This window comes from Pseudomonas sp. PDM05, from assembly GCF_014851685.1.
Classification (GTDB): domain Bacteria; phylum Pseudomonadota; class Gammaproteobacteria; order Pseudomonadales; family Pseudomonadaceae; genus Aquipseudomonas.
On the sequence record NZ_JACVAC010000009.1, the window covers coordinates 57672 to 115342 of the forward strand.

General features: G+C 61.0%; 50 protein-coding genes and 1 pseudogene (2 of these 51 cut by a window edge). 34 read left to right on the forward strand and 17 right to left on the reverse strand.

All coding sequences use genetic code 11. The annotated features are described in order from the left end of the window. The 9 genes from IB241_RS18225 to IB241_RS18265 all read left to right on the forward strand — a co-directional run. Positions 1-1221, forward strand: partial view of an ABC transporter substrate-binding protein gene (locus IB241_RS18225; RefSeq protein WP_192299620.1) — the 3' portion only. It extends 90 nt beyond the left edge of the window; the window shows 1221 of its 1311 coding nt (coding positions 91-1311); the start codon falls outside the window, past its left edge; it ends in the stop codon at positions 1219-1221. Between the two features lie 152 nt (positions 1222-1373). Further along, positions 1374-2264, forward strand: a complete 891-nt coding sequence (locus IB241_RS18230; protein WP_159959151.1) for a carbohydrate ABC transporter permease — start codon at positions 1374-1376, stop codon at positions 2262-2264. A gap of 10 nt (positions 2265-2274) precedes the next feature. Then, on the forward strand, positions 2275-3105 hold the full coding sequence (locus IB241_RS18235; RefSeq protein WP_003173672.1) for a carbohydrate ABC transporter permease: 831 nt from the start codon (positions 2275-2277) through the stop codon (positions 3103-3105). Positions 3106-3127: 22 nt separating this feature from the next. Then, complete coding sequence (locus IB241_RS18240) at positions 3128-4231, forward strand: ABC transporter ATP-binding protein (protein ID WP_192299621.1); 1104 nt, start codon at positions 3128-3130, stop codon at positions 4229-4231. Positions 4232-4247: 16 nt separating this feature from the next. After that, positions 4248-5723 carry a mannitol dehydrogenase family protein gene (locus IB241_RS18245; RefSeq protein ID WP_192299622.1) on the forward strand — a complete coding sequence of 492 codons (1476 nt, stop codon included), beginning with the start codon at positions 4248-4250 and terminating at the stop codon, positions 5721-5723. A 175-nt stretch (positions 5724-5898) separates the two neighbouring features. Continuing rightward, positions 5899-7380, forward strand: a complete 1482-nt coding sequence (gene xylB / locus IB241_RS18250; protein ID WP_192299623.1) for a xylulokinase — start codon at positions 5899-5901, stop codon at positions 7378-7380. 12 nt (positions 7381-7392) lie between these two features. Then, positions 7393-8331 (forward strand): carbohydrate kinase family protein, encoded by a 939-nt coding sequence (locus IB241_RS18255; protein WP_192299769.1) that lies wholly within the window; start codon positions 7393-7395, stop codon positions 8329-8331. Positions 8332-8502: 171 nt separating this feature from the next. Further along, entirely contained in the window at positions 8503-8757 is a 255-nt protein-coding gene (locus IB241_RS18260; protein ID WP_192299624.1) for a DUF2790 domain-containing protein, read from the forward strand. A gap of 81 nt (positions 8758-8838) precedes the next feature. Further along, positions 8839-9237: a hypothetical protein gene (locus tag IB241_RS18265; RefSeq protein WP_192299625.1), complete on the forward strand. Its 399-nt coding sequence runs from the start codon at positions 8839-8841 to the stop codon at positions 9235-9237. Here the strand turns inward: IB241_RS18265 and IB241_RS18270 are convergent, their stop codons facing one another. Both IB241_RS18270 and ilvA read right to left on the reverse strand, forming a co-directional pair. Continuing rightward, positions 9238-9504, reverse strand: a complete 267-nt coding sequence (locus IB241_RS18270; RefSeq protein WP_192299626.1) for a DUF1652 domain-containing protein — start codon at positions 9502-9504, stop codon at positions 9238-9240. Positions 9505-9762: 258 nt separating this feature from the next. After that, positions 9763-10731: pseudogene (gene ilvA / locus IB241_RS18275) on the reverse strand (threonine ammonia-lyase, biosynthetic); the annotation flags it as partial. Between the two features lie 255 nt (positions 10732-10986). On the opposite strand from ilvA, the gene IB241_RS18280 reads away from it, so the two are divergent. Both IB241_RS18280 and map read left to right on the forward strand, forming a co-directional pair. Beyond that, on the forward strand, positions 10987-11187 hold the full coding sequence (locus IB241_RS18280; protein ID WP_192299628.1) for a ParD-like family protein: 201 nt from the start codon (positions 10987-10989) through the stop codon (positions 11185-11187). Beyond that, a complete protein-coding gene (gene map / locus IB241_RS18285) occupies positions 11187-11948 on the forward strand; it encodes a type I methionyl aminopeptidase (RefSeq protein ID WP_192299629.1) in 762 nt (253 codons plus the stop codon). The genes IB241_RS18280 and map overlap by 1 nt, the downstream gene beginning before the upstream one ends. On the opposite strand, the gene sfnG is transcribed toward map, so the two are convergent. Then, positions 11920-13017 (reverse strand): dimethylsulfone monooxygenase SfnG, encoded by a 1098-nt coding sequence (sfnG, locus tag IB241_RS18290; protein ID WP_192299630.1) that lies wholly within the window; start codon positions 13015-13017, stop codon positions 11920-11922. The genes map and sfnG overlap by 29 nt on opposite strands. Before the next feature lie 255 nt (positions 13018-13272). On the opposite strand from sfnG, the gene IB241_RS18295 reads away from it, so the two are divergent. Further along, positions 13273-14511 (forward strand): acyl-CoA dehydrogenase family protein, encoded by a 1239-nt coding sequence (locus IB241_RS18295; RefSeq protein WP_192299631.1) that lies wholly within the window; start codon positions 13273-13275, stop codon positions 14509-14511. Between the two features lie 32 nt (positions 14512-14543). Here the strand turns inward: IB241_RS18295 and IB241_RS18300 are convergent, their stop codons facing one another. The 3 genes from IB241_RS18300 to IB241_RS18310 form a co-directional block, all read right to left on the reverse strand. After that, positions 14544-15329: a sulfite exporter TauE/SafE family protein gene (locus tag IB241_RS18300; protein ID WP_192299632.1), complete on the reverse strand. Its 786-nt coding sequence runs from the start codon at positions 15327-15329 to the stop codon at positions 14544-14546. A 284-nt stretch (positions 15330-15613) separates the two neighbouring features. Next, entirely contained in the window at positions 15614-16915 is a 1302-nt protein-coding gene (locus IB241_RS18305) for an ATP-binding protein (RefSeq protein WP_192299633.1), read from the reverse strand. A 3-nt stretch (positions 16916-16918) separates the two neighbouring features. After that, entirely contained in the window at positions 16919-17620 is a 702-nt protein-coding gene (locus IB241_RS18310; protein ID WP_192299634.1) for a response regulator transcription factor, read from the reverse strand. Between the two features lie 290 nt (positions 17621-17910). Here IB241_RS18310 and IB241_RS18315 point away from each other — a divergent pair, with 290 nt between their 5' ends. From IB241_RS18315 to IB241_RS18330, 4 genes are all read left to right on the forward strand, one after another. After that, positions 17911-19065, forward strand: coding sequence for an efflux RND transporter periplasmic adaptor subunit (locus IB241_RS18315; RefSeq protein ID WP_192299635.1), 1155 nt, complete (start codon positions 17911-17913; stop codon positions 19063-19065). Between the two features lie 6 nt (positions 19066-19071). Continuing rightward, a complete protein-coding gene (locus IB241_RS18320) occupies positions 19072-22164 on the forward strand; it encodes an efflux RND transporter permease subunit (RefSeq protein WP_192299636.1) in 3093 nt (1030 codons plus the stop codon). Positions 22165-22356: 192 nt separating this feature from the next. Then, entirely contained in the window at positions 22357-22998 is a 642-nt protein-coding gene (locus IB241_RS18325) for a DUF1345 domain-containing protein (RefSeq protein ID WP_192299637.1), read from the forward strand. Positions 22999-23204: 206 nt separating this feature from the next. After that, positions 23205-23666, forward strand: a complete 462-nt coding sequence (locus IB241_RS18330) for a hypothetical protein (RefSeq protein WP_192299638.1) — start codon at positions 23205-23207, stop codon at positions 23664-23666. 62 nt (positions 23667-23728) lie between these two features. Here the strand turns inward: IB241_RS18330 and IB241_RS18335 are convergent, their stop codons facing one another. The 3 genes from IB241_RS18335 to IB241_RS18345 all read right to left on the reverse strand — a co-directional run bounded on the left by IB241_RS18335 (position 23729) and on the right by IB241_RS18345 (position 29696). Beyond that, positions 23729-25996, reverse strand: coding sequence for an autotransporter outer membrane beta-barrel domain-containing protein (locus IB241_RS18335; RefSeq protein WP_192299639.1), 2268 nt, complete (start codon positions 25994-25996; stop codon positions 23729-23731). Positions 25997-26219: 223 nt separating this feature from the next. Continuing rightward, the gene (locus tag IB241_RS18340; RefSeq protein ID WP_192299640.1) at positions 26220-28196 is read right to left on the reverse strand and encodes a hypothetical protein; all 1977 of its coding nucleotides are present in this window, start codon (positions 28194-28196) and stop codon (positions 26220-26222) included. A gap of 216 nt (positions 28197-28412) precedes the next feature. Further along, on the reverse strand, positions 28413-29696 hold the full coding sequence (locus tag IB241_RS18345; protein ID WP_192299641.1) for a hypothetical protein: 1284 nt from the start codon (positions 29694-29696) through the stop codon (positions 28413-28415). A 249-nt stretch (positions 29697-29945) separates the two neighbouring features. Here IB241_RS18345 and IB241_RS18350 point away from each other — a divergent pair, with 249 nt between their 5' ends. The 5 genes from IB241_RS18350 to IB241_RS18370 all read left to right on the forward strand — a co-directional run bounded on the left by IB241_RS18350 (position 29946) and on the right by IB241_RS18370 (position 35103). Then, complete coding sequence (locus tag IB241_RS18350) at positions 29946-31004, forward strand: LacI family DNA-binding transcriptional regulator (protein ID WP_192299642.1); 1059 nt, start codon at positions 29946-29948, stop codon at positions 31002-31004. A 64-nt stretch (positions 31005-31068) separates the two neighbouring features. After that, complete coding sequence (locus tag IB241_RS18355) at positions 31069-31851, forward strand: sugar phosphate isomerase/epimerase family protein (protein ID WP_192299643.1); 783 nt, start codon at positions 31069-31071, stop codon at positions 31849-31851. Then, complete coding sequence (locus IB241_RS18360) at positions 31844-32785, forward strand: sugar kinase (RefSeq protein WP_192299644.1); 942 nt, start codon at positions 31844-31846, stop codon at positions 32783-32785. The genes IB241_RS18355 and IB241_RS18360 overlap by 8 nt, the downstream gene beginning before the upstream one ends. A 45-nt stretch (positions 32786-32830) precedes the next feature. Beyond that, complete coding sequence (locus tag IB241_RS18365; protein WP_192299645.1) at positions 32831-34123, forward strand: MFS transporter; 1293 nt, start codon at positions 32831-32833, stop codon at positions 34121-34123. Beyond that, positions 34120-35103 carry a 2-hydroxyacid dehydrogenase gene (locus IB241_RS18370; RefSeq protein ID WP_192299646.1) on the forward strand — a complete coding sequence of 328 codons (984 nt, stop codon included), beginning with the start codon at positions 34120-34122 and terminating at the stop codon, positions 35101-35103. Before IB241_RS18365 ends, IB241_RS18370 begins: the two co-directional genes overlap by 4 nt. Before the next feature lie 168 nt (positions 35104-35271). Here the strand turns inward: IB241_RS18370 and IB241_RS18375 are convergent, their stop codons facing one another. Together IB241_RS18375 and IB241_RS18380 are read right to left on the reverse strand one after the other, a co-directional pair. Then, positions 35272-35991, reverse strand: a complete 720-nt coding sequence (locus tag IB241_RS18375; protein WP_192299647.1) for a hypothetical protein — start codon at positions 35989-35991, stop codon at positions 35272-35274. 85 nt (positions 35992-36076) lie between these two features. After that, entirely contained in the window at positions 36077-37702 is a 1626-nt protein-coding gene (locus IB241_RS18380; protein WP_192299648.1) for a methyl-accepting chemotaxis protein, read from the reverse strand. A gap of 234 nt (positions 37703-37936) precedes the next feature. On the opposite strand from IB241_RS18380, the gene IB241_RS18385 reads away from it, so the two are divergent. Together IB241_RS18385 and IB241_RS18390 are read left to right on the forward strand one after the other, a co-directional pair. Further along, entirely contained in the window at positions 37937-39364 is a 1428-nt protein-coding gene (locus IB241_RS18385) for a nucleobase:cation symporter-2 family protein (protein WP_192299649.1), read from the forward strand. Positions 39365-39376: 12 nt separating this feature from the next. Beyond that, positions 39377-39820, forward strand: a complete 444-nt coding sequence (locus IB241_RS18390; RefSeq protein WP_192299650.1) for an LEA type 2 family protein — start codon at positions 39377-39379, stop codon at positions 39818-39820. A gap of 148 nt (positions 39821-39968) precedes the next feature. On the opposite strand, the gene IB241_RS18395 is transcribed toward IB241_RS18390, so the two are convergent. Further along, positions 39969-40895, reverse strand: a complete 927-nt coding sequence (locus IB241_RS18395) for a carbon-nitrogen hydrolase family protein (RefSeq protein ID WP_192299651.1) — start codon at positions 40893-40895, stop codon at positions 39969-39971. An 81-nt stretch (positions 40896-40976) separates the two neighbouring features. Here IB241_RS18395 and IB241_RS18400 point away from each other — a divergent pair, with 81 nt between their 5' ends. Continuing rightward, positions 40977-41870: a LysR family transcriptional regulator gene (locus tag IB241_RS18400; protein ID WP_192299652.1), complete on the forward strand. Its 894-nt coding sequence runs from the start codon at positions 40977-40979 to the stop codon at positions 41868-41870. Here IB241_RS18400 and IB241_RS18405 read toward each other — a convergent pair. Beyond that, positions 41863-42117, reverse strand: coding sequence for a hypothetical protein (locus tag IB241_RS18405; protein WP_003190904.1), 255 nt, complete (start codon positions 42115-42117; stop codon positions 41863-41865). The genes IB241_RS18400 and IB241_RS18405 overlap by 8 nt on opposite strands. 163 nt (positions 42118-42280) lie before the next feature. On the opposite strand from IB241_RS18405, the gene IB241_RS18410 reads away from it, so the two are divergent. After that, positions 42281-42601, forward strand: a complete 321-nt coding sequence (locus tag IB241_RS18410) for a DUF883 family protein (RefSeq protein WP_095015928.1) — start codon at positions 42281-42283, stop codon at positions 42599-42601. 34 nt (positions 42602-42635) lie between these two features. Here IB241_RS18410 and IB241_RS18415 read toward each other — a convergent pair whose 3' ends face one another. Then, positions 42636-43673: an Ldh family oxidoreductase gene (locus tag IB241_RS18415; RefSeq protein WP_192299653.1), complete on the reverse strand. Its 1038-nt coding sequence runs from the start codon at positions 43671-43673 to the stop codon at positions 42636-42638. A 194-nt stretch (positions 43674-43867) separates the two neighbouring features. Between IB241_RS18415 and IB241_RS18420 the strand changes: the two genes are divergently transcribed. After that, on the forward strand, positions 43868-49012 hold the full coding sequence (locus IB241_RS18420; protein WP_192299654.1) for a dermonecrotic toxin domain-containing protein: 5145 nt from the start codon (positions 43868-43870) through the stop codon (positions 49010-49012). A gap of 19 nt (positions 49013-49031) precedes the next feature. On the opposite strand, the gene IB241_RS18425 is transcribed toward IB241_RS18420, so the two are convergent. Continuing rightward, a complete protein-coding gene (locus IB241_RS18425; protein WP_192299655.1) occupies positions 49032-49301 on the reverse strand; it encodes a PepSY domain-containing protein in 270 nt (89 codons plus the stop codon). Between the two features lie 142 nt (positions 49302-49443). Here IB241_RS18425 and IB241_RS18430 point away from each other — a divergent pair, with 142 nt between their 5' ends. The 7 genes from IB241_RS18430 to IB241_RS18460 all read left to right on the forward strand — a co-directional run bounded on the left by IB241_RS18430 (position 49444) and on the right by IB241_RS18460 (position 55472). After that, positions 49444-50439, forward strand: a complete 996-nt coding sequence (locus tag IB241_RS18430) for a FecR family protein (RefSeq protein WP_192299656.1) — start codon at positions 49444-49446, stop codon at positions 50437-50439. A gap of 351 nt (positions 50440-50790) precedes the next feature. Further along, on the forward strand, positions 50791-51225 hold the full coding sequence (locus IB241_RS18435) for a hypothetical protein (protein WP_192299770.1): 435 nt from the start codon (positions 50791-50793) through the stop codon (positions 51223-51225). Next, positions 51222-51773, forward strand: a complete 552-nt coding sequence (locus IB241_RS18440; protein ID WP_192299657.1) for an adhesin — start codon at positions 51222-51224, stop codon at positions 51771-51773. The genes IB241_RS18435 and IB241_RS18440 overlap by 4 nt, the downstream gene beginning before the upstream one ends. 67 nt (positions 51774-51840) lie before the next feature. After that, positions 51841-52590, forward strand: coding sequence for a hypothetical protein (locus IB241_RS18445; protein WP_192299658.1), 750 nt, complete (start codon positions 51841-51843; stop codon positions 52588-52590). Positions 52591-52651: 61 nt separating this feature from the next. Then, the gene (locus tag IB241_RS18450) at positions 52652-53332 is read left to right on the forward strand and encodes a C39 family peptidase (RefSeq protein WP_192299659.1); all 681 of its coding nucleotides are present in this window, start codon (positions 52652-52654) and stop codon (positions 53330-53332) included. Between the two features lie 39 nt (positions 53333-53371). Next, a complete protein-coding gene (locus IB241_RS18455) occupies positions 53372-54118 on the forward strand; it encodes a hypothetical protein (RefSeq protein ID WP_192299660.1) in 747 nt (248 codons plus the stop codon). A gap of 49 nt (positions 54119-54167) precedes the next feature. Then, entirely contained in the window at positions 54168-55472 is a 1305-nt protein-coding gene (locus IB241_RS18460) for an autotransporter outer membrane beta-barrel domain-containing protein (RefSeq protein ID WP_192299661.1), read from the forward strand. A 64-nt stretch (positions 55473-55536) separates the two neighbouring features. Here IB241_RS18460 and IB241_RS18465 read toward each other — a convergent pair whose 3' ends face one another. Continuing rightward, positions 55537-56862, reverse strand: coding sequence for a sigma-54 dependent transcriptional regulator (locus tag IB241_RS18465; protein ID WP_192299662.1), 1326 nt, complete (start codon positions 56860-56862; stop codon positions 55537-55539). A 346-nt stretch (positions 56863-57208) separates the two neighbouring features. Here IB241_RS18465 and IB241_RS18470 point away from each other — a divergent pair, with 346 nt between their 5' ends. Next, positions 57209-57469, forward strand: coding sequence for a hypothetical protein (locus tag IB241_RS18470; RefSeq protein WP_010210845.1), 261 nt, complete (start codon positions 57209-57211; stop codon positions 57467-57469). On the opposite strand, the gene IB241_RS18475 is transcribed toward IB241_RS18470, so the two are convergent. Then, a protein-coding gene (locus tag IB241_RS18475; RefSeq protein WP_192299663.1) for a dermonecrotic toxin domain-containing protein crosses the window boundary here: on the reverse strand, positions 57470-57671 show its 3' end. It continues 4517 nt past the right edge of the window; 202 of the gene's 4719 nt are visible here — the last part of the coding sequence; its start codon lies beyond the right edge, outside the window — the gene reads right to left on this strand; the stop codon is at positions 57470-57472. It abuts the gene before it with no gap.

The following is a 57671-nucleotide window of genomic DNA, read 5'->3' on the forward strand; positions in this document are numbered from 1 at the left end:
GTCAACAACAGCGACATGATCCGCATGCAAAAGCTCTCGAAAACCTTCGAGGCCGAGCACCCGCAGATCAAGTTGAACTGGGTGGTACTCGAAGAAAACGTGCTGCGCCAACGCCTGACCACCGACATCGCCACCCAGGGCGGGCAGTTCGACGTACTGACCATCGGCATGTACGAAGCGGCACTGTGGGGCGCCAAGGGTTGGCTGGAACCAATGAAGGATCTGCCTGCATCCTACGACCTCGACGATGTGTTCCCTTCAGTGCGTGACGGTTTGTCGGTCAAGGGTTCGCTGTACGCCCTACCGTTCTATGCCGAAAGCTCGATCACCTACTACCGCACCGACCTGTTCAAGGACGCCGGGCTGACCATGCCCGAGCATCCGACCTGGACACAGATCGGCGAATTCGCCAGCAAACTCACCGACAAGACCAAAGAACAATATGGCTTGTGCCTGCGCGGCAAAGCCGGCTGGGGCGAGAACATGGCGCTGATCACCACCCTGGCCAACGGCTACGGCGCGCGCTGGTTCGATGAGAAATGGCAGCCACAATTCAACGGCCCCGAGTGGAAGGACGCGCTGAACTTCTACGTCGATAACATGAAGAAATCCGGCCCGCCGGGTGCGTCCAGCAACGGTTTCAACGAAAACCTTGCACTGTTCAACAGCGGCAAGTGCGCCATCTGGGTCGACGCCAGCGTGGCCGGCTCGTTTGTTACCGACAAGACCCAGAGCAAGGTGGCTGACCACGTCGGCTTCACCTTTGCTCCCCACGAAAAAACCGACAAAGGCACGTCGTGGCTGTACTCCTGGAGCCTGGCGATTCCCACCAGCTCCAAGGCCAAGGACGCCGCCAAGGTGTTCACCAGCTGGGCGACCTCCAAGGAATATGGCGAGTTGGTGGCCAAGACCGACGGTGTGGCCAACGTACCGCCAGGCACCCGTAAATCCACCTATAGCGATGAGTACATGAAGGCGGCGCCGTTTGCCAAGGTGACTCTGGAATCGCTGAAAGTTGCAGACCCAACCCAACCGACGCTCAAGCCGGTGCCCTATATCGGCATCCAGTTGGTGACCATTCCTGAGTTCCAGGCGATTGGGACGCAGGTCGGCAAGTTCTTCTCGGGGGCACTGACCGGCCAGCAAACCGTTGATGCCGCACTGACCGCCGCGCAGACCACCACCGAGCGCGAAATGAAGCGGGCCGGATATCCCAAATGAGGTAAGCCTTCCACTGTCAATGTGGGAGCGGGCTTGCTCGCGAAGGCGGTGCATCAGTCACAGTTTTATCAACTGGAAGACTGCATTCGCGAGCAAGCCCGCTCCCACATTGATCGCACTCCGATTCCTGCTTTGCATTGGTCTTGATCACCATGAATACACCCCCCAAAAACCGCCTGGCCAACCCCGGCTGGTTCCTCGTCAGCCCCTCCGTGGCCTTGCTGCTGTTGTGGATGATCGTGCCGCTGGGCATGACCCTGTACTTTTCGCTGATCCGCTACAACCTGCTCTACCCCGGCGAAAACCAGTTCGTCGGGCTGGAAAACTTCACCTACTTCATCACCGACTCAGGCTTCTTGCCCGGTGCCACCAACACCCTGTTACTGGTGGGCAGCGTGCTGCTGATCAGCGTGGTGTTCGGCGTATTGATCAGCGCCCTGCTGGAGGCCAGTGAGTTCCTCGGTCGCGGCCTGGTGCGGGTGTTGCTGATCTCGCCCTTCTTCATCATGCCCACCGTCGGTGCGCTGATCTGGAAGAACCTGATTTTCCACCCGGTGTCGGGGATTCTCGCCGCCGTGTGGAAGTTCTTCGGCGCAGAGCCGGTGGACTGGCTGGCGCACTACCCGTTGCTGTCGATCATCATCATCGTGTCGTGGCAATGGCTGCCCTTCGCCATCCTGCTGCTGATGACCGCCATGCAATCCCTCGACCAGGAACAAAAGGAAGCCGCGCGCCTGGACGGTGCCGGTGCTATCGCGATCTTCTGGCACCTGACCCTGCCCCACCTGGCCCGCCCGATTGCCGTGGTGGTGATGATCGAGACGATCTTTTTGCTCTCGGTTTTCGCCGAAATCTTCACCACCACCAACGGTGGCCCCGGCTATGCGTCAACCAACCTCGCCTACCTGATCTACAACCAGGCGCTGGTGCAGTTCGACGTGGGCATGGCCTCGGCCGGCGGCCTGATTGCCGTGGTCATCGCCAATATCGCGGCGATCATCCTGGTGCGGATGATCGGCAAAAACCTGACTGACAAGCCTTGAGGGCCGCGCCATGACGCTTCAACAATCCCGTCGCCTGCAAAGCCTGTTGCTTGGCACCCTGGCCTGGGCCATCGCAATCCTGATTTTCTTCCCGATCTTCTGGATGGTGCTGACCAGCTTCAAGACCGAAATCGACGCGTTCGCCACGCCGCCGCAGTTCATCTTCACACCGACGCTGGAGAACTACCTGCACATCAACGAGCGCAGCAATTACTTCAGCTACGCGTGGAACTCGGTGCTGATTTCCTTCAGCGCTACGGCCTTGTGCCTGCTGATCTCGGTGCCGGCGGCCTACTCCATGGCGTTCTACGAAACCCAGCGCACCAAGGGCACGCTGTTGTGGATGCTGTCCACCAAGATGCTGCCACCCGTGGGCGTGCTGATGCCGATCTACTTGCTGGCCAAGAGCTTTGGCCTGCTGGATACGCGCATTGCGCTGATCATCATCTACACCCTGATCAACCTGCCGATCGTGGTGTGGATGGTTTACACCTACTTCAAGGACATCCCCAAGGACATCCTCGAAGCCGCCCGCCTCGACGGCGCCACCCTGTGGCAGGAAATGGTCCGCGTGCTGCTGCCGATTGCCAAGGGTGGCCTGGCATCCACGGTACTGCTGTCGCTGATCCTGTGCTGGAACGAGGCGTTCTGGTCGCTGAACCTGACGTCGTCCGCGGCCGCGCCGCTGACTGCGTTGATCGCCTCCTACTCCAGCCCCGAAGGCTTGTTCTGGGCCAAATTGTCTGCCGTCTCGACCCTGGCCTGTGCGCCGATCCTGATCTTTGGCTGGATCAGCCAGAAGCAATTGGTGCGCGGCCTGTCCTTCGGCGCCGTCAAATAACAATTCCTAGCGGAGGCCCATCATGGCCAACCTGAAAATCAAGAATCTGCAAAAAGGCTTCGAAGGTTTCTCGATCATCAAAGGCATCGACCTGGAAGTGAACGACAAGGAATTCGTGGTCTTCGTCGGCCCCTCGGGCTGCGGTAAATCCACCCTGCTGCGCCTGATCGCCGGGCTGGAAGAAGTCAGCGATGGCACCATCGAACTGGACGGGCGCGACATCACCGAAGTGACCCCGGCCAAGCGTGACCTGGCGATGGTGTTCCAGACCTATGCGCTGTACCCGCACATGAGCGTGCGCAAAAACATGTCGTTTGCCCTGGACCTGGCCGGCGTCGACAAGCAGCTGGTGGAGAGCAAGGTCAGCGAAGCCGCACGCATCCTGGAACTGGGGCCGTTGCTGGAGCGCAAGCCCAAGCAATTGTCCGGCGGCCAACGCCAGCGTGTCGCCATCGGCCGTGCGATCGTACGCAACCCGAAGATCTTCCTGTTCGATGAACCGCTGTCCAACCTCGACGCCGCGCTGCGCGTACAGATGCGCCTGGAACTGGCGCGCCTGCATAAAGAGCTGCAAGCGACGATGATCTACGTGACCCACGACCAGGTCGAAGCCATGACCCTGGCCGACAAAGTGGTGGTGCTCAACAGCGGTCGCATCGAACAGGTCGGCTCGCCGCTGGAGCTCTATCACCAACCGGCCAACCTGTTTGTCGCGGGGTTCCTGGGCACGCCGAAGATGGGCTTCCTCAAGGGCAAGGTCACCCGCGTCGACAGCCAGAGTTGCGAAGTGCGACTGGACGCCGGCACCACCATCAACCTGCCGCTCAGCGCTGCCAGTCTGAGCGTCGGCAGCGCCGTGACCCTGGGTATCCGCCCGGAACACCTGGAAATCGCCACCCCCGGCCAGACCACCCTGACTGTCACCGCCGACGTCGGCGAACGCCTGGGCAGCGACACCTTCTGCCACGTCAATACGGCCAACGGCGAGCCGTTGACCATGCGGATTCGCGGGGACATGGCCAGCCAATACGGCGAAACCCTGCACCTGCACCTCGACCCGGCGCACTGTCACCTGTTCGACTCCGATGGCGTGGCCGTGGCACGTCCACTGCGCGCTGCCGCCTGATTTCGCGAGATTTGTGATGAAACTGAATAAGCAAAACCTCACCCGCTTGGCGCCAGACGTACAGCTGCCGACTTACCCCCATACCTCCCAGGGCATTGCCCACATCGGCGTCGGCGGTTTCCACCGGGCGCATCAGGCGTATTACACCGATGCGCTGATGAATACCGGCGAAGGCCTGGACTGGAGCATCTGCGGCGTCGGCCTGCGTGCCGAGGACCGCAAGGCCCGCGACGACCTCGCCGGCCAGGACTACCTGTTCACCCTGTATGAACTGGGCGACAGCGACGACACCCAAGTGCGCGTGATCGGCTCCCTCAGCCACATGCTGCTGGCCGAAGACGGCGCCCAGGCGCTGATCGACAAGCTCGCCAGCCCCGAGATCCGCATCGTCTCGTTGACCATCACCGAAGGCGGCTACTGCATCGATGACAGCAACGGCGAGTTCATGGCCCACCTGCCGCAGATCAGACATGACCTGGCGCATCCCAAGGCGCCGACGACCGTGTTCGGCTTTCTCTGCGCGGCCCTGACCCAACGCCGCGCCGCCGGCATCCCGGCGTTTACCGTGATGTCCTGCGATAACCTGCCGCACAACGGCGCCGTCACGCGCAAGGCGCTGCTGGCGTTCGCCGCGTTGCACAACGCCGAGCTGCGTGACTGGATCGCCGCCAATGTGAGCTTCCCCAATGCCATGGTCGACCGCATCACGCCGATGACCAGCACCACCCACCGCCTGCAATTGCACGATAAACATGGCATCGACGATGCCTGGCCGGTGGTGTGCGAGCCGTTTGTGCAGTGGGTGCTGGAAGACAAGTTCGTCAACGGCCGCCCGGCCTGGGAAAAGGTCGGCGTGCAGTTCACCCATGACGTCACGCCCTACGAAGAGATGAAGATCGGCCTGCTCAACGGCAGCCACCTGGCCCTCACGTACCTGGGGTTTCTCAAGGGTTACCGGTTTGTGCACGAGACCATGAATGACCCGCTGTTTGTCGCCTACATGCGCGCCTACATGGACCTGGACGTCACGCCCAACCTGGCGCCGGTGCCCGGCATCGACCTTACGCAGTACAAGCAGACCTTGGTGGACCGCTTCTCCAACCAGGCGATTGCCGACCAGCTGGAACGCGTGTGTTCCGATGGGTCGTCGAAGTTTCCCAAGTTCACCGTGCCGACCATCAACCGCTTGATCGCCGATGGCCGCGAGACGGAACGTGCGGCGCTGGTGGTTGCCGCGTGGGCCTTGTATTTGAAGGGCGTGGATGAAAATGGCGTGAGCTACAAGATCCCGGACCCGCGTGCGCAGTTTTGCCAGGGGCTGGTGCGTGACGAGGCCTTGATCAGCCAACGGTTGTTGGGCGTGGAGGAGATTTTCGGTACGGCTATTCCCAACTCGCCTGAGTTTGTGGCAGCGTTCGAGAAGTGTTATGCGAGCCTGCGCGACAATGGCGTGACTGCAACACTGAAGCAACTCCAGAAGAAACCGAAGTAAAAAATGTGAGAGCGGGCTTGTGTGGGAGCTGGCTTGCCTGCGATAGCGGTGGGTCAGCCAGCACTTTCATCAACTGACACGCCGCCTTCGCGGGCAAGCCCGCTCCCACACAAGCCCGCTGCCACATTTTGATCGGGTTAACACTCCAAACAATAAAACTGCTGAGCAAATCATCATGACCCAGCAAAACCTGTTCCTCGGCATCGACTGCGGCACCCAAGGCACCAAGGCCATCGTCCTCGACGCCACCAGCGGCAAAGTGCTGGGCCTTGGCGCGGCGGCCCACACCCTGATCAGCGGCGCCAATGGTCGCCGTGAACAGCACACCCAGGAGTGGCTCGACGCCTTTACCGAGGCCACCCACCGTGCCTTGCAACAGGCCGGCGTGGACGGCCAGGCCATCCTCGGCATCGGCGTTTCCGGGCAACAGCACGGCCTGGTGTTGCTCGATGAGCAGGGCCAGGTCCTGCGCCCGGCCAAGCTGTGGTGCGACACCGAAACCAGCGCGCAAAACGACCGCCTGTTGCAGCACCTGGGCGGCGAAAGCGGCTCGCTGGAACGGCTCGGCGTGGCGATCGCGCCGGGCTACACCGTGTCCAAACTGCTCTGGACCCGCGAGCAACACCCCGACCTGTTCGCACGCATCGCCCACATCCTGCTGCCCCACGACTACCTCAACTACTGGCTCACCGGGCGCGCCGTCGCGGAATACGGCGATGCATCGGGCACCGGTTATTTCAACGTGCGCAGCCGCGCATGGGATGTGGCGCTGCTGCAGCATATCGACCCCAGCGGGCGCCTGGTCAACGCGTTGCCGCAACTGATCGAGGCCGACCAGAGCGTCGGTACGATCCTGCCGCACATCGCCGAACGCCTGGGTATCAACCCCGGCGCCATCGTGTCCAGCGGCGGCGGCGACAACATGATGGGCGCCATCGGCACCGGCAATATCGCCCCTGGCGTAATCACCATGAGTCTCGGTTCTTCGGGCACGGTCTACGCCTTTGCCGATCAGCCCAACGTAAGCCCCCAGGCCTCGGTCGCGACCTTCTGCTCCTCCAGCGGCGGCTGGCTGCCGCTGATCTGCACGATGAACCTGACCAATGCCACCGGGGCGATCCGCGAACTGTTCGAGCTTGACCTCGCCGCCTTCAACGCACGGGTAGCCGAGGCACCGATTGGTGCCGATGGCGTGAGCATGCTGCCGTTCCTCAACGGCGAGCGCGTGCCCGCCCTGCCCCACGCCAGCGGCAGCCTGCACGGCTTGACCATGAGTAACCTGAGCCGCGCCAACCTGTGCCGCGCGGTGGTCGAGGGCACCACGTTCGGCTTGCGCTACGGCCTCGACCTGCTGCGCCAGACCGGCCTGCAAAGCCAGAGCATCCGCTTGATCGGCGGTGGTTCGAAAAGCCCGTTGTGGCGGCAGATGGTCGCCGACATCATGCACACCGAGGTGATCTGTACCGAACAAAGCGAAGCCGCCGCCCTGGGCGCGGCGATCCAGGCGGCCTGGTGCCAGTCCGGCGAATCCCTGGCCAGCCTGTGCGACAGATGCGTAAGTATCGACCCGGCCAGCCGTACCGTGCCGGTAGCGGCCAATGTGAGCGCCTATCAACAGGCTTACGAGCGCTACCAGCAGCTCGTGGCAACCCTTTAAGAGCGAATGACTATGTATCTGGTGTGTGGTGAAGCGCTGTTCGATTTTTTCAGCGAGGAAGATGCCAGTGGGCAGGCGTCCAAGGTCAATTACAAGGCGATTGCCGGCGGTTCACCGTTCAACGTGGCGGTGGGTTTGCGTCGGCTGGGGGTCGAGTCGGGATTGTTGGGCGGCGTGTCGAGCGACTTCCTCGGCAGGCGCCTGGTGCAAGTGCTCAGGGATGAAGGTGTGAGCGAGCAGTTCCTGGTGCAGTTTGCCGCGCCGACCACGTTGTCGATGGTCGCGGTGGGCACCGATGGTTCGCCGCAGTACAACTTCCGTGGCGAGGGCTGCGCCGACCGCCTGCTGGAGGCCCACCATCTGCCGCCACTCGGCGCTGACATCCGTGGCCTGCATATCGGTTCCTACTCCCTGGTGGTGCAGCCGGTTGGCGACACCTTGCTCAGCCTGGTCCGACGTGAAAGCGGCAAGCGCCTGATCAGCCTCGACCCCAACGTACGCCTCAACCCGCAGCCGGACATCCAGCTGTGGCGCGCCCGCATCGCCGAGCTGGTGCAGCATGCGGACCTGATCAAGGTCAGCGACGAAGACCTGCACCTGCTTTACCCAGACCAGTCGCCGGAGAGCGTCCTGCAAGGCTGGCTGCAACACCGTTGCCAACTGGTATTCCTGACCCGCGGTGGCGACGGCGCCAGCGTGTTCAGCCGCCAGCACGGCCATTGGTCCGCCCCTGCGGTCAAGGTGGTGATGGCCGACACCGTCGGTGCCGGGGATACTTTCCAGGCGGCGCTGATCACCTGGCTGACCGAGCATGGGATGGACTCGGTAGAGGGCCTGCAACAGCTGTCCCGTGAGCAGATCGATAGCATGCTGGGCTTTGCCATCCGGGCTGCGGCGATGACCTGCACCAAGACCGGTCCGGACCTGCCCTACCGTCATCAACTGGGCTAAATGCCACGAAGATGTCGGACAAAATCGGCGATCATGTAGGTAATCGCTTTTTAAACATGAAGCTTTTGTCAGCAACCTCCGGCATTAATCCATGGTTAATGCCGGGGGCCAACAGTGAGTTCGTCCGCCCATCAGCTCGATGGGCCAATGAACTGCTGTTGGAGAACTGTCATGAAAAGCCAATCCCTGCTGATCGCCCTTAGCCTCACGCTGGCCGCCGTTTCGGGCGTGGCACACGCCGATGCCGAACCCGTGCCGTATCGCTACGGCATGCCCATGGATGTGCAGAAAGTCATTTCGATGAACGAACCGCAGACCAGCGAATGCAAGGTGATCAAGGCCAACATCAAGTTCCTGGACAAGGCCGGCACAGAGCAATATGTGAGCTACAAAAAACTCTCCGATGCCTGCATGTCCCAGAATTGAACAGCGTGCTGACAAAGGGCGGCGTTAGCTGTGCCGACAGGTTATCCTTGCGCGCTGACCCCACGGCCGAAAGGACTCATCATGCCGCTGCGCTTTCATACGCTCGCCCTGTTTACCGCCCTGCTCTGCTTCGCCCTCGCATTGACGTGGGGCCTGCGCGCCGACTGGCTGCTGTGGTTGTGGAACGTCGAGTATTCAAGTGCCACGGGGCTGGTCTGCCGGCGTAACGCCGCGCTGTTCCTGGCCCTTGGCATCATGTTTTACCGCGTCCGTCACGCACCTGCGTCCAACACACGCCGCGCCATCACCACCGGTTTTATCTGCGGGTGCTTTGTGCTGGCCGCGTTGGGCCTGAGTGAGTGGATCAATGGCAATGCCGGCCCGGGTATCCTGCTGGCAGTGGTGACAGAAGTCGTGCTGGGCCTGGCGTTTATCCAGGCCCATAGATCCTCGGTGATTCACCCTCAAACCACAGCCTGATCAGTAGCCGCGCGCTGCCACCCGTTGCAGGGTGGGTGCGTGGCTGTGCTTGAGGTCTTCGCGCAACCCGGTGATCAGGTTGCAAATGGCGCGACTGCTGTCGAGCTTGTCGGCGTTGATGCCTTTGACTTCCAAATCCACCCGGTCACGGTCGCGGTCGTCATAGACCTTGATCGTCAGCGAAGCATCTTCGGCTTTGGTGCATTCGCACCGTTTGGGCAGGAAACTCGTTTCAATGATGCTGCGAAGTTCCAATTCCGAAAGCATGGTCAACCTCTCCTTTCATGAGACTGCCAATCGATTGTTGTGAGTCCGGCAGGCACTGGCCTGCCGCGTCTTGCCGACCCTGGCAGACGTTTACAGTCAATAAGCCTACTCGGCAAAATCCGACCTCGTTGTAACCTTTCCTCATAAGCGCGCAGCACGGTTATATAAGTTGGACGGTGCCGTTTAAAACATCGTCGAACCGCCGCAATTAAACGTTTAACCCGGCGCCCCAATCTAAGCCACAGCTTGCGCAGCCACTCTTTCTGCAACATGTCGCAAACTATCGAAGTTGATATTCGCCCCGGAATTCACCGCCACCAAGGTCTGCCCACGGACGCCGCTGCGCGCGACGTACTGGCAAATGCCTGCCACGGCCAATGCCCCCGAGGGTTCGGTGATCGAGCGCGTGTCGTCGTAGATCAGCTTGATGGCGCTGCACAGTTGGTCATTGCTGACGGTGATGACCTCGTCCACCCAGTCCCGGCAGACTTCAAAACCGTAGGCGCCGACCTGCGCCACCGCCGTGCCGTCGGCAAAACCGTCGACACCGGGCAACACCACCCGCTCCCCCGCGCGCAGGGCCGCCAGCAGGCAACTGGAACCTTCGGGCTCAACACCGATGATGCGCACCTCGGGGCGCAGGTATTTGACGTAGGCCGCAATCCCGGCGATCAGCCCGCCACCGCCCACCGGCACGAAGATCGCGTCCAACGGACCTTGCTGCTGGCGCAGGATTTCCATGGCGACCGTGCCCTGGCCGGCAATCACATCCGGATCATCGAACGGCGAAACAAAGGTGCACCCCGACGCTTCGGCCAGTTGCAACGCATGGGCCAGGGCCAACGGGAAACTCGTGCCGTGCAGCACCGCTTCGGCCCCCCGGGAGCGTACGCCGAGCACCTTCAGTTCCGGCGTGGTGGCCGGCATCACGATACGCGCCGCAATCCCCAACTCTCGCGCCGCCAGGGCCACGCCCTGGGCATGGTTGCCCGCCGACGCAGTCACCACGCCCCGGGCCTTTTGCTCGTCACTGAGCTGCACCAGCTTGTTGTAGGCGCCGCGGATCTTGAAGGAAAACGTCGGCTGCAGGTCTTCGCGCTTGAGCAGCAGGGTATTGCCGAGCAACGCCGACAAGGCCGGCGCTACTTGCAGGGGCGTGCGCACCGCCAGGTCGTACACCGGGGCGGCGAGGATCTTTTTCACGTAGTGCTCAAGCAAGGTGCTCATGGGTGTCTCCTGGCGTTGTGTCGAAGGCCCTGGAGACGGATAAACAAAACCCGCCTCTAGGGCGGGTTTGGGTACAGCCGTGCGCTATCCCGCCAAATGAGGAATGGCGGTAATAATCATGCTCGGCTGGGTACGGAAGGCTTGATAGGTCATGCGATGAAATTAACCGCCCGACGCCGGATGAGTCAACAAAAGGTTTACTCGCAATATACGAAACGTATACGCTTTGTACATTACTCAATCACAGTGAACCCCATGGGCATCGTCAAGATCACCGACCAACTGCACGAACAACTGCGCGTGGCCAGCGCCGCGATGGATCGCTCCATCAACGCCCAGGCCGAGTTCTGGATCAAGATCGGCCTGCTCGCCGAACTCAATCCCGACCTGCCCTACAACGCGCTGATCAACAAGCTGCTGCTGGATAAACCCGACCTGATCCGGGGGCGCAATTGATGATCAAGACCGCCGCACAACTGGCCGTGATGCGTGAATCCGGGCGCCTGCTGGCGCAAGTGTTCGACATGCTCGACGGTTTTGTCGCCGCTGGCCGCTCCACCCTGGAGCTGGACGCCGCCGTCGAAGCCTTCATCCGCAACGACCTGCAGGCCCGCCCGGCCAGCCTCGGTCAATACGACTATCCGTTCTCGATCAACACCTCGATCAACGAAGTGGTGTGCCACGGCATGCCCAGCGCCAAAGCCGTGTTGAAGGACGGCGACATCATCAATATCGACATCACCCTGGAAAAAGGCGGCTACATCGCCGATTCCAGCAAGATGTACATGATTGGCAGCGTCGCCCCCAAGGCCCGGCGCCTGGTCGAGCAGACCTTCGAAGCGATGTGGGCCGGCATCCGCCAGGTCAAGCCTGGCGCGCGCCTGGGCGACATCGGCCACGCGATCCAGAGCCACGCCCAGGCCAATGGCTACAGCGTGGTGCGCGAATATTGCGGGCACGGCATCGGCCGGCAGATGCATGAAGAACCGCAGGTTCTGCACTTCGGCCGCCCCGGCACCGGGCTGGAACTGCGCGAAGGCATGGTGTTTACCGTGGAGCCGATGCTCAACCAGGGCGGCGCCAAGACACGCAGCCTCAAGGATGGCTGGACGGTGGTGACCAAGGACAACAGCCTGTCGGCGCAATGGGAACACACCGTGGCCGTAACGGCGGACGGCTTCGAAGTCCTTACACTGCAAGCTCGCTCACTACATTGATCGCGGCGTTGGCTTCCAGCTCCCGCACCAGCGGCAACACGCGCTTGCCGAAGTATTCGACCTCTTCCTGGAAGTGCAGGAACCCGGCGAGCACCAAATCCACCCCCACGGCCTTGAGCGCGACGATGCGTTCGGCAATCTGCTGCGGGGTGCCGATCAGGTTTGTCTTGAAGCCGTCGTTGTACTGCACCAGGTCCTCAAAGCTGGACTTGGCCCAATTGCCCTCGCCTTCCGGCGACGCCTTGCCCGCCTGCCTGGCCCCGTCGCCAAAGGCATTCACCGCTTCCGGGTCGGCCTTGTCGATGATCTCGGCGAGCACGGCGCGGGCTTCTTCTTCGGTGTCGCGGGCGATCACAAAGGCGTTCACGCCGATTTTGACCGAATGGTTATTCGCCGCCGCCTTGGCGCGGATGTCATCGACCTGAGCCTTGATGCCTTGCGGGGTGTTGCCGTTGGTGAAATACCAGTCCGACACCCGCGCCGCCATGTCCCGCGCAGCCCGTGAGCTGCCGCCCTGGAACACTTCCGGCAGGCCCAATGGCTTTGGTTTGAGCGTGTAGTTGTTGAAACGGTAGAAATCGCCTTTAAAGGTGAAATCGTCCTCGGTCCAGATGCCTTTGAGCGCGCGGATAAATTCTTCGGAGCGGCGATAACGCTCATCGTGCTCCAGCCAGTGTTCGCCAATAGCCTGGAACTCGCCCTTGAACCAGCCGCTGACGATATTGACCGCGATACGGCCATTGGTGAGCTGGTCGATGGTCGCCAGTTGCTTGGCCGCCAACGCCGGTTGCCACGGGCCGGGCAGGATCGCGGCGATCACTTTGAGGGTGGTGGTCGCGGCCAGCAGCGCATGGCTGAACGCCACGGATTCATGCTGGTTCTCGGCACCGTAGCCGGCGGTAAAGCGGATCTGGGTCAAGCCATATTCAAAGCCGGCCGCTTCCGCCAGCTGCGCCAGTTTGCGGTTGTAGTCGATGCCCCAGTGGGTACGTTGCTCGATCTTGCTGACCACCAACCCGCCACTGACGTTGGGCACCCAGTAGGCAAATTTCACAGGCTTCTGACTCATCGAACACTACCTCGTACAAATGGGATGTACCCAAGGCTTGAGCAGCAAGCGTGCCAGCCAGGGCAAACGCCCGTGGCAAGGGGGTTGCGGCGCTTGGCGGGCAAAACCGTCACTGCACTGGATTACGCCGGTTTGTCGATTCGCTGTTGCCAGGGCAACAGTCACGGCGGCCTTGCCCCCGCAAACACGGGCCCGCGCACCCGGCACGGACTGTGCAATCGCCCTTGCATTGATCACAGCCCAGGAACCCTTGCCATGACCGAACACCACGTCATCAACCCGCTGTCCACCGGCGTCGATTACCCCACGCTGGCCGCCCGCTTCCGGCCGATCTTCGCGCGTATCGCCGCAGGCGCCGTGCAGCGCGAACAGGCCCGCACCCTGCCCCATGAGCCGATCCAATGGCTCAAGGAGGCGGGTTTCGGCGCAGTACGCGTGCCAGTGGAATACGGCGGCGGCGGCGCGTCCCTGCCGCAGCTGTTTGAACTGTTGATCGAACTGGCCGCCGCCGATTCCAACGTGCCCCAGGCCCTGCGCGGGCACTTCGCATTTGCCGAAGACCGCCTCAACGCGCCGCCGAGTGCCGGTCGCGACCTATGGTTCAAGCGTTTTGTCGACGGCGACATCGTTGGCTGCGCCTGGACCGAAATCGGTAACGTCGCCATTGGTGATGTGGTGACCCAGGTCAGCCCTGACGGCGACCAGTGGAAACTCAACGGTGAAAAGTTCTACAGCACCGGCAGCATTTTCGCCGACTGGATCGACGTGTATGCCCAGCGCAGCGACACAGGTGGCGATGTGATCGCCGCCACCCGCGCACGCCAGCCCGGTGTGGAGCACAGCGATGACTGGGACGGCTTTGGCCAGCGCACCACCGGCAGCGGCACCTCGCGGTTTACCGACGCGGTGGTAGAGGCTGAAAACGTCATCGACTTTGCCACGCGCTTCAAATACCAGACCGCGTTCTATCAGCTTGTGCTCTTAGCCAGCCTGGCCGGGATCGGCCGTGCCGCGCTGGTTGACGTGGCCGAGCAGGTGCGCAGCCGCAAGCGCATCTACAGCCATGGCAACGCGCCCCATGTCAGCGGGGATGCGCAGATCCAACAAGTGGTGGGCGAAGTCGCGGCACTGGTCTACGCCGCCGAGGCCAGCGCCTTGAAGGCCACGCTACCGGCACAACGGGCCTATGTGGCGCGGTTTGGCGGGGATGCTGCGGTGGAGCGCGAAGCCAATGTGGCGGCCGAGATTGAATCGGCGACCGCGCAGGTGGTGGTGTCGGACTTGATCCAGCGCGCCACCAGCCAATTATTCAATGCACTGGGGGCATCGGATGTCCGCCAGGGCAAGGCCCTGGATCGGCATTGGCGCAATGCGCGCACAGTGTCGTCGCACAATCCGGTGATCTACAAGGCGCGGATTGTCGGGGATTGGCAGATCAATGGAACTGAGCCGCCGTTTGTGTGGCAGATCGGCAACGGGCCGGCGAGAGCCTGAGGCCAGCCTCGGTGAAACCTGTGGGAGCGGTCTTAGAAGGCGAGTTTGTAGCCGATGGCCATCAGCATCACCGCCAGGCACGGGCGCAGTACGCCGTCCGGGAGTTTGCCGGTCATATGGCTGCCGACGTAAATCCCCGGCAGCGACCCCATCAACAGGAAGCCCAGCAACTGCCAATCCATGTTGCCCATGCTGGCGTGGCCCAGGCCCGCGACCAGCGTCAGCGGCACGGCGTGGGCGATCTCGGTGCCGACCAGGCGCCGCGTGGCAAGGAACGGATAGAGGATAAACAGCGCCACGGTGCCGAGGGCGCCAGCGCCGATGGACGTCAGTGCGACCATGGTGCCCAGGATAGCCCCGGTAACCACCGTCAACAGGTTCAGGTTGCGCGGGCTCATGTGGTAGCTGTCGCCGGCATGGCGCTGGGCGAAGGCCAACAGCTGCCTCTTGAACAGGATCGCCAGGGCGGTCAGCAACAGCACCACGCCGAGGGCCTGCTTGATCACCGCGTTCATCGAACTGGGGTCGGTGTGCAGGCTGGCGAGGAACCACAGGGTCAGCAACACCGCGGGCACGCTGCCCAGGGTCAGCCAGCCGGTGATGGTCCAGTCGATGTTCTTGTTCTTGCCATGCACCAGCACGCCACCGGACTTGGTGATTGCCGCGTACAACAGGTCGGTGCCCACGGCGGTGGCCGGGTTGATGCCGAACCACAACAGGATCGGGGTCATCAACGAGCCCCCGCCCACACCGGTCATGCCCACGATAAAACCCACGATCAGGCCGGCAACGACGAAACCAAAATTACCCACATCCATTACAGCTACCTGCGGCCATATAAATTTCTGGCCGCAGGATAGCGATTTTTCTTATAACCACTTATATCAATATGATCTGACTTTAGATCATTTTGCGCTTTACCCCCCGCATCCAACCGCCCTGCAACGCTTTGTAGTGAGCGGGCTTGCCCCGCGCTGGGTGGCGAAGCCGCCCTGAATCCAGGCACCTCGGTCTTTCAGACACACCGCGGCGTCCCGTTTGGGGCGGCTTCGCCCCCCAGCGCGGGGCAAGCCCGCTCACTACAACTTGGGGGATCGTGGGGTCAAGGCACGCTGGGCAACCACAGGCGAAAGCGCGCACCGCCCAGCGGCGAGGCCTGGGCGATCAACGTACCGCCCTGGGCCTGCATGGCGCGTCGGCTGATCGCCAACCCCAGGCCGAAACCGCCGGTGGCGCGGTCGCGGCTGCGGTCGAGGCGGTAGAACGGCTCGAAGATACGATCACGCTGGTCCAGTGGGATGCCGATGCCATCGTCGTCGACCCAGATCTCGCAGCCGTCGGCCCCGACCTTGACCCCCACTTGAATGCGTCCATCGCAGTAGCGCGTGGCATTGCGCAGCAGGTTTTGCAGCACGCGGGCGGTGAGACGCGGGTCGAGGTTGAAGCGTTCGACGGCGCAGTCCAGGGCCACATCGATGACGATGTCGGGGTTCTCCAGTTCGTCATCGACGCTGCCGAGCACGCTGTCGATAAACTCATCGAGCACCACGTCGACCCGCTCCGGCAACTGCGCCGGGTTTTGCAGGCGGCTGTAGGAAAGCAGTTCCAGCACCAGTTCATCCAGCTCGCGGATATGCGCCACCAGGCTTTGCAGGCGTGCGCGGCTGGCCTCGGGCAAGTCATCGGACAGCGCCAGGGCCAGGCCGAAATCCAGGCGCGTGAGCGGTGTGCGCAGTTCATGGGAGACGGCGTTGAGCAAATCGCGCTGCTGGTTGAGCAGGTGCTCGATGTCATCGGCCATGGTGTCGAACACCGCCGCGAGGCTGCCGATGTTGGAGCTGGATGGAATCCGCGTACGCTCCGCCAAATTGCCCCGCCCCAGTTGTGCGGCAGTGCTTTTCAGGCGCTCCAGGTCTCGCCAGTGCGGGCGCAGCCAGACCAGCAGGCACGCCAGCAGCGCGGCGCCGATCAGCACGTTCATCGACCAATACAGCAGGTTCATGTCCAGTGGGTCGGGCGGGATGGTCAGCTTGACCACAAACTGTTGGTTGATCGGCGAACTGATGTCCTCCATCCAACCCCATTCGCCCAGGCGGATCACCGGTTTGCCGGCCGCCAGTTGTTGCTCTTCTTCTGGTGTGTAGCTGGCGTCCTGGCGCAACAGCAATTGCACTTTGAGCGGCGCGAAATCGGCGTTGAGGTGTTCAGTGACCTGGGACCAGCGCTCCACCGGCGCGCGCAGGTATTGCTTGACGATCAGCTTCTGCATGCCCCGCGACTGCTCGACGTTGTAGTCCATGTAGCGGTGTTCGAACAGTTGGATCACCAGCTTGGGAATCAGGAACGTCGCTGCGCTGTAGGTGACGATGATGATCAGGTACAGCCTGAGGAGTACACGAAACATCGCTTAGCATTCCCACTCGGAACGGCTGAACAGGTAGCCCTTGCCCCACACCGTCTTGATCTTGCGCGCTTCGCCGGCGTGGTCGTCGAACTTGCGGCGCAGCTTGGAGATCGCCACGTCCACCGAGCGGTCGGTGCCGTTGAACTCGATGCCGCGCAGGCGTTGCAGGATCTGGTCGCGGCTGAGCACTTCACCGGCATGCCGGGCCAGCACCACCAGCAGGTTGTATTCGCCGCTGGACAGCTCCACCACCTGTTCGCGCCAGGTCACGGTGCGCTCCGACAGATCGATGCACAGGTTGCCCATGATGATCTGGTCGTTGGCCACCTGCGGCTCGGACAGGCTGCTGCGGCGCAGCAAGGTGCGCACACGGGCCAGCAGCACGCGAGGTTCGCAGGGTTTGGTGACGTAGTCGTCGGCGCCCATTTCCAGGCCCAGCACCTGATCGTGGCTGTCGTCGCGGGCGGTCAGCATCAGGATCGGCAGGCCCGCCGAGTCGGCGCGCAGCAGGCGGCACACTTGCAGGCCGTCGAGGCCGGGCAGCATCAGGTCGAGGATCACCAGGTCCGGCGGGTTCAGGCGTGCGCGTTCACGGACATGATCGCCACGGCTGAGCACACTGACGTGGTAGCCATTGCGTTCCAGGTAGCTGGCAATCAGCTCGGAAAGTGCGGCGTCGTCTTCCACCAGGAGGATGTTGGGCATGGTGTTTCCAGTAGATACGGTTAAAAGTCATACACAAATCCAATGTGGGAGCGGGCTTGCTCGCGAATGCGGTGGGCCAGCCAACGCATCAGGTGACTGACCCACCGCATTCGCGAGCAAGCCCGCTCCCACATTATTCGATCTTTGGTGTTTGCAGGATTGTGCAAGGATATACGTCCTCTGCCGACTATGGGCGGCACCTTACATTTCTTCACACACCCCCTACATAGCTTCACAGCACTCCCCCACCCGTGACCTTAGGATGCACCTCTCATTATTGGGATAAGAGCATGTCGAAGAATCTGTTTGCGCCATTTTGCCTGCTGGCCCTCACCCTGGCCCTGAGCGCGTGTGGCGACTCTGGCGCCGAAACGCCGCAAATGCCCCTGGCCAAAGTGCGCATCGAAACCCTGGAAGCCAAGCCCCTGTCGATCAGCAGCGAGCTGAGCGGGCGCATTGCCGCGCCGCGCATCGCTGAAGTGCGCGCACGGGTCGCCGGCGTGGTGATGCAGCGGGTGTTCAAGGAGGGCCATGACGTCAAACAGGGCGACGTGCTGTTTCGCATCGACCCCGCGCCGTTCAAGGCCGACCTCGACAGTGCCCTGGCCAACTTGAGCAAGGCCGAGGCAGACGCCTTCAAGGCGCGCCTGCAGGAGCAGCGCTACAGCCAATTGGTGGAAGGCAACGCCATCAGCGGCCAGGACTACGACAACGCCCGCGCCGCCGTGCGCCAGACCAACGCCGAAGTCGCCGCCAACAAGGCCGCCGTCGAGCGCGCCAGGTTGAACCTGGGCTACGCCACCGTGACCGCGCCGATTTCCGGGCGTATCGGCCGGGCGCTGGTCACCGAAGGCGCCCTGGTGGGCCAGAACGAAGCCACGCCGCTGGCGATCATCCAGCAGTTGGACCCGATCCACGCCGACCTGACCCAATCCACCCGTGAGCTGAATGATCTACGCCGCGCCTTCCGTGCCGGTAGCTTGAAGCAGGTTGGCCAGGACCAGGCCAAGGCCACGCTGGTCCAGGACGATGGCAGCCTTTACCCGTTGCCAGGCAAGTTGCTGTTCGCCGAGATCAGTGTCGACCCCGGCACCGGCCAGATCATCCTGCGCAGCGAGTTCCCCAACCCGGACCTCGACCTGTTGCCCGGCAGCTTTGTGCGGGTGCGCCTGGAGCAGGCCGTCGACAGCCAAGGCATCAGCGTTCCGCAACGCGCCATCACCCGTGACAGCGCGGGCATCCCCATGGTGTTGCTATTGGACGCCGAGCAGACCGTCAGCCAGCAACCTGTGGAGCTGGGTGCGGTGATCAACGATCGCTGGGTGGTCAGCCACGGCCTCAAGCCCGGTGACCGCATCATCGTCGAAGGCCTGCAACACGCCCGCCCCGGGGAAAAAGTCGAGGTGGACGACAGCCCAACCTCCGGCCAGCTCGCAAAGGAATAATCCGACATGCCGCAGTTCTTTATTGACCGCCCGATCTTCGCCTGGGTGGTCGCCCTGTTCATCCTGCTCGCCGGTTTGCTGGCGATCCCGCAGTTGCCGGTGGCGCAGTACCCCAACGTCGCGCCGCCCAAGGTGGAAATCTACGCGGTGTACCCCGGCGCCTCGGCGCAGACCCTGGATCAAAGCGTGGTCAGCTTGATCGAGCAGGAGCTCAACGGCGCCGATCACCTGCTGTATTTCGAGTCCCAGAGCAGCCTCGGTTCGGCCACTATCACCGCCACCTTCCAGCCGGGCACCAACCCGGAAATGGCCCAGGTCGATGTGCAAAACCGCCTCAAAGCGGTAGAGCCGCGCTTGCCGCAAGCCGTGACCCAGCAGGGTTTGCAGGTGGAGAAAGTTTCCGCTGGCTTCCTGCTGTTGGTGACCCTCACGTCTAACGACGGCAAGCTTGATGACGTGGCGCTCAGCGATTACCTGGCGCGCAACGTGATGAACGAGCTCAAGCGCCTGGACGGTGTGGGCAAGGCCCAGCTGTACGGCGCCGAACGCGCGATGCGCATCTGGGTCGACCCGCAGAAGCTGATCGGTTTCAACCTCACGCCCGCCGATGTGAATGCGGCGATCAGCGCGCAGAACGCCCAGGTTTCAGCGGGCAGCATCGGCGATCTGCCGGGAACAAACACCCAGGAAATCACGGCTGCGATCCTGGTCAAGGGCCAGCTGTCCACGCCGGCGGAGTTCGCCGACATCGTGCTCAAGGCCAACCCCGACGGCTCTACCGTGCGCATCGGCGATGTGGCACGGGTGGAAATCGGCAGCCAGGAATACCAGTTCTCCACGCGCCTGAACGGCAAGCCGTCCACCGCCGTCAGCGTGCAACTGGCGCCGGGCGCCAACGCGTTGAACACCGCGACCCTGGTGCGGGCAAAGATGGATGAGCTGTCGCGCTACTTCCCGGCGAACGTGGAGTACAAGATTCCGTACGACACCTCGCCGTTCGTCAAAGTCTCGATCACCAAGGTGGTCTACACCTTGCTCGAGGCCATGGCGCTGGTGTTCGCGGTGATGTTCCTGTTCCTGCAGAACGTGCGCTACACGCTGATCCCCACGCTGGTGGTGCCGATTGCGTTGATGGGTACCTTTGCCACCATGTTGCTGCTGGGGTTCTCGATCAACGTGCTGACCATGTTTGGCATGGTGCTAGCGATCGGCATCCTGGTGGACGATGCAATCGTGGTGGTGGAGAACGTCGAGCGGATCATGGTCACCGAAGGCCTGTCGCCCAAGGAAGCCACGCGTAAAGCCATGGGCCAGATCACCGGGGCCATTGTCGGCATCACCCTGGTGCTGGTGGCAGTGTTCCTGCCGATGGCGTTCATGGCCGGTTCGGTGGGGGTGATCTATCAGCAGTTCTCGCTGTCGATGGCCACCTCGATCCTGTTCTCGGCGTTCCTCGCCCTGACCTTGACGCCAGCGCTGTGCGCCACCTTGCTCAAACCGATTGCCAAGGATGAACACCACGCCAAGGGCGGGTTCTTCGGTTGGTTCAACCGCCGTTTTGAACAGCTCACCGACCGCTACGAAGGCTGGGTGGCCTATGCCCTCAAACGCAGCGGCCGCTACCTGTTGATCTATGCCGTGCTGCTGGTGGGCCTGGGGCTGATGTTCATGCGCCTGCCCTCCTCGTTCCTGCCGGTGGAAGACCAGGGCTACACCATCACCGACATCCAACTGCCGCCCGGCGCGAGCAAGAACCGCACGGTGCAGGTCGCCGAGCAGATCGAGGCGCATAACGCCGGGGAGCCCGGGGTGGGCGATACCACCATGATCATGGGCTTCAGTTTCTCCGGCTCGGGGCAGAACGCGGCGCTGGCGTTTACCACGCTCAAGGATTGGTCGCAGCGTGGCGGCGATGATTCGGCCCTGGCGATTGCCGACCGCGCCAACGCCGCTTTCAGCGAGCTCAAGGATGCGATTGCCTACGCGATCCTGCCGCCGCCGGTGGATGGTCTGGGCACGTCGAGCGGGTTTGAATTCCGCTTGCAGGACCGGGGTGGCGTCGGTCATGCGGGACTGATGGCGGCGCGCACCGAGTTGCTCGCGGCCGCCGCGAAAAGCCCGATCCTCGCCAACGTGCGTGAAAGTGCCCTGGCCGAAGCGCCGCAGGTGCAGTTGGTGGTGGACCGCAAGCAAGCGAATGCGCTGGGCGTGTCCTTCGCGGATGTGGGCAATGTGCTGTCGTCGGCCATCGGCTCGGCCTATATCAACGACTTCCCCAACCAGGGCCGCATGCAGCGCGTGGTGGTGCAGGCCGAAGGCGACCAACGCAGCCAGGTGGCGGACGTGATGAAGATCAACGTACGCAACAACGCCGGGAAGATGGTGCCGCTGTCGGCGTTTGTCGAAGCCAAGTGGACCCAGGGCCCGGCGCAGTTGACGCGGTATAACGGCTACCCGGCAATTGCGATCAGCGGTGAAGCAGCGCCAGGGCACAGCACGGGCGAGGCGATGGATGAAATCCAGCGTCTGGTCAGCCAGTTGCCCGCTGGCCTGGGTCAGGAATGGACCGGGCTGTCGTTGCAGGAACGCTTGTCCGGTGCCCAGGCGCCGTTGCTGCTGGGCCTGTCGTTGTTGATCGTGTTCCTGTGCCTGGCGGCGCTGTATGAAAGCTGGTCGATTCCAACGTCGGTGCTGCTGGTGGTGCCGCTGGGCGTGCTTGGCGCGGTGTTGGCAGTGACCTTGCGCGGCATGCCCAACGACGTGTTTTTCAAAGTGGGCTTGATCACCATCATCGGCCTGTCGGCGAAGAATGCGATTTTGATCATCGAGTTTGCCAAGGACTTGTACGACCAAGGTGAAGACTTGATCAGCGCGACATTGAAGGCCGCGCGCCTGCGTTTGCGGCCGATCATCATGACCTCGCTGGCGTTCATCCTTGGCGTGGTGCCGCTGGCGATTGCCACCGGGGCCAGCTCCGCGAGCCAGCAGGCGATTGGTACGGGGGTGATTGGCGGGATGATCACGGCGACGCTGGCGGTGGTGTTTGTGCCGGTGTTCTTTGTGGTCGTCATGAAACTGGTGAAGAAAAAACCTCGATAGCACGAACACCGCAGTTCCCCTTGTGGGAGCGGGCTTGTGTGGGAGCGGGCTTGCTCGCGAAGGCGGTGGGTCAGCCAATGAATGAGTTGACTGACACACCGCCTTCGCGAGCAAGCCCGCTCCCACAGGGGGTTAGTTGCTGCATTCACGATCCTGTACAGTCTGCTCACCCGCCGCCAGCTGTGAGTCCATATGCCCTTTCTCGCCCGCACCCACCCTCGCCTCTCCACCGCCGCCGTGCTGGGCCTTGCGGTGGGTATCCTGGTTCCCGCCGACAGTCTGATCAGCAAAATTCTCATCGGCTGGAACGCCGGCGTCTGGACCTACCTGATACTGATGCTGTGGCTGACCGTCCGCGCCAAAGCCCCGGACGTCAAACGCATCGCCGAAATAGAAGACGAAAACGCCGGCCTGGTGCTGTTCATGGTGTGCATCGCGGCCATCGCCAGCCTGGCGACCATCACCTTTGAACTGATCGGCAGCAAGGACCTGCCCACCACCGCAAGGCTGCTGCACTATGGCTTTACCGGGTTGACGGTCATGGGCTCGTGGCTGCTGATCGGGGTGATCTTCAGCGTGCATTACGCGCGCCTGTATTACACCTGGGACGGCAAGGAACCGGCGCTGCGCTTTGCCGAAGGCCTGACCACCCCCAATTACTGGGACTTCCTGTACTTCTCGTTCACCATCGGCGTGGCGGTGCAAACCTCCGATGTGGGGGTGGCCACGCGAGGCATGCGCAAGGTGGTGTTGGGGCAGTCGTTGATCGGGTTCCTGTTCAATACAGCGATCCTGGGGTTCTCGATCAACATTGCAGCAGGGCTCTTCGGCTAAGCGAAACACCCGTGCCGGGCACTTGTTTAAGCCTAAAAGAAATAAAAAGCCGACCTATTGAACTGTCAGATCTGACAGTAGATTTATTCCAGGAAACCCGTCTAATTGAAACCAAGGTAGGGCGCCTGATTCGAGGGCAGTTGTCGACAAAGCCAGGCACATGCCGCCGCGTTTTTGACCTATTCATCAGAGATGGAGACGCAATCATGCCTGCGCAAACTGCAACGCTGACCCCCCACCAACAGAGTGTATTGATCCCCCGGGCACGTGAGGCACAGGGAACCTTCTCTGTGTTCCTCAATAGCAATCCCCTCGGCATCCAAACCATCACTATTGTGAATGACCCCTCCCAACGCATTCTGGGTATTACCGGGCGCAACACCGAGGGCAGCGATACAGTGCGGGAAATCTACATTCAGTTTGCGGATCACACGCCGGCCGGCACAACGTACTCGTTGGCGGAAAGTGAATTCACCTCCACCAGAATTTGGCTCTCGGTCAAGACAGCGACCGAAAGCTATGCCGTTCGCGGCGTTCTCGGCACCTTGAACATTCAGCAAATCTCACCTCACCTTATCAAGGTCCAAGGCTCCGCTGTTGTTACCACCGATAGCGACCCGCACGGAAACGTACACAGCTTGATCATCAACTTCGACATTCATACCTGAACCGGTAAACAGGCAAAAAAAAGCCCGTATCTTTCGATACGGGCTTTTTTCATCGGCGAAACTTACCAGGTGTAACGAACCCCCACATTGGCGCCCCAAGGCTGCTCAACTTTACCGCCGCTGCTGTGCTCAAGGTCAGCATGCAATTGCAGGTTCTTCGACAGCTTCACCGCCACACCCGCTCCGAACTCGGCACGCGACCCAGACAGGTCGTTGTTGAACACATTGTTGTTCACCGACACCTTATTGTTGTTGGCAAACTCGTGCACCATTGCCGCCCGCAGGTAGGGCTGGAGCACGCTGCCACTGTCGAGCTGGATGTCACGTCCAACCGTTGCACCCGCCTTGGCCGTGATCGAACGAGTACGCTCGCCCTTGGCTTTCAGGCCATTGTCCAGGTTGTAATTGGCACCCTGGATCACCACGGTCGACACCTGGGCATACGGTTCGATAAAGAAGCCGTCATCCGACTTGATGTTGCGACCGAACTCGGCCGACAAACCAGCACCGGTGTTGTTGTACTTGCCTTTCGACGTGGTGCCGTCGCTCAAACCGACCTTGGACTCGTTGTGGAACCGGTTGACCTTGGCGACCGCATCGAAATACAGGCCGCTCTCATCGTCCAGCCAGGTGGCATAAGCGCCCAGGTAGTAGCTCTTCACGTTACCGGAGGTACCGCGCTTGAGGTTCAGGTCGGACGTGCTGTGACCGGCCATGACACCGGCCAACCATTGGCTATCGGCCAGCGGCATGTCGACACCCAGGGTAAAGCCCTGTTGGGTCTGGTCGTAGCCCACGCCCGTGCTCTCGGACACTTTGTATTTGTTGCCATAACCGCGAATCCACAGACCCGACTGGCCCGGTTCGAAGCGCAATTCACCCATACGGGTACGCAGTGAAGTTGCCTCGCCGTACCACACGGTCGGTGCAGTATTGAACAGTGCCATTACCGAGCGCGTGCCAGGGCTGATCACACGATTGTTCGGGTCAAGGAACCAGTCGGTCCCTTCTTTTTTCAGGCCGTAGGAGTAGGCGCCGACGTCGACCACATCGCCTACCAGGGAGAAACGCGCGTCGCCACCACCGGTGTGCACGATGCGAACTTCTTCAGGGTTGACCGGCTCCGCACCGCTGGCGGCAAGCAACAGGCTGTGATCGCCTTTAGCCTCGCCCTCGATGTTCAGGAAGTCGGTGACACCACGGGCAAAATCGGTGCCCATGACAAAGGTGCCGTTGCCTTCCAGAGTGTCCAGGTCCAACCGATAGAACGCATCAGTGGCACCAAACTTCACCGTGCCACCGGCCAGGCTCAAGGCACCCACCTGGCTGTCGCCGGTCAACTCCCAGGAAGAGGCGTCGCCCACGTTCAGGCTGGTGACATTCTTCAACTGGCCGGTAAGGCCCGCATTGTTCTGCAGGTTCAAATGCGCTTTGCTGCCATCCTCGACAATGACATTGCCATTCAAACGGCTGTTGTCGACATTCATGTTGGCGGTTGCGCCACTCTTGACTTCCAACAGCGTACCGTTGCCACCGACCAAGGTCGAACCATTGCGCACGTCGATGTCGACGGTCGGAACACGACCTGGCCGGCCTTCTACAAGAATCGCGGAACCTGTGCGCCCTTCGACATGAGCGTTGTCCAGCACCAGCTTGCCGGATTCGGCGCTGTTCAGCTGGTTTGTCATGAGCACACCGTTCTTGCCACCGATCAATGTACTTTGGCGGGCGGTCACGAGTGCGCCGCTGTCCAGCCGAACGCCGGCACTGTCGGCACCCGTGCCTTCAACCCAGGTGTTTTGGCTGAAATGCAGCTCGCTGTTACCTTGCGCAAGTGCACCGGCAGTAGCGCCTTTGATGACACTGCTGAATACATCGGCAACCCCGCCTTTAGCCGAACCGACACTCTGGAACGCCTGCAAGCCAAAATTGGTATGGCTGATCAGGGTACTGCCGGTGATGGTTGCGTTGCTGTCATCCAGGCGTACGGCACCAAACGACGCGTCGCTCGACTCCACATGTGCGCCAGTGAGCTTCACGGTCGAGCCCTGCGTTGCGCGGATTTCATTCACTCGGCTGCCGGCGTTAACGATCAAGGCCGAATCATTGACCAGGATGTTCTGTGCGGTGGCGCCGTTAAGGGTCAGTTCGGACTTATAATCCAGTTGCCAGTCTTTGGACGTTTCGCTGGAGTCAATGGTCTTTTTTTCGCCAATCAGTTGATCGGCGTGGGCGGCCCCATGAACAGCTGCAAACATAAGCAGAGTCATGGTCGGGGCCTTCATCATCACGCTCAGGGGCTTGAGCTTAAAGTTAGCAGGTACGTACATGGTCAATCACTCTCTGGGGGTAGAGCCAATGAAAACGGTTTGGCTCGTTCCCAAGGAATGGAGCCTTACCTGTGCGGCGCAGAGAGTACGGATCAAACAGCCCAAGCTCTGTAGGATTTATCTTATTGAGGCGAGTGAACAGACAGCGTTCATGGCGGGAAGAATAAATGCGCAAAGAACAGGGGCGCTGCGCTCCCCTGTTCTTCTTCAGGTTTGATCACGGTTAAGGAAAATTGGCCCCATCGCAGAAGTAGTGAGTGTTCGCCAGCGTGCTACGTATATCAGACAACTCACCATGGCCGGTCACGCCATTGCTCAAGACCGTTTCATAGGTCGCCACGCACGAGCCCCTCGGGGCCTGAGCCAGGTAAGGCCGGTAGTCAATTTCAAACGTGATCCCGTTGTCGATGTCCGATTGGCTCAGACTCGGGTGCGTAATCGTTAACGGGAAAGGCCCAGGTGGCAAGCCGGCGAATGTATTGGTAAGGCTCAACGTCAATGTCAGTGGCACGCCGACGGCCATCCGTGCATCGCCTGGCACATAAATCTCACCAAACAGCACGGGGGGAGTCCCGGGCGTCCGAGTGATCAAGTCCGAGCAGAACCAACGACCTGGGGTCGCAACCCTATATTGCGCTTTCGCCAACTCCACAACGACGGCGTCCTGCACATCGACCGTGGTGGGGGGCGACTCGTTTTCGTTGGTTGTGTCGGGGTCGAGGATCAGATACTTGATGGTCTTCAAGTCGTTGCCATGACGGGCGACGACTTCCCAGTCAATAAAGAACGAGATCGGATCGGCCGTCGCGCTGACAGGGAACGGTCCGACCCGCTCATTCTCCCAGACGAAGATGATCGACAACCCCGCATGCGGCAACACAGCAACGGTCCACGGCTCGATGTCCACGCGTACCTGTTGATCAGCATGGGCTTCCAGCAACACGTCCGGAATCGTCGAGCCAGCACCGAATACGTGGGCTTGGTTGAGGTTGGGGTTGGGTGACCCCGGGTCCCCAGGGTTGACAGCACCGCCTACCGACAAATCGAGCCGGACGGTTTTGTCGAGGGAGGGGAACCTGGCGCCGTTGCGGTCAACCCGATAGCGCACAGGCACCGACTGCGGCCCAACCGTGGTCTGGGTGTAAGCGGCCCTGATGGCCGCCTGCATGCCGTTGAATATTTGCGGAAACGTTGTGAATGGCATTCCCAGTGGGGTGAAATTTCCCGTACCCCACTGCACCTCCAACCGATCAAGTTGAGGCGAGTGATTATTGTAGGTCCGAACCCATACCTCAGGGTCCATCTTGTAATCTGCAATATTGATCAAGTCATCTGTACTACCGCCCTCGGGCGCAGGCGCCAGCGGTAGAAACGGGGTGCCGGGTTCCGGATCGGCGATCAAGGCAACACGGCGAGTTTCGACGAACGAAGGGCGACTGATGTTACCCGCCCGGTCCGTGATGGTGTAGAACGCGTAGTAGTCCCCACTCATATCAATCATTGCTGCCGGCAGGAAAAACGTATTGCCGGACTGCAGCATCGGAATCCCGCCGGGAGGGCTGACGATGTCCGCTGGGCGCGGAAACATCACCGTGCTCCAGTAGAAGGTAATAAAGTCCCCGGCAGCCCACCTGCCCGGAATCGGTACGAAGGTGTTATCGGGAATATCAAACTGCACCCCGCCATGCATGACCAAATACGCATTGTCGATCACGGCACCTGCAGGAAGCGTTGAAGGCCACGCTACTGCATTGGGCTGATCACGAAAGGTAGCATCGGAATACGGCGAAAGCAGGTCAACGGTAAAAAAGCCTGGCTCCGAGTGTTCTCCCGTCGCTGCCGGAACACCACCGAGGTTGAGGTATTGAACGCTACGTAGCTGATAGAAACCATGCCTGAAACCACCGGGTGGCGCGGCGACGGTGATATTGAACCTGTCAGGGATGGGGATAGGGGTCGGGCTAATTTGCATTGGCGCTGTCACAGCGACCCAGACCAGTACAGGTTGCGAAAGGTCCGCCATTTCGACGGCGATAAAATCATCGAAATCTGAAAAGTCGCCTGTTTTGCATCGTACGGTAAGGTCGGCCGTCGCATTAATGGCCAAAATCAGCCCGGAGGCATCATCAAGTGCCCCCACGATAGTGGGAGCAACTGGGGCTGCCCGGGGGGTCAATGGCACATTCGGATTGCTGCTCATTTTTGATGATCTCCACGTTCGCTCAACATAGGTTTCTTACAAAAAAACCACTTATCTGCCAGGTGGCGTTCGGGCTCCAATCCAGCGACGACGAACTCATTTCCCGGCAATACATCTCCCTACCGCTTCATGTGCGGCATAGCCAAAAACACTTAACGCTTGCAGTAAAATCCGCCTCGGTGCGCCGATAGCGCTAAACACACTGGATACCCGGGGTCAGGGCTCAGGCGCATTACCGTGGACCCAGCAATAGAGGGTGGGTGGCTTCGACGGCACGACGCGGTCAAAGTGTGCGAACCTGGCGCCAGATCGGCCTTGCAGCACGCCACCGCTATAAACCCTGTAGCTCGCCTTCCCACCCGCATGCTCTCGGAGCGGGCGGATCAGACGCTCAACATCCAAAATCCAGAAGGAGTAACCCAAGGCGTCCGCTACCGAGTCCCAAACGTGGCTTTGTGTATCGACGATGTCGGGAAGTGGATCCACATCAGGGGCCTGGCGGTAACCTTGAAAGTGCATGACAACCAACTCTCCATGCTGGATACCCGGGCCTGGTCCTGTATTGGGGTCAATACGAATCTCGACGCCGAACCAGATCCTGGGTGTACAGGCGCACGTCATATATCTGTTCGGATTCGCTATCGGTTCGGAATCAGCCTGCGGAAAGCGCGGCCGCAGGTAGGTCGGAGCGGGCAACCCCACCTGCAGCGCAGCTTGCGCCACCAGGGAAAAATCCGGGTTGAGATTGCCGGCGCGATCACGCAGACGGTAGAAGCAAAAAATAAAATCGGCACCCGGGAAGTTCTGGAAAACCGTATTGGGGACATCCACGAATATTTGCCCGGTAGCACTCACCAGCGGCGCGGATACCACGGTGGGTGCACCGGTCGGCAACGTGTTCATGTCCGAAAAATACATCAGTACTTGATCACCGATCTCACGCCCGAAATACCCTCCAGGGATTTGCATGGGCACCAGTGGCGTGACCCCCAAGTAAGGGTCAGTGATCGGATCAACCGGATATATCGCCGGTGGCAGCGGCCCTGGGCCCCCAGGCGCATCCCGGTCGATTCTGAGCAATGTGGGCTCAGACGTATCGAAATTAGGTGATGTTGGCGAATCGAGATGGACCCGGAAGTAGAGATCGACATTCGCACTGTTCAGCAGGAAAGACTGGGGAATGGCGAATTGAATAGGAAAATCGCCTGGGGTCAACGGGCCATCCAGTGCCAAGGCCGGTAGCACGTCGACGGGTGGGGCGATGTGGTCGTCCCATACGGGTACGACGTATTGAGTCTCGCCAGCTCCGGGCAGAAAGGTCCATGGCATAACGATTTCGCACTCAAGATCGGCGAAATAGTACTGCGCAGGCACTAATCCATCTGACAGCGCATGAACCACCCGGGGCCCATCAAAAGCCAGGACGTCCCCAGAATCAGCAGTAACGTTACCGGTCTTGGTTTTTATGGGCTTTGATTTGACGGGTTTTGGCTTACTCATGGCGCCCTCCTGTGGACCCAACATCCAATACGTTTGATGCGCTAATGCGGTTAACCTGAAGCCGATTGAACACCCGGAACCCATGCTTGGATACTGTCAGAACTCACAGGTGCAATTGCCGTCCGTCGGACTCATCCAGCAGAACACAGTGTGTGTTCTGCGAATTTCCTCTTGACTGCAAGCAATGGCTGGTGTCTTCTGAAACCGGTTTCAGAGCCACTCGAACTCCAAAATAAGAAAGGCGCTACCGTGACTTCATTTTCCGCCGCCCAGCGTAGCCGCGTAACCATGCTTGATGTGGCCGAGCGCGCCGGCGTGTCCAAGGCCAGCGTGTCACGCTTTATCGGCGACGACCGCGCCCTGCTCTCCGATGCCATTGCCCTGCGCATCGAGCAAGCCATCGAGCAACTTGGCTACCGCCCCAATCAAATGGCCCGTGGCCTCAAACGTGGGCGCACACGCCTGATCGGCATGCTCGTCGCCGACATCCGCAACCCCTATTCCATTGCCGTGATGCACGGCGTCGAAACTGCGTGCCGCCAGCACGGCTACAGCCTGGTGGTGTGCAACACCGACCGCGATGACGAGCAAGAGCGCCAACACCTGGCCGCGCTGCGTTCGTACAACATCGAAGGGCTGATCGTGAACACCCTCGGCCATCACCTTGACCAATTGCTGGAACTGCAACGGGAAATGCCCCTGGTGCTGGTGGACCGCAAGGTCGCGCCGTTGCACAGCGACCTGGTCGGGTTGGACAACCCGGCAGCGGTGCGCATCGCCGTTGAGCATCTGGAAAACCAGGGTTATCGCGATGTGTTGCTGGTGAGCGAAGCCACCGATGGCACCAGTTCGCGGTTGGAGCGCCTGGACAGCTTCAAGGCCGAGATTGCCGGCCGCCCGCAGTTGACCGGTGCGGTATTGGAACTGGACGTCGAACTGGAACAGCACCTGCAAAACTTTCTCGCCAAATCCGGCCCCAAGGCGCTGTTCTGTGCCAATGGCGTCGCCGCGCTGGCCTGCACCCGTGCACTCAAGAGCCTGGGCTGCAACCTGTTTGACGACGTTGGCCTGATCGCTCTGGATGACCTGGACTGGTACCCGCTGGTAGGGAATGGCATCACCGCCCTCGCCCAGCCCACCGAAGCCATCGGCGCCAGCGCCTTCGAGTGCCTGCTCAAGCGCCTGCGCGGCGACACCGAGCCCACGCGCACCCTGGATTTCCTGCCCCAACTGATTATCCGAGGCTCAACACAATCCATTGTGGGAGCTGGCTTGCCTGCGATAACGATGCAACAGGCGAAGGTCTAGCAAGCCAGCTCCCACAGGTCTAATTTTCGCTTAAAAATGAAACCGGTTTCAGAGGTAAACAATAATGCACAAATACCCCGTTTCCATCAGCCTTTCCAGCTACGGCGCCGACCTGGTCCGCCAGCAGGGCCAATTGAGTTTCGTCGAGCTGCTCGCCGCCGCCGGTGCCCAGCGCATCGAATGGCGCGAAGAGTTGCTGACCCACGAACACCCCGCCGAACTGGCCCAGGCCGCCGCGCAGCATGACTTGGAAGCGGTGTTCTCTTCGCCTCTGGAACTGTGGGTCGCCGGCCGCGCCCAGCCCAACGCCGAACTCGCCGCCACCCTGGACCGTGCCCAGACGTTTGGCGCGCGTTGGCTGAAGGTCTCGCTCGGCTACTTCACCGACACCAACGACCTGCAAAGCCTGCACGCCCTGCTCAGCCGCCATCCGGTGCAGTTGCTGGTGGAAAACGACCAGACCCTGCACGGCGGGCGCATCGAGCCGATGCAACGTTTCTTCAGCGAAGCCGAACGCCTGGGCCTGCCGGTAAAAATGACCTTCGATATCGGCAACTGGCAGTGGCAGGACCAATCTGCCCTGACTGCCGCGCGCCTGCTCGGGCGACATGTGGATTACCTGCACTGCAAAGCGGTGGCGCGCCGCCCGGACGGCAAACTCGTGGCCCTGCCACCCGGCGCCACCGACCTGCAACTGTGGGAACAACTGCTCAAGCACATGACCCAAGGAATTGCCCGGGCGGTGGAATTCCCGCTGCAAGGCGACGACCTGATCGCGGTCACCGCACACCAGGTCGCCACCCTCGCCCTGCTGGGCCAACCTCGCGTGGAGAACGCCCATGTCTGAGATCGATATTCTGTCGTTTGGCGAAACCATGGCGATGTTTGTCGCCGAGCAGACCGGCGACCTGGCCCAAGTGGCGCAGTTTCATAAACGCATCGCCGGGGCCGACAGCAACGTCGCCATCGGCCTGTCGCGCCTGGGTTTCAAGGTGGCGTGGCTGAGTCGGGTGGGCAACGATTGCCTTGGCCGCTTTGTGGTCGATACGTTGAAACACGAAGGGCTGGATTGCCGGCACGTGGCCGTCGATCCCCTGCATCCGACCGGCTTTCAGTTCAAGTCCCGCGAAGAAGCCGGTGCCGATCCTCAGGTGGAGTACTTCCGCAAGGGTTCGGCCGCCAGTCACCTGTCGGTGGCGGCGATCAGTCCTACATTGCTCAACGCCCGTCACTTGCACGCCACGGGGATTCCGCCGGCGTTGTCCGAGGCCACCCGCGAGTTGTCCGTCGAGTTGATGACACAGATGCGCAAAGCCGGGCGCAGCGTGTCGTTCGACCCCAACCTGCGCCCGTCGCTGTGGCCCAACCAGCAGACGATGATCCGTGAAATCAATGCCCTCGCCGGCCTGGCCGACTGGGTCTTGCCGGGCCTGGGCGAAGGCCGCCTGCTGACCGGTTTCGACGACCCGGCCGACATCGCCGCGTTTTATCTGGACCTGGGCGCCGAGGCCGTGGCGATCAAGCTAGGCCCGGACGGCGCCTATTACCGCACCCAGATGGACCAGGGCTTTGTGGCCGCAGTGCGTGTGGACAAGGTGGTCGACACCGTCGGCGCCGGCGATGGTTTTGCCGTCGGCATGATCAGCGCCCTGCTGGAAAACCTCAGCTTCCCCGAGGCGGTGCAGCGCGGCAACTGGATCGGCAGCCGTGCCGTACAGAGTCGCGGTGACATGGAGGGTTTGCCCACCCGTGAAGAGTTAACCGTCAAATCCGTTGCTTGACCCACAACCTGTTGCCACAACTACAACAAGCTCAGGAGCAACCCCATGGAAACCGTGAAACTCGCCACCCGCCGTTGGTGGTACATCATGCCCATCGTTTTTATCACCTACAGCCTGGCCTACCTGGACCGCGCCAACTACGGCTTCGCCGCTGCCTCCGGGATGGCCGAAGACCTGATGATCACCCCGGGCATGTCCTCGCTGCTGGGTGCATTGTTTTTCCTTGGCTACTTTTTCTTCCAGGTGCCAGGGGCGATCTATGCGCAAAAACGCAGCGTCAAAAAACTGATTTTTGTCAGCCTGATCCTCTGGGGCGGCCTGGCCACCCTGACCGGCGTGGTGTCCAACGCCTACATGCTGATCGTGATCCGCTTCACCCTCGGCGTGGTCGAAGCGGCAGTGATGCCGGCGATGCTGGTGTACCTGTGCCACTGGTTCACCCGTGCCGAACGCTCGCGGGCCAACACCTTCCTGATCCTTGGCAACCCGGTGACCATGCTGTGGATGTCGGTGGTGTCGGGCTACCTGGTGCAGCATTTCAGCTGGCGCTGGATGTTTATCATCGAAGGCCTGCCCGCCGTGTTGTGGGCCTTTATCTGGTGGCGCCTGGCCGATGAGCGACCAAACGATGCGAAATGGCTGAGCGACAGCGAAAAACACAGCCTGCAAAGCGCCCTCGCCGCCGAACAGGTGGGCATCAAGGCGGTGAAGAATTACGCCGAGGCGTTCCGCTCGCCGAAGGTGATCATCCTCGCGCTGCAGTTCTTTTGCTGGAGCATTGGCGTGTACGGTTTTGTGCTGTGGCTACCGTCAATCCTCAAGGCCGGTTTGCAGATGGACATGGTCGAGGCCGGCTGGCTGTCGGCGCTGCCTTATCTGGCAGCGGTGATTGGCATGCTCGTGGTGTCCTGGGGCTCGGACAAGCTGCAAAAACGCAAACGCTTCGTCTGGCCGCCGCTGCTGATCGCGTCCATCGCGTTCTACGCGTCCTACGTGCTCGGCGCCGAACATTTCTGGTGGTCCTACACCTTGCTGGTGATCGCCGGGGCCTGCATGTACGCGCCGTATGGGCCGTTTTTCGCCATCGTTCCGGAGATCCTGCCGGCCAACGTCGCCGGGGGCGCCATGGCGCTGATCAACAGCATGGGCGCCCTCGGCTCGTTCGGCGGTTCGTACCTGGTGGGTTACCTCAATAGCAGCACCGGCTCGCCCGGCGCCTCGTACCTGCTGATGAGCGGTGCGTTGCTGCTGTCGGTGGTGCTGACGATTTTCCTCAAGCCCGGCGCCAGCGATCGCGTGCCGGTGCCAACCCTGGATTTGGAGGTAAAGACCGCATGAAAAAGTCTGTCGTGTTGTACAAGAAACTCTCCGCTGCGCTGATGGCGCGCCTGCATGAACAGGCCGAGGTCACCCTGATCGACGCACTCGACGAACCAGGGCTGGCCAAGCTGCGCGAGGCTTTGCCGACCGCCCACGGTCTGCTCGGTGCCAGCCTGCGCCTGGACGCGCAACTGCTCGACCTCGCGCCGCACCTGGAAGCGGTGGCAAGCGTGTCCGTGGGGGTCGACAACTACGACATCGACTACCTCACCGCACGGGGCATCCTGCTGAGCAACACCCCTGATGTGCTCACCGAAACCACCGCCGACACCGGCTTCGCGCTGATCCTCGCCACCGCCCGGCGCGTGGTCGAACTGGCCGACATGGTGCGCGCCGGCCAATGGCACAAGAACATTGGCCCGGCGCACTTTGGCAGCGACGTGCACGGCAAGACCCTGGGTATCATCGGCATGGGTCGCATCGGCGAAGCCTTGGCCCAGCGCGGGCACTTCGGCTTTGGCATGCCGGTGCTCTATCACAGCCATTCGCCCAAGCCGCTGGTGCAAGCACGGTTTGGCGCGCAGTACCGCAGCTTGCAGGACCTGTTGCAGCAAGCCGACTTTGTCTGCCTGACATTGCCGCTCACCGCTGAAACCGAAAAGCTGATCGGCGCCGAGGAGTTCGCCTTGATGGGGCCGGACACGATCTTTATCAACATCTCGCGGGGCAAGGTGGTGGACGAAGCGGCGCTGGTGCAGGCGTTGCAACAACGCACGATTCGCGCGGCGGGGTTGGATGTGTTTGAGCGTGAGCCGCTGAGTCACGACTCACCGTTGCTGCGCCTGAACAATGTGGTGGCAACCCCGCATATCGGCTCGGCGACCCATGAGACACGGGAGGCGATGGCCAAGTGTGCGGTGGATAATCTGCTGCAGGCGTTGGCCGGGGAACGGCCAAAGAACCTGGTGAACCCCGCTGCCTGGCAGCAATACCCCTGACACCACACAAAACCAATGTGGGAGCGGGCTTGCTCGCGAATGCGGTGGATCAGTCAATACATCTGGTGACTGGCACACCGCATTCGCGAGCAAGCCCGCTCCCACATTTTTGTACGCATTACAGATCACATAAGCCTACCCCTGGCGTTGACCGCTGCACCTTGCCAATCAGACAACGGTGAACCTGACAGCGCGCGAGTTTCTACTTCTGTTCCCTGCCAGATCCATCAAGGCAAAGACAAACCAGAAAGTCCCTGTACCGGCAGCTTGTATAACAGCTGCCGTGAGAAAGTAGGTATTCCCTGTAGCGTGCCACGCAACAGTATCAATGCATTCACTGACCTCTGGGTTGGGATCAAGCGACCAGTAGATATACTGGGAATCGTCTTGCGCCCAGTCGGGGGAGTCTTCAAATGTAAATAGAACCCCTCCATATTGTTCAAGATAGCCAGGGGTAATTTGCGAACCTTCGGGAAGGTTTGCTGGCGGCGATGCGGCGGGTGGAAAAGAGAAGGAATAAGGCGCGGTAAAATCTACGATGTACTGCTTTTCGAGCGAGTCCTCCCCTACCCCAGCTACGTCGATAAGCCGCTGTTTGACATAGTGCACGCCTTCGCTAAGCCGTGATACAGGTAGCTCAAATTCAAACGGTTCACTGTCAGGCCCAATGACCTGATCGATGGTGAGAGTGAAGATGGGCGAAGGCCACGACCCAGGATAGCCTTCGTAAAATTCAAGGCGATAGCCCGGGTACGCCTCATTGACCTTGCAGAGACATTTAAAACCGCGCCGTGCATCCTCCACCGATATCACGCCCTGGTCGTTCAGCTCTACCGGGATCGTCGGTGTCGGTAAGGTTGTGTTTAGTTCGCCAACTTTAGTGTTCATAAAACCCACCTGTGCCAGATTGTTTGCCACATAGGCACAGGGTGTCGCTAACGATCTACTGGCGTCTACTGTCAAACTTGACAGGTCAAATAACAAACCGCGCCACCATCCCATTCAAATCCACCGCCAGGCGCGACAGCTCATGGCTGGCCGCGCTGGTCTGGTTGGCGCCCGCTGCCGACTGAGTTGCCAGGTCGCGGATGTTCACCAGGTTGCGGTCCACTTCACGGGACACCTGCGCCTGTTCTTCCGAAGCGCTGGCGATCACCAGGTTGCGTTCGTTGATCAGGCTGATGGACTGGGTAATCTGCTCCAGCGCCACACCGGCGGCGCGGGCCATTTCCAGGGTGTTTTGCGTGCGCTGGTTACTTTGCTGCATCGATTGCACCGCTTCACCTGTGCCGTTCTGGATGCCGGCGACCATCTTTTCGATTTCCTGGGTCGACTGCGCAGTGCGATGGGCCAGGGCGCGCACTTCGTCCGCCACTACGGCAAAACCGCGTCCGGCCTCACCGGCACGGGCGGCCTCGATGGCGGCGTTGAGCGCCAGCAGGTTGGTCTGCTCGGCAATGGCGCGGATCACGTCGAGCACTTTGCCGATGTCCCGGCCCTGGGTCGCCAGGCCTTCGATCAATACGGCCGTGTTTTGCACATCGTGGGTCATGGTCTGGATCGCCTCGACGGTTTCCACCACGCGGTCGCGGCCTTCCCGCGCCGCCTGGTTGGACTGGCCGGATGCCTCGGACGTGGACACCGCATTACGCGCCACCTCTTCCACGGCCGCCGTCATCTCGTTGACCGCCGTGGCAGCCTGATCGATTTCGTTGTTTTGTTGTTGCAGGCCTTTGGAGGCTTCTTCGGTGACCGCGCTCAGCTCTTCAGCGGCAGACGCCAACTGCGTGGCCGAACCGGCGATGTGCTGGATGGTCTGGCGCAGGTTGGCCTGCATCGTCGCCAGGGCGCTGAGCAGCCGGGCCGGTTCGTCCTTGCCGTCGTCCTCGATGGTTTTGCTGAGATTGCCGGCGGCGATGGTCTCGGCCACTTCCACAGCCTTGCGCAGCGGCGTGACGATGCTACGGGTCAACAGCCAGGCCAGCAGTACGGTGAGCAGCGCGGCGACGACCGCGACCACAATCACCCCCATGATTGCGCCTTGGTAACTCTGCCCGGCATCCGCGTCGGCTTGCTTGGCATTCGCCGCGTTCATCGCGATGAGCTTGTTCAACTGCTCGCCCATCTGGTCGGTGCCGTCCTTGATCCGCGTGTTGATCAGGGCGCGCATTTCCTCGACCTGGCCCTGTCGCGACAAGGCCAGCATGTCGGCCTGGGCCTTGCTGTAGTTGTCCAGGGTGGTCACAAAGGTCTTGTACAGCGCGGCCTCATCTGGGCTGGCAGGCAGCGCCGCATAACCCGCCTGGGCGGTTTTTACCTTGTCGGCCAGTACCGCCATGCGGGTTTCCGCTTCCTGCAGGCTGGCCGGCTCGCGGTTGACCAATACGCGAAATGACAGAATGCGCAAACGCAACACGTTTTCGGTGATGTTGCCCAGGTACGTCACGCTAGGCAGTTGGTTGGCGCTCATGTCCACCGAGGACTGGCGGATCTGCGTCATGCGGTTGACCGCGAACACCCCCAATAGGATCACTAACAACGCAATAAAGGCGAAACCGAGAAACGCGCGAGGGGCAATGTTCAGTTGGCGAAGTGACATAGAGGATGCTCTCAGATGGAATGTTTGCGCGCGTCCCTGCCGCGAAACGATCCGTCAGCGACAACGCGCTGCTCAGACCTTGGTCACCACTGTTGTAATTGATAGGTGGGCCTATCCACGTTATCGGCAAGCAACCGCGTTTTATGCAGGGTCTTTATAAATATTTTTTTACACTTCTGGCGTTGGGCAGTTTCTGGCATCCTGCGCCTCCATTTTCTGACCCGAGCCATCATTTTGTCTGACGCTCAAGCCCCGCGCCCCCGCTATAAATCCGACCTGATCTACGGCCTCGAAGACCGTCCGCACTTCACAGCCGCGATTTTTGCCGCATTGCAGCACGTGTTGGCGAGTTTTGTCGGGATCATCACGCCCACCCTGATTGTCGGCGGCGTACTGGGCCTGGAAAGCGAAGTGCCCTATCTCGTGAGCATGGCGTTGTTCGTGTCGGGCCTCGGCACCTTTGTGCAGGCGCGCAAGTTCGGCCCCATCGGCTCCGGCTTACTGTGCCTGCAAGGCACCAGTTTCTCGTTTATCAGCGTGATCCTCAGTGCGGGGTTCATGGTCAAGGCCCGGGGCGGCGGCACCGATGAGATTCTGTCGACAATCTTCGGCATCTGCTTTTTTGCGGCGTTTATCGAAGTGGTGCTCAGCCAGTTCATCGGCAAACTGCGCAAATTGATCACCCCGGTGGTCACCGGCACCATCATTACCTTGATGGGGTTGTCGCTGATCAAGGTAGCGGTCACCGACATGGCCGGCGGTTTTGGCGCACAGGACCTGGGCGCCGCCGGCAACATGGGCCTGGCGGCGCTGGTGCTGCTGACCATCGTGGTCCTCAACCGCTTCAGCAATCCGTTCCTGCGCCTGGGTTCCATCGTCATCGGCCTGACCCTGGGCTTCGTGGTGGCCTGGATGATGGGCCGCGTGGACCTGGCGGCGCTGCCCCTGGTGCCGTTGATCAGCGTGCCGGTGCCGTTCAAATACGGCTTCTCGTTCGACTGGGTGGCGTTTATCCCGGTGGCGGTGATCTTCCTGATTTCGCCGTTGGAGGCGGCCGGCGACCTGACGGCCAACTCGATGATTTCCCAACAGCCGGTCAAGGGTCCGCTGTACATCAAGCGCATCAAATCGGGCCTGCTGGCCGACGGTCTCAACTCGGCGATGGCCGCGACCTTCAACAGCCTGCCAATGGTGACCTTTGCCCAGAACAACGGCGTGATCCAGTTGACCGGCGTGGCCAGCCGCTACGTGGCGTACTTTATCGCCGGCCTGCTGGTGCTGTTGGGGCTGTTCCCGATGATCGGCGCGGTGCTGCAACTGATGCCCAAGCCGGTTCTGGGCGGCGCCACCCTGATCATGTTTGGCACTGTGGCCGTGGCCGGCATCAAGATCCTCGCCGAAGCCGGGCTGCACCGCCGCAATGTGCTGATCGTGGCGATCTCCCTCGGCATGGGCCTGGGCGTCGCTGCCGTACCGGAAGTACTGCGCGACCTGCCCAAGGCGCTGCACAACATCTTCGAATCGCCGATTACCGTGGGTGCGTTCTGTGCAATCGTGCTGAACATTTTCCTGCCGGAAGAGTTCATAGAGCTGGAAGAAGATGAATTTGATCCGGAGTCCTCTACCCTCAAGGTGATGCAAGACCCGGACGTCACGAAATAGGAGCACCTTTGTATGCGCAAGCTCATGGTTGTAACGCTAATGCTGCTGACCTTGAGCGCGTGCGCGCTGTTCCCGCACCGTGACCCGGTGACCATCAATGTGGTGGGCATCGAACCGCTGCAAAGCCAGGAGCTGGAAGTGCGGTTCTTGGTGAAGCTGCGGGTGCAGAACCCCAATGAAACGGCGATCGACTACAACGGCGTGGCCCTGGACCTGGAGGTCAATGGCCACCCGTTGGCATCGGGAGTGAGCGATCAGGCCGGAAGCATCCCACGCTTTTCCGAGACGGTGCTGAAGGTGCCGGTGAGTGTTTCGGCGTTCTCGGTGTTGCGCCAGACCCTGGGCCTGAGCCAGACCCAGAGTTTGAACAACCTGCCCTACGTGCTGCGGGGCAAACTGGCGGGCGGGCTGTTTGGCACCATGCGCTTCGTGGACCGTGGCACCCTGGACTTGTAGTGAGCGGGCTTGCCCGCGCTGGGCGGCGAAGCCGCCCCAAATCCAGGCACCTGGGTCTTCCTGACACACCGCGGCGGACCGTTTGGGGCGGCTTCGCCCCCCAGCGCGGGTGCAAGCCCGCTCACTACAGGTTATCAGCGGGTGCATGTCAGTCAGTGATAAAGCGCACCCCCGGCCTGGCCCGTTCATCCACGACCAACTCGAACACGTCCGGGCGGGCATAGTGCCCCACCACGTCGTAGTCATACCGCGCACGCACCAGCTCATCGGTATCGATCTGCGCCGTGAGCAACCCCGCCTCGCCCAGCAATGGCCCTGCCAGCACATCCCCCATCGGCCCGACAATCACGCTGCCACCGGCAATCAACGGCCGCTGCGCCGGCCAGTTGGCGATCTGCACACCTAACGCCTCGGGCGATGCCTGCACCTGACACGCACTGACCACAAAGCAGCGGCCCTCATGGGCGACATGACGCATGCTGACCTGCCACATCTCACGCTCGTCCACCGTCGGTGCGCACCACACCTCCACGCCCTTGGCGTACATCGCCGTGCGCAGCAGCGGCATCATGTTTTCCCAGCACACCGCACCGCCAACACGCCCGACGGCCGTGTCGATCACGGGTAACGTCGAGCCATCGCCCTTGCCCCAGATCAGCCGCTCGGTGCCGGTGGGCATCAGCTTGCGGTGCTTGGCCACCAGGCCGCCTGCCGGTTCGAAGTACAGCACGGTGCAATACAGGGTGTTGCCACTGCGCTCGATCACACCGAGGACCAGGCTGGCGCCGGTACGCGCCGACAAGCCCGCCAGCGCGTCAGTCTCGGCGCCGGGCACGTCGATGGCATTGGCAAAATAGCGCGCAAAGGCCTCGCGCCCCTCCGGCAGGCGGTAGCCCAGTTGCGTGCCGAAGCTTTCGCCCTTGGGATAGCCACCGAGCAACGCCTCGGGCATCACCACCAGTTGCGCGCCACTGCGCTGGATCTCGTCTTCGTAACCGAGGATTTGCGCAAGGGTGTCAGCCTTGCCGCCGGGCAAAGAACCGATTTGCAAAGCAGCTACAGTCGAAACAGGCATCACGATCACTCCGGAAAATGGGGTTGCCCATTCTCCCGCCAGCCTCGATCATGAATAAAGCCCAGTTCACTGCTGAATGATATGAGCCAAATGAATATCGCCAAGGTCGATCTGAACCTACTGAAAACCTTCGAAGCCCTGTACGACGAATCCAGCGCCAGCCGTGCGGCATTGCGCCTGGGCGTCACGCAATCGGCCGTCAGCGCCGGGCTGCGACGCTTGCGTGAGGTGTATGAGGATCAGTTATTCGTGCGCACCGGCCGCGGGTTGGCGCCGACCTTGCGCGCCAATCAACTGAAACCGCTGATCAGCGAGGCCCTGGAACGCTGCCGGCAAAGCCTGGCCATGGTCAACCCGGATAACCAGCAATATCAGGGGCGCTCGGTGGTGCTGGGTTTGTCCGATGACTTCGAAATCGCTTACGGCCGCCGGCTGATACAAGCCATCGCACAACGGGCGCCGAAACTGCGGGTGATTTTCCGTCAGACCCACAGCCAGATCGTCGCCGGCGCCCTGCTCGACCGCAGCCTGGACCTGGCGATCACGGCGGGCGGCTTTGCCCAGGGCAGGCTGAGCCGGCAGGTGTTGGGAGAAGGTGATTACCGCTGCCTGCTGGACTCGGACCAGGCGGGCATCAGCCTGGACGAGTTCGTCAGCCGCGAACATGTGCTGGTGTCATCCGGCGGGTTTATCGGGATTACCGACGAGGGCTTGGCGGCCCAGGGTTTGAGCCGCCAGGTGTGTGCGTCCACCAGCCACTTTGCCGCGCTGCCGTTTCTGCTCAAGGGCAGCCAGGCGGTAGCGACCATTCCGGGGCATGCGGCGCAGGCCATCGCGCAGATGAGCGGCCTGCGTATGCTGCCGTGCCCGCTGGCGTTGCCGCGCTACCCGGTGGAACTGGGCTGGCGCACCCAGGCACAGCTGGATCCGATGTTACTGAAAGTGCGTGAAGCCATCGTGGCGAGCTTTATTTAGCCGCTGCCATCAACTTGTTGACTTCACTGCGCACCATGTTGGAAAACTCCGGCGGCGACATGCCATCGAGTTCGGCGCGGACCCACTCGGCCCATTTACCCTTGCGCTTGGCACGCTCGCCGAACAAGCGCGCCGCTTCGCCCTTGGCCTTGCCCAGGTTGGTTTGCCACAGGTCGTAGAGGCGCGACTTTTCATCTTCCAGCTCGGCGCGTTCGGCGAGGGTCTTGTTGGCCAGATTGAAGCTCATGTTGAAATACCTGCTGCACAAATAGGCGACATCTTACACTGTAGGTCCAAATTTCCTGATTCGGATTTTGCCCAAGACCCGGCGGCGGCAAAAAAAACGCAACTTTTGCCGCCGCCCGATACTCCATTGCTCACTGTCACATTCACTCGCAAGGAGTCACACAATGGCCCGCAAAACCGCTGCCCAAGCCGTCGAAGACCAAATCAAGGACCAAGCCTTCAGCGAACTGACCGCGCTGATCGAAGAATCGGACAAACTGCTCAAAAGCAGCGCATCCCTGGTGGGCGAAGAAGGCGAAACCCTGCGCGAGCAGGTTGCCATCAAGCTCAAGCAGGCGCTGGACTCGGTGTCCAGCGTGCGTGAACGCAGCAAGCCGGTGGTCGATGCTACCGAAACCTACATCGGTGGCCACCCTTGGCAGACCGTGGCCATCTCCGCAGGCTTTGGCCTGGTGGTCGGCCTGTTGCTCGGTCGCCGCAACTGAGTACGCCGGGCTGCGCCACTGGCGCAGCCCGCTTTCACGCTTCGGCCAGCGCCTGCAACTCGTGCAATTGCTGCGCCTCGATCTCGATCCCCTGCTCCAGCGACTTCGCCCGCGTGCGATGGCGCCGATCCCCCGGCAACCGCCGCAACCCCGCCGCATGCATCTGCCGCACGAGTTCCTGGCTGCGCTCGGCGAACGCCTGGCCGCTGGTTTTGCTCGGGTCGATCACGATCAACAGTTGGCCGGTCCAGGGCGTACGTGCGCCGGGGTGATCGGACCAATCGAACTCGAAGGAAAAATTGCCGCCGGTCAACGCTGCCGCGAGCAACTCCACCATCATCGACAACGCCGAGCCCTTGTGGCCACCGAACGGCAGCAAGGCGCCGCCTTCAAGAATGGCTCTGGGGTCCTGGGTCGGCTGGCCAAGGCCATCCACGCCCATGCCCGGCGGCAGGCGTTCGCCCTTGCGTGCGGCGATCTGCACGTCGCCATGGGCGATCGCACTGGTGGCCAGGTCGAACACAATCGGCAGACCGTCGGCACGCGGCGCGGCAAAGGCGATGGGGTTGGTGCCGAACAGCGGACGGTCGGCGCCGTGGGGCACCACGCAGGTCATGCTGTTGACCACGCTCAATGCCACCAGGCCTTCTTCGGCGAACGGTTCGACGTCCGGCCACAAGGCCGCAAAGTGATGGGAGTTATGAATCGCCAGCAACGCGATCCCGGCACTGCGGGCCTTCGCCACCAGCAGTGCCCTCGCCGCTTCCAGCGCCGGCTGCGCAAACCCGTTGCCGGCGTCGACCCTGACAAACCCCGAGGCCACATCGGTAACGACGGGCTCGGCCTTGCCGTTCACCCAGCCGCTGGCCAGGGTACTGAGGTAGCCGGGGATACGGAAAATGCCGTGGCTGTGCGCGCCGTCGCGCTCGGCCATCGCGCAGTTGTGCGCCAGCACGGCCGCCACGTGGGGCGAGGTGCCATGGCGTTCAAAAATGCGTTGCAGCAGTGCCACCAGGTCGGTGAAGCGGATACGAGCATGGGAACTGCCAAGTTGCGAGGACTGCGCAGACATCTGTAGCTCCGATTTTATGATTGGAAGGGGCGACAAGACTGGAAACCCAGGCCTGGGATTAAACAACGCCGACAGCACAGGCTGTCAATCGCCGTTTGATAACCCATCGGGATTTGCAGCAGTTATCTACCGCCGTATGCCAAGCCGAGGCTCCTACCCTGCCGCTCCAGACGCAGACCGAGACGGAGCAAACGATGGCGCGCGTAACCCCACCCTATTTTTTCAACGAGTTCCTGCAACCAGTCAGGAGGAAACAGCCGACCGAGCGCGAACAAGCCCTGGGTTTGACACTCAACGACCTCGACTGGCTGCACACGCTGTACTACGCCACCGATCACGCCCGCCAGAACACCGAACTGCGCAAGTACCCCATGCAAGTGGAGAAATTGCAGGTCAGCATGAAGGACCAGCCCGCGCTCCCACTGGCCGGGGCATTCATCATGAGCCCCAGCCCCGATGGCCAGAAGGCATTGCTGTACACGCCCTATGGCGGGATTGAGGTGTTCGACAGCCGCGACGAGCTACTTTCAGAGTTAAACAAACGCATCAACACACCAAGTCAACGTACTGATTTAATTATATTTTTATCAATATCTCAGCGTGCCAAATTCACCCCAGACCAGCCCTGCACCCTGACATCTTCGATCATTGACGGCGCCGTCATGCAGGATCAGGAGCAGACCCTGCAGGCCTGCCAGCACCAGAATACGCAGGACATGCTGGCGCAATTGCGCACCACGCCAACCCTGTCATGGATGCTCGACACGCTGCTCGGCATCATGGCGCGCTCGTACTTCTCCGGCCTGGATCAGCGCGATACACGCGTCAACACACGCCACCAAGACGCTTCGCAGTGGGCCAGTTCTGTCCCTTTGAGTGAGGTGCTGTTGCAGTTCTACCTCAAGCAGGCGTGGCCCGGCAGCCAGACGCGCACATTCACCAACCCACGGCATGACACTCGCGCCTTCACCGCCGCGCAGCTGGCAGCCGATCAGCGGCAGTGGGAAAGCCTGATCGAACAAACCGCGGGGATTCTGTCCAAACTGCTGAGCAGCCTGTTGCTGACGTGGTGGCATGAAGACATCGGCGGCGGCCGCTCACGGCTGGGGCTGTTTGCCCAGGTGATGAGTGACAAGTTCCGCGTCGACCTGTTGCTCAAGCGCCAGAACGGCATCCTGTCGGCCGAGGAAAGCCACCAACTGCTCGCCACCTTTCTTCCCGACCAGGCTGCACGCAGCGCCTGGCACGCACACCTGAACATCGACAAGGTGAAGATCCACGCGCCTTATCAACATTACGTGGAACTGGCTGCCACGTTGTTGATCAATGACACCCACGCCTACCTGTACACCCAGTCGCGCGGGTTGCAGGTGCTCAAGGACCTCGCCGACCTCAACGATACGCTGCTCGAGATGCTCAAGGCCGCCGGGCATCAGGATGAACTGCTCAACTTTCTGTCGCTGGACGAACGCAGCGTGTACATCGGCATGGATCAAGTGCAGATCAGCGGCGTGCCGGTACTCGCAGACGTGTTCGGCGAAATGGTTCAGGACATCGCCGCCAAGCAATTGAGCAACCTGGAGCACGCCCTCGCGGTATATCGACGCAGTGAAGGGGCGGTGGACCTGGCGGCGTTGCTCGACTGTGCGCTGGACCTGCGCCACATGCTCGACAGTCGCTTGCTGGCGCTGGACACGCAGGGACGCTGGAGCACACACCCTGTCTCCAGCGACAACGGCCGCCCTTCCACGGTGCAAGCCGAACGTGCCAAACAACAGTTGCTCACTTTGCGCGCCGCCGACGCGGCACTGGCGATGCGCCGGCGCGAGCACCCCACGTTACGCACACTGGCGGCACAGGCGTTGGACAAAGAGTTGAACGAGCGCTCGCTGGCCTTGCACGCCGATGACGTCTACGTGAACACCTACGCCACCGAAGCCCGGCAAGAGGAAGACCGCAAGCCCCTGACCTCTGTGAGCATGGTCGATCACTTTATCCAGCGCTTGAGTCATGCAGCCCCACCTGTGGAAGAGACGCCGCAGTTGGGGTTCTATGGCAAACACCGCGCCGGCTTCTCCAGCCGCTGGAACAGCTTGAACGGTAAAACCTTCAATGCGGTGATCGAACACACCCTGGCGCCGTTCAGCAATCACGACATCCGCATGCTGCCGCGCCTGTTCCTGCGAAGCCATCGGGATGCCTTGAACGACGCGCTGATGCTGGGCTTGCGCAGTGAAGCCGAGCTGCGGCTGCTGAACAAAACCCTGAGCCCGGCGAGCCAGGCGATTGTCGACACGGTGTTGCGCCCGGACAGCATGACCCGAGTCAAACGGCACGGCCTCAAGGGCTTTCTCCCGGATGCGTTTGGCTTGACCCTCAAGGTCGGCACCGACGAGCGTGCGCACGCTCTGGCCAACTGCTTTGTACTCACTGAACGCGGTGGCCTGGACCCGGACCATTCGGGGCAAGCCGTGCTCTGGACCCCGCAACTGGGGCATGAAACGTTCGTATCGGTGCAGGCCCTGCGCGACAGTCTCGCGGTGCGCCTGTCAACCGCCGATGACCGTTTGATGCTGCTGGATAACCTGCCGATCGGCCTGCGCTGGCCTCATCAAACCTTCCAGCTCGGCCCGCTGCAACGTATCGACGAACACTTGCTGGACAATCGCCAGCAGAGCTACCTCGATTACAGCCTCAACGCCATCGACTACTGGCTCGCCGCGCCGCTGGGGCCCCGACAGTTACAGGACTGCCTGGACAACCAAATGCTGCGTGCAGCGCCTTCCAACCTGGGTCGCGCCACCGACATCGCCCGTGCGATGGTTCTGCAACAAGGGTTGCCCGTCTGGCTGGGCATGGCGTCAGCCCAGGAGCAACTGCGGCATGCCGAGCTGCTTGAGCAATACCGCCTCAGTGCCGCCGATGACCGGGATTACCTGCACGCCCTGCCGCCCTTGCGCGACCACGTGGCCAGCGCCTTGCGCGCCCTGCTCAACGCTCGGTTTGACGGCTTCGAGCTGGACCCGGATGACATCCTGATCCCCACGCGGGTCATGCTCAACGGCCATAGCCAGAGCCTCACCGATTTTGCCCAACGCCACCTGCCAAACCTGCTGGCCGACACGCTCAAACCGTTTTCGCGCACCCGCACACCCCTGCCCCCGACCCTGGACGGTGCGGCGCTGGTGCAGTTGATTCGCCAGTTGGACATCGCCAAGACTTACCGCGCCTTGCTCGATACCCACCTGAGCGCAGACACCGAAGATGCCCGTAAGCGCAAAGCGTTGTTCTGCCAGCAGCTACCGTGGCAGCTGTTGAGCCATGCCCACGAAGAAAAACTCGAAGAACGCTTGAGTGCGACGGCCTGGAGCTTTGTGCAACAGGTCTTTGATATGCCGGATGCCATAGCACGGGCGAGTGTCAGCGGGGTAACCGCGATGATTCGGCCACTGGAACTGGTGGCCACGCCTGGCGCGACGCCGGCCAGGGCCCGGGGCATCTACTTGATCGGCCCACACACCGGGGCCTCCGGGCCCCAGGTGCTGTACGCCCCCTACTGCCCGACGCAGACGTTGACAGAGTTCCCCCGCGAGGAGGACCTGCTTGAGCAACTCAACCGTCCGGGACCTTTGCAGGACTGGGTCATTCGCCAACTGGACGATCCCCAGCGCGCCACCTATCGGCATTTGATGCAGGCGCACCCGCGCAGCCCTTCCAGCGATCTGGGCCTGGCCTCTTCGCCAGTGCGCGGCAACCTGCTGCCGCTGCTGTTCGATGACAACACGCAACAGCTGGCAAGAATGCTTGGCAGCCAATTTGACCCCAACGGCAAGAGTGCCTGGGACGCTGTCACCAGCCTGTTCGGCAAGGGTATACCCATGGCCCTGCAATTTATCAGCGGCAAGCTTCAGTACCCGCTTGCGGTGTGGCGCAGCTACAAGCTGTTCAAGGCGTCAGCGGAAAGCTTGCAAAACCAACGCTGGGCCGAAGCCATGAGACCCTTCATCCAGGGCGTGGCGACCCTGGCCTCACTGCGCAGTCGCCTCGACCAGCCGTTCAAGCCACGCCATCCTCCCGCCAGCCCCACGCCCGAGATGCCGGATGAAGCCGGCCCTGGCGCAGCAACCACCCTGGCGACCCTGGACATCACCGACCCTTTGCGCACCCGATTGCGGCACTTTGAAAATGTCGATATTTCACTGATAGACCTGCAACGTCGCGCCCCGCAGCAACCGTACTCGCACCCTGTGAGCAAGCGGACCTACGTGCCAGTGGCGGGCAAGGTGTACCCGGTGACGAAAGCCGGCGCGCGTTGGCGGATTGTCCTCGGCGAAGAAATAGGCCCGTATGTCGAACGCAACGCACGAGGTGAATGGGTATTCGACCTATCCCAACACCATCCACGCCTCGGCCCGACGTTGTCGCGTTACATCGGCCGCAGGCAAACCCGTTCGGCTGAGCGCGATGCAATCAATATCGAGGCCGTCGGGCTACCGGCCATCACCGCGCTCTCGCCGTGGAAGGCCCAGTGCATCAACGAAGGCCTCAACGTCGCGACGTACTACGCGGTGACCTGCAAGCGCAATATCGTGCAGTTCGCCACGGACCGTAAACCGGGCTCGCGCGTCGGCTTGTTCCTGACCGAGATGTTCGGGGTGCTGAGCTTCAGCCCCTCGCAACTGCAAAAAATCGAGCAGCGCGTGGACGAGATACTCGATGCGCTGGTAGACCCGACCCTGACCAACCTCGACTCAGGTCGATTTGTCACCGGCACCGCACGCTGGAGCCCACAGGACACCTACGCATTCACCCTGCCAGATGATGTGCAGAAAAAAATCTACCTGCTGGATCGCTTTTTCGACCCGCACATGGACGTGTATGAGAACCTCCTGAAAACACCATTCAACGTCTCTGCCCACGCCCGCGCGGCGATCATCACGCATGAGATCTCGCACTTCAAATGCAACACCGAAGACCTGGCCTACCTGGACAGCATGCGTCCGTTCCACGACCTGATCAACGTCGGCACCCTGCGCGGCCAGTTGCTGTACACCGACCTGTCGGACTTGCGCACCACCGCCTTGTCGACGCTGACGCCGGCGAGCCTGTTATTCAAGACCTGGGACAGTCTGTCGCAACGCTGGGAAGACCTGGGTCGATTTGGCGGGGTGCACGGGCGCGACCGGGTGTTCAAACTGACCGGCGCGAAGACACTGGATGATGCGCGGCAAATCTTCATGAGTGACGCGGACAAGCGTATCGATACGATCCTGGCCAATGCCGATTCGCTGACGTACCTGATCAGTCACTTGGGGCGCGAGTTGGATCAGGGGGCCTGAAACGGCCCCCTGGAGGGAGTCAGTCTTTCTGGTCGCGCAGGATATTGCCGGAGGCGCCATCGATGCGCGCCTCATAGACGGTGCCATCGGATTTGCGGCCTTTGACTTCCCAGTAGCCATTGTCATCGGCTTCGGCCGCATAGACCTCGATATAACCGGCCTTTGTCTTGGCGACTTCGATCGCCTTTTCAATCGGGATCCAGCCCGCCCCCGGCTTGTCCGCCAGGGCGGCGCCAGCGCTGAGCAGCGCGGAGGTTGCACATAGGGCGACTAAGGTTTTCTTCAGCATATTCGTTCTCCATTGTAAGAATGTCCTGAGATTTTTTAGGCACCCCCAAACGAGAATAAGTTCCAATTGGCGTGCAATCACTATGATGGCAGTTCTCGGCCCATGCCTGGGAGGTTAGAATGTGGGAAATCAGGACGTTTAAATGACAGAAAAGTCTCTTTCAGAAGCCGAATATGACGCGATCACCGACGCCGCCGCGCATTGGTGCATGCGTTTGCACGCGCACGATTGCACGCCCGCCGAGCGTCAGGCTTTTGAACAGTGGCACGATGCTGATCCGCTGCACGCCTTTGAATACGCGGCCATGCTGGAGATCTGGGACGTTGCCGACCACCTGCCGCGCCACGAAGCCTTGGCAGCGGTAGTGCCGTTCAAGCCCCGCAGGCGCCTGCGCCAGTACGCGATAGCCGCGGCAATCTGCCTGGCGGCGCTGCCCGTGGCGGCGTTCACCGGCTGGGAAGCCGGCTGGCTGCCGAGTTCCTACGAACGCTTCGAGGCGTCCACCGGCTTGCGCCAAGTGACCTTGGGTGACGGCAGTCAGGTGGAATTGAACCTGGGCACCGAGCTGGTCTTCAGCAATTACAAGGATCAGCGCCGGGTCATCCTGAAAAAAGGCGAGGCGTTTTTCAAGGTCAGCCATGACAGCACCCATCCATTCATCGTACGCGCTGGCGAAGGTCAGGTACGCGTAACCGGCACACAGTTCAACGTCTGGAAGTACGAAGATCAGGTGCGGGTGATGCTACTCGAAGGCTCGGTACAGATCGCCAGCGATCAGGTGCACGGCAGCGTACCGCTGACGCCGGGCATGCAGGCCAGTTATCGCCTGGGCGACGCGACACCGCAGGTCCAGGCGTTCAACGCCAATGACACGGCCCTGGCCTGGCGCCAGGGCAAGCTGGTGCTCGACAACCTGGCGTTGGCCGACGCGTTGCCGCTGATCAACCGCTACCTCAACAAGGCGGTGATGCTGGCCGATGCCAACACTGGCGCGATCCGCATCGGCGGTATCTACAACATCAATGAAGTCAACAATCTCATCCCCTCGCTGCCCAAGGTCCTGCCGGTCTACCTGACCCAGAACCAGGACGGCAATCCCGTACTCAATTCCATCCCGCGTAAAGCGCCGAAAGGCTGAGCCCTGCCTGCAGGACCGGGCGCCCTTGCGTCTGCCGTGTCCATTTTTGAAACACCTCCCTGCCCTGAACCGCCCATGCAGCGCGGATTCACGGTTTTGTCATGTGTGCTGTTACAGCGCTGATACAGCTGGGTGAAACGTTTACGGTGTGGCCGGCGGTGGGCACCTGGCGGGCAGGTGTCTCATCCGTGAAACAGCGCCGATAGCACTCTGCTGCGTAAAAAACGCAAGCCATTGAATAACAACAACAATTAAAAAGCGGCACGGCTTCTGCTCTATCCCTTACAGCGCTGTTTAGGGTCAGCGCGAAGAACAAGGAATATCGCCGTGATCACATTCACTCAAGGTTCGATGAACGTTCTGCTGATCAGCTGTGTACTCAGCGTTGGTATCAGTGTTCCGAGCTATGCGGGTGACGGTGTGATCGTGACCGGCCGCGACGTCCAGGCGCACATGTATGGCCGCGCGTCCTTCGGGCCCGATCCGTATCCCAACACGGCGAATGCCAATCCCAGTAAAGACATCCTGAACGCCATGTCCGGCGAATTGACTGACCGTGACTTTGGCGGCGTCAACAGCGGCTTGGGCATCACTCGCACGGCACTGCAGCCAACCGGCAATTTCTCCGGTGTCAGTGCGACGCAGAACAGCATGTCCACCCTCGGCGCCGGCGCCTCCTCCGGCCACGGCTCGGGTAGCAGCATGGGCGGGCAGATCAGCGATTCGATCCAGCGCGGCATGGCGCCCTTGAACAATCTCGGCAACATGCTGGGGGGCAAACAATGAACCGTTCCCTGCTCCTTCTCGCGCTGCTGGGCAGCGCCTGCGCCATGGCCGACAACAGCGCCGTGATCAACAACAGCGGCACCGACTACACCGGCAACTTATCGGTCAACCAAGCGGCCGGTAATCAGCAGCAACAGGCCAACAACCGGGCGATCACGCTCGGTGGCCAGGCCAGCACGCTCAATATCCAGAGAACGGATGGCAGCGTCGACCCGTCCACGAACGCCAAGGCGGCGATTCAGGGCAACTCTTTTACCAACGGCAACGGTGTACTGGGCGTCAACCAGTCGGCCGGGGCCAATAACCAACAAGTCAATGCCGTGCGGATCAGCGTAAACCCTGCCCCGCAAAGCATCGACGACAGCGTCCTGGTGCAACAGAACACCACGACGCTGGCGACCGACTCAGGGCTCACCCCCACCACTGGCAGCCGCCAGGTCGTGACAAGCGACCAGGCCTTCACCGGCAGCCGAGGAGTGATACAGGTGAACCAGAGTGCCGGGGTGGGGAACCGAGTGGCTAACACCCTGGGCATCACTATCAAGTAACTGCTTGATAGCACTAGTTAGACCGTACCAACACTTAACCAACTAATTAGAAGCAAGGAGAAACACCATGAAACCTCAAATGGCTCTGAAACCAATGGTTTTCGCTCTCGCCGCACTGATGGCAGCAGCTGCTCAAGCAGGTGGTGGTGGCTGGCACCCAGCTCCGCAACCCACTGGCGTGGTTGCCTCCGTGGTGACCGATGTGCAAAACAGCATCGGTAACAAGTTTGACGACACCAAGACCGAAAACAACGCCTCTGCCGATAACTCGGTAAACGACAACAGCGGTAACGTCGGGGTTAACGTCCAGGCTGGCAGCGGCAACCAAGCAGACAACTCTGGCGCGATCTCCAGTGCCAAAGGTGACTTTGCCACCGTGTTCGCTGTAGTCGATGTGAACCAAAACAGCGGGTTGAACAACTTCGTCAACAAAGGCACGCAAAACAACACCTCGCTGGACAACGCCGTTAACCATAACTCCGGCAACGTGGGCTACAACGGTCAGTCCGGCCAAGGCAACCAAGGCAAAAACAACCTGGCAATCACCACAGCTGATGGCAAAAACATCGCTGCGGCTGCCAACACCGAGCAAAACTCGCTCGGCAACAACTACCTCAATGCTGCCGCTACCAGCCACGGGTACGGTTGGGGCAACAAGGCTCAATACGTATCTAACAACTCCAGTGCCGACAACTCGATCAACCGCAACTCCGGCAACGTGGGTGTGAACCTGCAATCGGGTGCGGGTAACCAAGGCAGCAACAGCCTGTCTGTTGGCCAAGGTTGCAGCGTCTGCCAAAGCGGCGTGCGCTTCTGATGCAACGGGGCCTTGGAAACAAGGCCCTTTTTTATTCCAGTGTCCAACAGGTCATACGATCATGCGCCTCGCGACCCTCACCCTCCTGATGTTGCTCACCGGCCCAGCCTGGGCAGGCAACATGGCGATTTCCGCCATGCCTGGCGGTGCAGTCATCTTCAAGAAGGTCGAGAGCATCCGTGAGCGCCGGTTCGCCAACCTGGTGGAACAGAAAACCGATTTCAGCTGCGGTGCCGCGGCACTCGCCACCATCCTGCGCCAGGGCTATTGGCTCGACGTAGACGAAGATCACGTCATCAAAGGCATGCTGGTCAACGCCGACCAGGATCTGGTCCGCACCCAGGGCTTTTCGATGCTGGACATGAAGCGCTACCTCGAAAGCATCGGCATGCGTGCGCGGGGCTACAAAATTGCACCAGAGACCCTGGTGACCGTGAAGATCCCCGTGGTGGTCCTGCTGGAAATTCGTGGCTACAAGCACTTTGTGGTGATGCAGCGGGCCGACAAGGACTGGGTCTACATCGGCGACCCGGTACTGGGCCACAAACGCTACTCACACGACGACTTCGTCAAAGGCTGGAACGGCATCGTCTTCGCCGTACTGGGCGAAGGTTACGACAAGGCCAACGTCTTGCTCGACCCGCCCCTGCCGCTGACCGCCAAGAACCAGTTGAATGAGTTCAGGCCTGTCGGCGACGCCGAGCTGATGGACTTCGGTTTCATCCAAAGCGACTTCTTTTAACGAAGCGCAATAAGGAGCAGGACGCTCCAGGAGCAAAAGATGAACACTTACCGTTGGCTGACGGTCATGTGCCTGGCAGCCTCAATGCCCGCTTATGCTTCATCGGGGTTCAAGCCTATTGAACTGAAGGATTCGGAGATGTCCGAACTTCGCGGCCGTTATGTGATGCCAGGGCGAATCATCAGCTTTGGCATTGTCATGAGCAGCACCTGGACCAACGCCATCGGTGACACCATCACCGGCAAGGCCAGCATGCAGATCGACAAAACCACCATTACCCCGCAATTTTATGTGCAAACCACTGGCTCGTCGGGCACGGGTACCAACCAGAACACCGGCACCGGCACGGTAACCGGCGGCGCTGGCCTGGGCAGCGGCCAAGGCGTGACGCAGAGCGTACGCTCGGCAGGTGATGGCAACACCGCCTACAACAACGTCGGCATCACCATCAGCGACAACGGCTTCGCCCCCGCCAACATGGCGCAATCCGGGCAAGTACTGGCGGCGGGCGGCACGGTGACAGGGGCCAGTGCAGCCGGTCAGGTGAGCGTCTCGGCCAACAATGGCGGCTTGCAGATGGCGATCCAGGCCAATCACAACCAGGGCAACAGCCTCCAGAGTATTGGTGGCGGCACTGTGCTGCAAGGCACGGTACTGACCGGCAATACCAACTTCGTCAACAACATGACCCAACTTAACGTCGTGATGAACAATAACAGCCTGAACAACCCAGCCTTGAACTGCAATCTTGAACAACTCAAAGGCCTACGCACGCTCGGTTATTGAACTACGCTGACCCTCGACACTTTAGCATTCAGAAAAGGACGGCTTTTTCATGCATCGATCGTTATCGCTACGTGCGGTGGTCTGCTTAAGTACGCTCTTGCCCGCATCCGTTTTGTATGCGGCGCCAGATGCCGATATCGAGACCCTCAAACAGGAGCTTCTGCAACTTAAACAGCGGTACGAAGTGCAACAAAAAGCCCTGGCCGTGCTCGAACAGCGCGTACGCCAAGTGGAGGATCAGCCGGCCACACCGGCACCGAGGCGCCTGGCCAAGTCCCCTGCGGACTTCCAGAAAGCCAGCGGCGCTACCGTGGCAGGCACGGGCGCGGCAGCCGCATCCGGTGGCGCGGGCGGCGGTGGCAGTTCCTATGGCCAGTCGCTCAAGGACGATTCGGCGCCCGCACAAAGTGTGAGCAACCTCTACAACGAAGCCAGTGGCTTCTTTGGCAATGGCAAGTTCAGCTTTGAAACCGGTGTCACCTATGCACGTTACGATGCGCGCCAGTTGACCCTCAACGGTTTCCTGGCGCTGGACTCGATCTTCCTCGGCAATATCAACCTGGACCGGATCAAGGCCGACAACTGGACGCTGGACCTGACCGGGCGCTACAACGTCGACAACCGTTGGCAGTTCGACATAAACGTACCTGTGGTGTACCGCGAGTCGACTTATCAGTCGGCCGGCGCAGGCAACAATGCCACCGCCACGTCGGAAGAGTCGGTGACCCGCGACCCAACCATCGGTGACGTCAACTTCGGCGTGGCCTACAAATTCCTCGACGAAACGCCCAGCCTGCCGGATGCGGTGGTGTCGTTGCGGGTCAAGGCGCCTACGGGCAAAGAGCCGTTCGGGATCAAGCTGGTCAAGTCGGCCAACAACGACAACCTGTATGTGCCGGAGAACCTGCCGACGGGTAACGGTGTCTGGTCGGTTACGCCGGGCATTTCCCTGGTCAAGACCTTCGACCCAGCCGTGTTGTTTGGCTCGTTGTCCTACACCCACAACTTCCAGGGCTCGTTTGACGACATCAGCAGTGACGTCAATCAGAAAGTCGGCGGCAAGGTCAGCCTTGGCGACAGCTTCCAACTCGGGGTTGGCGTAGCGTTTGCGTTGAACGAGAAGATGAGTATGTCGTTCTCGGTCTCCGACCTGATCCAGCGCAAGAGCAGGCTCAAGCCCAACGGTGGAGACTGGCAGTCGGTGGTGTCCAGCGATGCCAACGCCGGCTACTTCAACGTGGGGATGACGATTGCTGCGTCGGATAACCTGACGATCGTGCCGAACCTGGCAATCGGCATGACGGATGATGCACCGGACTTTACGTTCAGCCTGAAATTCCCGTACTACTTCTGACCGCTCACGACAAAAAAAGCCCCGCAACGATAAGGGTCGTTGCGGGGCTTTTCGTTTACCCGCCCTAGCGGATCTGGTGTTTGTGCAGCAACCGGTAGAACGTCGGCCGGGAAACCCCCAGCACACGGGCGGCGACACTTAGGTTGTCGCTGTGCCGGTTGAGCACATCGCACAGCGCCTGATGTTCGGCGCGGTGCTTGTAGTCCTCCAGTGTAGCCATCGGTGAAACAATTGCCTGCTCGCTTTGCAATCCCAGATCAGCGGCTTCGATCTGGCGCCCTTCGGCCAGTACCAGGCCGCGTCGCACGCGGTTGGCCAACTCGCGCACATTGCCCGGCCATGGGTGCTGGCCCAGTGCGACCAACGCGTTTTCGCTGAAGCTGCGCGGGCGGCGTCCGGTTTCCTGGCTGTAGAACCGGGAAAAATGGTTGGCCAGCATCGGCACATCACCGTGGCGTTCGCGCAATGGCGCGGTCACCACTTGCAGAACGTTGAGCCGGTAATACAAGTCTTCGCGGAAAGTGCCCTTCTCCACCGCCGCCTCCAGGTCGACGTGGGTAGCGGCCAAGACCCGCACATCCACGGGGATGGGCTGGCTGCCGCCGACACGTTCGATCTGTTTTTCCTGGAGAAAACGCAGCAGGTTGGCTTGCAGTTCCATCGGCAAATCACCGATCTCATCGAGAAACAGCGTGCCGCCATTCGCGGCTTCGATGCGCCCGACCTTGCGTTGATGGGCGCCGGTGAACGCACCTTTCTCGTGCCCGAACAACTCGGACTGGATCAGGTGCTCCGGGATCGCCCCGCAATTTATCGCGACAAACGGTTTGGCGTGACGTTGGGATTGACGGTGCAGGGTCTTGGCCGCGAGTTCCTTGCCTGTGCCGCTGTCGCCGCGGATCAGCACCGGAGACTCCGTGGGCGCCAGCTTGGCGAGCAATTTGCGCAACTCGCGTATGGGACGGCTGTCACCCAGCAGCTCATGTTCAGGCCCGTCCACCGGGGTGGTGGCCTGACCACGCAACCGCGCCATGCCAAACGCGCGCCCCAGCGTGACCTGCACCCTGGCCACGTCGAAAGGCAAGGTATGGAAGTCGAAAAACCATTCGCAGACAAAATCACCGACGTTTTGCAGGCGCAGCACGTCCTGGCTGAGCACGGCGATCCATTCAGTGCCGCTGCGACTGATCAGCTCCTTGACTGCCTCGGGCCGCTCCAGGTGATAAGGCTGCAAACGCAGCAAGCCGACATCACACGAGCGGTCTCCGACGGCTTCCAGGGCACAGCTGTCGACCTCCCACCCGGCCGTTCGTAAACCGGGCAACAACCCATGACAATCCTCACAAGGGTCAACCACCAGCAAGCGACGTTGCACAGGTGTAACAACCATGACTATTCCTTGACGCCAAAATTGTTAAAGTTATTTAGAAACAATGGTTTGTGGCTTCCGATAGCAACAGTAGCAAGATATTGACGCGCGCCTTGTACCGTTTCGCTATAAGTGTTGGCAAAAAGCCAGCCCCCCAACGCCAACGGCTAAAAAGTTACCACCCCGGAAAACTTTCATTGGGCTTTCAAAACAGCCGCTTACATGACACTCATCACGAAAGTTGGATTTTTCTTACACTAACATGTGACCCGTACCCCGCCATCGTGCATCAGTACAAGTAACTCGCCGTACGGCCCGCCCAACCGACGGCACTCCACTTGATTGGGCATTTAGAGAGACGACCCACATGAACGCCCCGCTCCGCATCAACGAAGCTCTTTTGATCGCAGACCGTGCCTTCCAACCCTTTCAATGCGTGGCCTGGCATGACGGCAATGGCGCCCTCAGCCTGAGCGTCATCGACCGCACCAACACGCGTATCGGCAGCAAGCAGCTGTCGTCCAGCGCCTATACCGACCCGGCGCAACTGGAAGACCTGCTGTTGCAAGCTCGCGCCGAACTCGACAAAAGTGGCTATCAGCTTCAGTCCTGGGCCATGCCGAAGTAATTACTGGTCGGCGGGGTTGACGTCCTCGCCAAAGAACACCGTTTCGGCAACTTCTCGATCAATGTTGGAACGTAAAACATTGATCAGAAGCTGGTTGTTCGAGGTGCGTTGTTTCAACTTGTGGTAGCTGGCATTTCGATCAGCATATCGAAGTAGCAGTCCTCGGGAAAAGTGGTAACCAATGTTGCGCGCACTCTGATCT

What these genes read in the sequence shown, in the direction of transcription:
- IB241_RS18355 (WP_192299643.1), top strand. Translation starts at nt 31,069, where the DNA reads ATGCACAAATACCCCGTTTCCATCAGCCTTTCCAGCTACGGCGCCGAC.
- IB241_RS18260 (WP_192299624.1), top strand. Translation starts at nt 8,503, where the DNA reads ATGAAAAGCCAATCCCTGCTGATCGCCCTTAGCCTCACGCTGGCCGCC.
- IB241_RS18470 (WP_010210845.1), top strand. Translation starts at nt 57,209, where the DNA reads ATGAACGCCCCGCTCCGCATCAACGAAGCTCTTTTGATCGCAGACCGT.
- IB241_RS18300 (WP_192299632.1), bottom strand. Translation starts at nt 15,329, where the DNA reads ATGGATGTGGGTAATTTTGGTTTCGTCGTTGCCGGCCTGATCGTGGGT.
- IB241_RS18320 (WP_192299636.1), top strand. Translation starts at nt 19,072, where the DNA reads ATGCCGCAGTTCTTTATTGACCGCCCGATCTTCGCCTGGGTGGTCGCC.
- IB241_RS18325 (WP_192299637.1), top strand. Translation starts at nt 22,357, where the DNA reads ATGCCCTTTCTCGCCCGCACCCACCCTCGCCTCTCCACCGCCGCCGTG.
- IB241_RS18440 (WP_192299657.1), top strand. Translation starts at nt 51,222, where the DNA reads ATGAACCGTTCCCTGCTCCTTCTCGCGCTGCTGGGCAGCGCCTGCGCC.
- IB241_RS18230 (WP_159959151.1), top strand. Translation starts at nt 1,374, where the DNA reads ATGAATACACCCCCCAAAAACCGCCTGGCCAACCCCGGCTGGTTCCTC.
- IB241_RS18255 (WP_192299769.1), top strand. Translation starts at nt 7,393, where the DNA reads ATGTATCTGGTGTGTGGTGAAGCGCTGTTCGATTTTTTCAGCGAGGAA.
- IB241_RS18390 (WP_192299650.1), top strand. Translation starts at nt 39,377, where the DNA reads ATGCGCAAGCTCATGGTTGTAACGCTAATGCTGCTGACCTTGAGCGCG.
- map (WP_192299629.1), top strand. Translation starts at nt 11,187, where the DNA reads ATGATCAAGACCGCCGCACAACTGGCCGTGATGCGTGAATCCGGGCGC.
- IB241_RS18430 (WP_192299656.1), top strand. Translation starts at nt 49,444, where the DNA reads ATGACAGAAAAGTCTCTTTCAGAAGCCGAATATGACGCGATCACCGAC.
- IB241_RS18360 (WP_192299644.1), top strand. Translation starts at nt 31,844, where the DNA reads ATGTCTGAGATCGATATTCTGTCGTTTGGCGAAACCATGGCGATGTTT.
- IB241_RS18445 (WP_192299658.1), top strand. Translation starts at nt 51,841, where the DNA reads ATGAAACCTCAAATGGCTCTGAAACCAATGGTTTTCGCTCTCGCCGCA.
- sfnG (WP_192299630.1), bottom strand. Translation starts at nt 13,017, where the DNA reads ATGAGTCAGAAGCCTGTGAAATTTGCCTACTGGGTGCCCAACGTCAGT.
- IB241_RS18460 (WP_192299661.1), top strand. Translation starts at nt 54,168, where the DNA reads ATGCATCGATCGTTATCGCTACGTGCGGTGGTCTGCTTAAGTACGCTC.
- IB241_RS18450 (WP_192299659.1), top strand. Translation starts at nt 52,652, where the DNA reads ATGCGCCTCGCGACCCTCACCCTCCTGATGTTGCTCACCGGCCCAGCC.
- IB241_RS18270 (WP_192299626.1), bottom strand. Translation starts at nt 9,504, where the DNA reads ATGCTTTCGGAATTGGAACTTCGCAGCATCATTGAAACGAGTTTCCTG.
- IB241_RS18345 (WP_192299641.1), bottom strand. Translation starts at nt 29,696, where the DNA reads ATGAGTAAGCCAAAACCCGTCAAATCAAAGCCCATAAAAACCAAGACC.
- IB241_RS18415 (WP_192299653.1), bottom strand. Translation starts at nt 43,673, where the DNA reads ATGTCTGCGCAGTCCTCGCAACTTGGCAGTTCCCATGCTCGTATCCGC.
- IB241_RS18380 (WP_192299648.1), bottom strand. Translation starts at nt 37,702, where the DNA reads ATGTCACTTCGCCAACTGAACATTGCCCCTCGCGCGTTTCTCGGTTTC.
- IB241_RS18370 (WP_192299646.1), top strand. Translation starts at nt 34,120, where the DNA reads ATGAAAAAGTCTGTCGTGTTGTACAAGAAACTCTCCGCTGCGCTGATG.
- IB241_RS18310 (WP_192299634.1), bottom strand. Translation starts at nt 17,620, where the DNA reads ATGCCCAACATCCTCCTGGTGGAAGACGACGCCGCACTTTCCGAGCTG.
- IB241_RS18420 (WP_192299654.1), top strand. Translation starts at nt 43,868, where the DNA reads ATGGCGCGCGTAACCCCACCCTATTTTTTCAACGAGTTCCTGCAACCA.
- IB241_RS18305 (WP_192299633.1), bottom strand. Translation starts at nt 16,915, where the DNA reads ATGTTTCGTGTACTCCTCAGGCTGTACCTGATCATCATCGTCACCTAC.
- IB241_RS18335 (WP_192299639.1), bottom strand. Translation starts at nt 25,996, where the DNA reads ATGTACGTACCTGCTAACTTTAAGCTCAAGCCCCTGAGCGTGATGATG.
- IB241_RS18235 (WP_003173672.1), top strand. Translation starts at nt 2,275, where the DNA reads ATGACGCTTCAACAATCCCGTCGCCTGCAAAGCCTGTTGCTTGGCACC.
- IB241_RS18465 (WP_192299662.1), bottom strand. Translation starts at nt 56,862, where the DNA reads ATGGTTGTTACACCTGTGCAACGTCGCTTGCTGGTGGTTGACCCTTGT.
- IB241_RS18330 (WP_192299638.1), top strand. Translation starts at nt 23,205, where the DNA reads ATGCCTGCGCAAACTGCAACGCTGACCCCCCACCAACAGAGTGTATTG.
- IB241_RS18315 (WP_192299635.1), top strand. Translation starts at nt 17,911, where the DNA reads ATGTCGAAGAATCTGTTTGCGCCATTTTGCCTGCTGGCCCTCACCCTG.
- IB241_RS18395 (WP_192299651.1), bottom strand. Translation starts at nt 40,895, where the DNA reads ATGCCTGTTTCGACTGTAGCTGCTTTGCAAATCGGTTCTTTGCCCGGC.
- IB241_RS18405 (WP_003190904.1), bottom strand. Translation starts at nt 42,117, where the DNA reads ATGAGCTTCAATCTGGCCAACAAGACCCTCGCCGAACGCGCCGAGCTG.
- IB241_RS18240 (WP_192299621.1), top strand. Translation starts at nt 3,128, where the DNA reads ATGGCCAACCTGAAAATCAAGAATCTGCAAAAAGGCTTCGAAGGTTTC.
- IB241_RS18245 (WP_192299622.1), top strand. Translation starts at nt 4,248, where the DNA reads ATGAAACTGAATAAGCAAAACCTCACCCGCTTGGCGCCAGACGTACAG.
- IB241_RS18455 (WP_192299660.1), top strand. Translation starts at nt 53,372, where the DNA reads ATGAACACTTACCGTTGGCTGACGGTCATGTGCCTGGCAGCCTCAATG.
- IB241_RS18400 (WP_192299652.1), top strand. Translation starts at nt 40,977, where the DNA reads ATGAGCCAAATGAATATCGCCAAGGTCGATCTGAACCTACTGAAAACC.
- IB241_RS18365 (WP_192299645.1), top strand. Translation starts at nt 32,831, where the DNA reads ATGGAAACCGTGAAACTCGCCACCCGCCGTTGGTGGTACATCATGCCC.
- IB241_RS18340 (WP_192299640.1), bottom strand. Translation starts at nt 28,196, where the DNA reads ATGAGCAGCAATCCGAATGTGCCATTGACCCCCCGGGCAGCCCCAGTT.
- IB241_RS18295 (WP_192299631.1), top strand. Translation starts at nt 13,273, where the DNA reads ATGACCGAACACCACGTCATCAACCCGCTGTCCACCGGCGTCGATTAC.
- IB241_RS18435 (WP_192299770.1), top strand. Translation starts at nt 50,791, where the DNA reads ATGAACGTTCTGCTGATCAGCTGTGTACTCAGCGTTGGTATCAGTGTT.
- IB241_RS18375 (WP_192299647.1), bottom strand. Translation starts at nt 35,991, where the DNA reads ATGAACACTAAAGTTGGCGAACTAAACACAACCTTACCGACACCGACG.
- IB241_RS18280 (WP_192299628.1), top strand. Translation starts at nt 10,987, where the DNA reads ATGGGCATCGTCAAGATCACCGACCAACTGCACGAACAACTGCGCGTG.
- IB241_RS18410 (WP_095015928.1), top strand. Translation starts at nt 42,281, where the DNA reads ATGGCCCGCAAAACCGCTGCCCAAGCCGTCGAAGACCAAATCAAGGAC.
- IB241_RS18425 (WP_192299655.1), bottom strand. Translation starts at nt 49,301, where the DNA reads ATGCTGAAGAAAACCTTAGTCGCCCTATGTGCAACCTCCGCGCTGCTC.
- IB241_RS18265 (WP_192299625.1), top strand. Translation starts at nt 8,839, where the DNA reads ATGCCGCTGCGCTTTCATACGCTCGCCCTGTTTACCGCCCTGCTCTGC.
- xylB (WP_192299623.1), top strand. Translation starts at nt 5,899, where the DNA reads ATGACCCAGCAAAACCTGTTCCTCGGCATCGACTGCGGCACCCAAGGC.